Origin of the sequence: Nitrobacter vulgaris (genome assembly GCF_031453995.1) — a bacterium.
Classification (GTDB): Bacteria; Pseudomonadota; Alphaproteobacteria; order Rhizobiales; family Xanthobacteraceae; genus Nitrobacter; species Nitrobacter vulgaris.
Genome location: NZ_JAVDPZ010000001.1, coordinates 113,877 through 170,724 on the forward strand (window position 1 = coordinate 113,877; position 56,848 = coordinate 170,724).

52 protein-coding genes and 1 pseudogene (2 of these 53 only partly in view) are annotated in these 56,848 nt (G+C 60.8%); 39 read left to right on the forward strand and 14 right to left on the reverse strand.

The annotated features are described in order from the left end of the window. On the forward strand, nt 1-27 hold the final stretch of the coding sequence (lpxB, locus tag GGQ85_RS00550; protein WP_309772703.1) for a lipid-A-disaccharide synthase. The gene continues 1,167 nt to the left of window position 1, outside the view; only the last 27 of its 1,194 coding nucleotides appear in the window; its start codon lies off the left edge, out of view; its stop codon occupies nt 25-27. Between the two features lie 65 nt (nt 28-92). Here lpxB and gltA read toward each other — a convergent pair whose 3' ends face one another. Together gltA and gltX are read right to left on the reverse strand one after the other, a co-directional pair. Next, nucleotides 93-1,394 (reverse strand): citrate synthase, encoded by a 1,302-nt coding sequence (gene gltA, locus GGQ85_RS00555; protein ID WP_079446645.1) that lies wholly within the window; start codon nt 1,392-1,394, stop codon nt 93-95. 140 nt (nt 1,395-1,534) lie between these two features. Beyond that, nucleotides 1,535-2,959, reverse strand: coding sequence for a glutamate--tRNA ligase (gene gltX / locus GGQ85_RS00560; RefSeq protein WP_309772707.1), 1,425 nt, complete (start codon nt 2,957-2,959; stop codon nt 1,535-1,537). A gap of 214 nt (nt 2,960-3,173) precedes the next feature. Between gltX and GGQ85_RS00565 the strand changes: the two genes are divergently transcribed. Next, a complete protein-coding gene (locus GGQ85_RS00565; protein ID WP_309772709.1) occupies nt 3,174-4,853 on the forward strand; it encodes a glutamine--tRNA ligase/YqeY domain fusion protein in 1,680 nt (559 codons plus the stop codon). A gap of 86 nt (nt 4,854-4,939) precedes the next feature. After that, nucleotides 4,940-7,231 (forward strand): ComEC/Rec2 family competence protein, encoded by a 2,292-nt coding sequence (locus GGQ85_RS00570; protein ID WP_309772711.1) that lies wholly within the window; start codon nt 4,940-4,942, stop codon nt 7,229-7,231. Nucleotides 7,232-7,271: 40 nt separating this feature from the next. Here GGQ85_RS00570 and lexA read toward each other — a convergent pair whose 3' ends face one another. From lexA to moaC, 3 genes are all read right to left on the reverse strand, one after another. Beyond that, the gene (gene lexA / locus GGQ85_RS00575) at nt 7,272-7,979 is read right to left on the reverse strand and encodes a transcriptional repressor LexA (RefSeq protein ID WP_309772712.1); all 708 of its coding nucleotides are present in this window, start codon (nt 7,977-7,979) and stop codon (nt 7,272-7,274) included. Nucleotides 7,980-8,141: 162 nt separating this feature from the next. Further along, nucleotides 8,142-9,356, reverse strand: a complete 1,215-nt coding sequence (locus tag GGQ85_RS00580) for a molybdopterin molybdotransferase MoeA (RefSeq protein ID WP_309772714.1) — start codon at nt 9,354-9,356, stop codon at nt 8,142-8,144. Nucleotides 9,357-9,580: 224 nt separating this feature from the next. Next, nucleotides 9,581-10,111: a cyclic pyranopterin monophosphate synthase MoaC gene (gene moaC, locus GGQ85_RS00585; protein ID WP_309772716.1), complete on the reverse strand. Its 531-nt coding sequence runs from the start codon at nt 10,109-10,111 to the stop codon at nt 9,581-9,583. Nucleotides 10,112-10,393: 282 nt separating this feature from the next. On the opposite strand from moaC, the gene GGQ85_RS00590 reads away from it, so the two are divergent. From GGQ85_RS00590 to GGQ85_RS00610, 5 genes and pseudogenes are all read left to right on the forward strand, one after another. Further along, nucleotides 10,394-10,873, forward strand: a complete 480-nt coding sequence (locus GGQ85_RS00590; protein WP_309772718.1) for a DUF4381 domain-containing protein — start codon at nt 10,394-10,396, stop codon at nt 10,871-10,873. Continuing rightward, the gene (locus GGQ85_RS00595; protein WP_309772720.1) at nt 10,866-11,858 is read left to right on the forward strand and encodes a vWA domain-containing protein; all 993 of its coding nucleotides are present in this window, start codon (nt 10,866-10,868) and stop codon (nt 11,856-11,858) included. The genes GGQ85_RS00590 and GGQ85_RS00595 overlap by 8 nt, the downstream gene beginning before the upstream one ends. Next, nucleotides 11,851-13,386: a VWA domain-containing protein gene (locus GGQ85_RS00600; RefSeq protein WP_309772722.1), complete on the forward strand. Its 1,536-nt coding sequence runs from the start codon at nt 11,851-11,853 to the stop codon at nt 13,384-13,386. Before GGQ85_RS00595 ends, GGQ85_RS00600 begins: the two co-directional genes overlap by 8 nt. Beyond that, nucleotides 13,383-14,771, forward strand: a complete 1,389-nt coding sequence (locus GGQ85_RS00605; protein ID WP_309772724.1) for a BatD family protein — start codon at nt 13,383-13,385, stop codon at nt 14,769-14,771. Before GGQ85_RS00600 ends, GGQ85_RS00605 begins: the two co-directional genes overlap by 4 nt. An 85-nt stretch (nt 14,772-14,856) precedes the next feature. Then, a pseudogene (locus tag GGQ85_RS00610) lies at nt 14,857-16,511 on the forward strand (arylsulfatase). Nucleotides 16,512-16,800: 289 nt separating this feature from the next. Here the strand turns inward: GGQ85_RS00610 and trpC are convergent. From trpC to GGQ85_RS00625, 3 genes are read right to left on the reverse strand one after another with little or no spacing between them, the layout of a single operon-like run. Then, nucleotides 16,801-17,595, reverse strand: a complete 795-nt coding sequence (gene trpC, locus GGQ85_RS00615) for an indole-3-glycerol phosphate synthase TrpC (RefSeq protein ID WP_309772726.1) — start codon at nt 17,593-17,595, stop codon at nt 16,801-16,803. A 10-nt stretch (nt 17,596-17,605) separates the two neighbouring features. Next, a complete protein-coding gene (gene trpD, locus GGQ85_RS00620) occupies nt 17,606-18,619 on the reverse strand; it encodes an anthranilate phosphoribosyltransferase (protein ID WP_309772728.1) in 1,014 nt (337 codons plus the stop codon). A gap of 36 nt (nt 18,620-18,655) precedes the next feature. Further along, on the reverse strand, nt 18,656-20,563 hold the full coding sequence (locus GGQ85_RS00625; protein ID WP_309772730.1) for a peptidylprolyl isomerase: 1,908 nt from the start codon (nt 20,561-20,563) through the stop codon (nt 18,656-18,658). A gap of 254 nt (nt 20,564-20,817) precedes the next feature. Between GGQ85_RS00625 and tpiA the strand changes: the two genes are divergently transcribed. The 3 genes from tpiA to pyrG all read left to right on the forward strand — a co-directional run bounded on the left by tpiA (nt 20,818) and on the right by pyrG (nt 23,956). Continuing rightward, nucleotides 20,818-21,570 carry a triose-phosphate isomerase gene (gene tpiA, locus GGQ85_RS00630; protein ID WP_309772731.1) on the forward strand — a complete coding sequence of 251 codons (753 nt, stop codon included), beginning with the start codon at nt 20,818-20,820 and terminating at the stop codon, nt 21,568-21,570. A gap of 199 nt (nt 21,571-21,769) precedes the next feature. Then, on the forward strand, nt 21,770-22,159 hold the full coding sequence (gene secG, locus GGQ85_RS00635; RefSeq protein ID WP_309772733.1) for a preprotein translocase subunit SecG: 390 nt from the start codon (nt 21,770-21,772) through the stop codon (nt 22,157-22,159). 165 nt (nt 22,160-22,324) lie between these two features. Continuing rightward, complete coding sequence (gene pyrG, locus GGQ85_RS00640; protein ID WP_079446990.1) at nt 22,325-23,956, forward strand: CTP synthase; 1,632 nt, start codon at nt 22,325-22,327, stop codon at nt 23,954-23,956. Nucleotides 23,957-24,063: 107 nt separating this feature from the next. Here the strand turns inward: pyrG and GGQ85_RS00645 are convergent, their stop codons facing one another. After that, the gene (locus tag GGQ85_RS00645; RefSeq protein WP_309772737.1) at nt 24,064-24,420 is read right to left on the reverse strand and encodes a PAAR domain-containing protein; all 357 of its coding nucleotides are present in this window, start codon (nt 24,418-24,420) and stop codon (nt 24,064-24,066) included. 138 nt (nt 24,421-24,558) lie between these two features. Here GGQ85_RS00645 and kdsA point away from each other — a divergent pair, with 138 nt between their 5' ends. Both kdsA and GGQ85_RS00655 read left to right on the forward strand, forming a co-directional pair. Continuing rightward, a complete protein-coding gene (gene kdsA / locus GGQ85_RS00650) occupies nt 24,559-25,422 on the forward strand; it encodes a 3-deoxy-8-phosphooctulonate synthase (protein WP_309772891.1) in 864 nt (287 codons plus the stop codon). Then, nucleotides 25,419-26,630 carry an MFS transporter gene (locus GGQ85_RS00655; RefSeq protein WP_309772738.1) on the forward strand — a complete coding sequence of 404 codons (1,212 nt, stop codon included), beginning with the start codon at nt 25,419-25,421 and terminating at the stop codon, nt 26,628-26,630. The genes kdsA and GGQ85_RS00655 overlap by 4 nt, the downstream gene beginning before the upstream one ends. A 15-nt stretch (nt 26,631-26,645) precedes the next feature. Here GGQ85_RS00655 and queF read toward each other — a convergent pair whose 3' ends face one another. Next, nucleotides 26,646-27,122, reverse strand: a complete 477-nt coding sequence (gene queF, locus GGQ85_RS00660; protein ID WP_079446988.1) for a preQ(1) synthase — start codon at nt 27,120-27,122, stop codon at nt 26,646-26,648. Between the two features lie 213 nt (nt 27,123-27,335). On the opposite strand from queF, the gene eno reads away from it, so the two are divergent. Continuing rightward, a complete protein-coding gene (gene eno / locus GGQ85_RS00665) occupies nt 27,336-28,619 on the forward strand; it encodes a phosphopyruvate hydratase (RefSeq protein ID WP_309772740.1) in 1,284 nt (427 codons plus the stop codon). A gap of 100 nt (nt 28,620-28,719) precedes the next feature. Here eno and GGQ85_RS00670 read toward each other — a convergent pair whose 3' ends face one another. After that, on the reverse strand, nt 28,720-29,313 hold the full coding sequence (locus tag GGQ85_RS00670) for a thioesterase domain-containing protein (protein ID WP_309772742.1): 594 nt from the start codon (nt 29,311-29,313) through the stop codon (nt 28,720-28,722). A 302-nt stretch (nt 29,314-29,615) separates the two neighbouring features. Between GGQ85_RS00670 and GGQ85_RS00675 the strand changes: the two genes are divergently transcribed. The 12 genes from GGQ85_RS00675 (at nt 29,616) to GGQ85_RS00730 (ending at nt 40,856) form a co-directional block, all read left to right on the forward strand. Beyond that, nucleotides 29,616-30,869 (forward strand): hypothetical protein, encoded by a 1,254-nt coding sequence (locus tag GGQ85_RS00675; RefSeq protein ID WP_309772743.1) that lies wholly within the window; start codon nt 29,616-29,618, stop codon nt 30,867-30,869. Between the two features lie 15 nt (nt 30,870-30,884). Then, nucleotides 30,885-31,472: a protein-S-isoprenylcysteine O-methyltransferase gene (locus GGQ85_RS00680; RefSeq protein ID WP_079446984.1), complete on the forward strand. Its 588-nt coding sequence runs from the start codon at nt 30,885-30,887 to the stop codon at nt 31,470-31,472. Nucleotides 31,473-31,602: 130 nt separating this feature from the next. Then, nucleotides 31,603-32,160 (forward strand): NADPH-dependent FMN reductase, encoded by a 558-nt coding sequence (locus tag GGQ85_RS00685; RefSeq protein WP_309772746.1) that lies wholly within the window; start codon nt 31,603-31,605, stop codon nt 32,158-32,160. 60 nt (nt 32,161-32,220) lie between these two features. Further along, the gene (locus GGQ85_RS00690; protein WP_079446982.1) at nt 32,221-32,538 is read left to right on the forward strand and encodes an FtsB family cell division protein; all 318 of its coding nucleotides are present in this window, start codon (nt 32,221-32,223) and stop codon (nt 32,536-32,538) included. A 189-nt stretch (nt 32,539-32,727) separates the two neighbouring features. Further along, nucleotides 32,728-33,750: a pyruvate dehydrogenase (acetyl-transferring) E1 component subunit alpha gene (gene pdhA, locus GGQ85_RS00695; RefSeq protein ID WP_079446981.1), complete on the forward strand. Its 1,023-nt coding sequence runs from the start codon at nt 32,728-32,730 to the stop codon at nt 33,748-33,750. 26 nt (nt 33,751-33,776) lie between these two features. After that, nucleotides 33,777-35,198: a pyruvate dehydrogenase complex E1 component subunit beta gene (locus GGQ85_RS00700; protein ID WP_309772749.1), complete on the forward strand. Its 1,422-nt coding sequence runs from the start codon at nt 33,777-33,779 to the stop codon at nt 35,196-35,198. A gap of 12 nt (nt 35,199-35,210) precedes the next feature. Further along, on the forward strand, nt 35,211-36,572 hold the full coding sequence (locus tag GGQ85_RS00705) for a pyruvate dehydrogenase complex dihydrolipoamide acetyltransferase (RefSeq protein ID WP_309772751.1): 1,362 nt from the start codon (nt 35,211-35,213) through the stop codon (nt 36,570-36,572). A gap of 19 nt (nt 36,573-36,591) precedes the next feature. Then, a complete protein-coding gene (locus GGQ85_RS00710) occupies nt 36,592-36,921 on the forward strand; it encodes a hypothetical protein (RefSeq protein ID WP_309772752.1) in 330 nt (109 codons plus the stop codon). Nucleotides 36,922-36,949: 28 nt separating this feature from the next. Continuing rightward, a complete protein-coding gene (locus GGQ85_RS00715; RefSeq protein WP_309772754.1) occupies nt 36,950-37,915 on the forward strand; it encodes an OmpA family protein in 966 nt (321 codons plus the stop codon). A gap of 18 nt (nt 37,916-37,933) precedes the next feature. Further along, nucleotides 37,934-39,355 (forward strand): dihydrolipoyl dehydrogenase, encoded by a 1,422-nt coding sequence (lpdA, locus tag GGQ85_RS00720; RefSeq protein WP_309772756.1) that lies wholly within the window; start codon nt 37,934-37,936, stop codon nt 39,353-39,355. 342 nt (nt 39,356-39,697) lie between these two features. Next, a complete protein-coding gene (locus GGQ85_RS00725; RefSeq protein ID WP_309772757.1) occupies nt 39,698-40,054 on the forward strand; it encodes a hypothetical protein in 357 nt (118 codons plus the stop codon). Continuing rightward, nucleotides 40,041-40,856 carry a tetratricopeptide repeat protein gene (locus tag GGQ85_RS00730; RefSeq protein WP_374708829.1) on the forward strand — a complete coding sequence of 272 codons (816 nt, stop codon included), beginning with the start codon at nt 40,041-40,043 and terminating at the stop codon, nt 40,854-40,856. The genes GGQ85_RS00725 and GGQ85_RS00730 overlap by 14 nt, the downstream gene beginning before the upstream one ends. A gap of 62 nt (nt 40,857-40,918) precedes the next feature. Here GGQ85_RS00730 and xth read toward each other — a convergent pair whose 3' ends face one another. Together xth and erpA are read right to left on the reverse strand one after the other, a co-directional pair. Further along, the gene (gene xth / locus GGQ85_RS00735; protein WP_309772761.1) at nt 40,919-41,719 is read right to left on the reverse strand and encodes an exodeoxyribonuclease III; all 801 of its coding nucleotides are present in this window, start codon (nt 41,717-41,719) and stop codon (nt 40,919-40,921) included. 100 nt (nt 41,720-41,819) lie between these two features. Further along, entirely contained in the window at nt 41,820-42,152 is a 333-nt protein-coding gene (erpA, locus tag GGQ85_RS00740; protein ID WP_309772763.1) for an iron-sulfur cluster insertion protein ErpA, read from the reverse strand. Between the two features lie 110 nt (nt 42,153-42,262). Between erpA and GGQ85_RS00745 the strand changes: the two genes are divergently transcribed. From GGQ85_RS00745 to gyrA, 7 genes are all read left to right on the forward strand, one after another. Continuing rightward, complete coding sequence (locus GGQ85_RS00745; protein ID WP_309772765.1) at nt 42,263-43,477, forward strand: deoxyguanosinetriphosphate triphosphohydrolase; 1,215 nt, start codon at nt 42,263-42,265, stop codon at nt 43,475-43,477. Between the two features lie 38 nt (nt 43,478-43,515). Continuing rightward, on the forward strand, nt 43,516-45,309 hold the full coding sequence (gene argS / locus GGQ85_RS00750) for an arginine--tRNA ligase (protein ID WP_309772767.1): 1,794 nt from the start codon (nt 43,516-43,518) through the stop codon (nt 45,307-45,309). 101 nt (nt 45,310-45,410) lie between these two features. Beyond that, the gene (locus GGQ85_RS00755; protein ID WP_309772769.1) at nt 45,411-46,823 is read left to right on the forward strand and encodes an SPOR domain-containing protein; all 1,413 of its coding nucleotides are present in this window, start codon (nt 45,411-45,413) and stop codon (nt 46,821-46,823) included. Between the two features lie 47 nt (nt 46,824-46,870). Further along, nucleotides 46,871-47,896, forward strand: a complete 1,026-nt coding sequence (gene nagZ, locus GGQ85_RS00760; RefSeq protein WP_309772771.1) for a beta-N-acetylhexosaminidase — start codon at nt 46,871-46,873, stop codon at nt 47,894-47,896. After that, on the forward strand, nt 47,893-48,729 hold the full coding sequence (locus GGQ85_RS00765) for a segregation and condensation protein A (RefSeq protein WP_309772773.1): 837 nt from the start codon (nt 47,893-47,895) through the stop codon (nt 48,727-48,729). Before nagZ ends, GGQ85_RS00765 begins: the two co-directional genes overlap by 4 nt. A 19-nt stretch (nt 48,730-48,748) precedes the next feature. Beyond that, nucleotides 48,749-49,486, forward strand: a complete 738-nt coding sequence (scpB, locus tag GGQ85_RS00770; RefSeq protein ID WP_309772775.1) for an SMC-Scp complex subunit ScpB — start codon at nt 48,749-48,751, stop codon at nt 49,484-49,486. A 353-nt stretch (nt 49,487-49,839) separates the two neighbouring features. Further along, the gene (gene gyrA, locus GGQ85_RS00775; RefSeq protein ID WP_309772777.1) at nt 49,840-52,581 is read left to right on the forward strand and encodes a DNA gyrase subunit A; all 2,742 of its coding nucleotides are present in this window, start codon (nt 49,840-49,842) and stop codon (nt 52,579-52,581) included. Between the two features lie 92 nt (nt 52,582-52,673). Here the strand turns inward: gyrA and GGQ85_RS00780 are convergent, their stop codons facing one another. After that, nucleotides 52,674-52,928 (reverse strand): hypothetical protein, encoded by a 255-nt coding sequence (locus GGQ85_RS00780; protein WP_309772780.1) that lies wholly within the window; start codon nt 52,926-52,928, stop codon nt 52,674-52,676. Between the two features lie 323 nt (nt 52,929-53,251). Here GGQ85_RS00780 and coaD point away from each other — a divergent pair, with 323 nt between their 5' ends. The 6 genes from coaD to tgt all read left to right on the forward strand — a co-directional run. Continuing rightward, nucleotides 53,252-53,749 carry a pantetheine-phosphate adenylyltransferase gene (gene coaD / locus GGQ85_RS00785; RefSeq protein ID WP_309772782.1) on the forward strand — a complete coding sequence of 166 codons (498 nt, stop codon included), beginning with the start codon at nt 53,252-53,254 and terminating at the stop codon, nt 53,747-53,749. Between the two features lie 32 nt (nt 53,750-53,781). Further along, nucleotides 53,782-54,342, forward strand: coding sequence for a peptidylprolyl isomerase (locus GGQ85_RS00790; RefSeq protein WP_079446963.1), 561 nt, complete (start codon nt 53,782-53,784; stop codon nt 54,340-54,342). A gap of 66 nt (nt 54,343-54,408) precedes the next feature. Further along, nucleotides 54,409-54,780 (forward strand): cell envelope integrity protein TolA, encoded by a 372-nt coding sequence (gene tolA / locus GGQ85_RS00795; protein WP_309772784.1) that lies wholly within the window; start codon nt 54,409-54,411, stop codon nt 54,778-54,780. After that, on the forward strand, nt 54,756-55,217 hold the full coding sequence (locus GGQ85_RS00800; RefSeq protein WP_079446961.1) for a peptidylprolyl isomerase: 462 nt from the start codon (nt 54,756-54,758) through the stop codon (nt 55,215-55,217). Before tolA ends, GGQ85_RS00800 begins: the two co-directional genes overlap by 25 nt. 112 nt (nt 55,218-55,329) lie before the next feature. Beyond that, nucleotides 55,330-56,412: a tRNA preQ1(34) S-adenosylmethionine ribosyltransferase-isomerase QueA gene (queA, locus tag GGQ85_RS00805; RefSeq protein ID WP_309772786.1), complete on the forward strand. Its 1,083-nt coding sequence runs from the start codon at nt 55,330-55,332 to the stop codon at nt 56,410-56,412. After that, a protein-coding gene (gene tgt, locus GGQ85_RS00810; protein WP_309772788.1) for a tRNA guanosine(34) transglycosylase Tgt crosses the window boundary here: on the forward strand, nt 56,409-56,848 show its start. Its footprint extends 694 nt past the window's final position; the window shows 440 of its 1,134 coding nt (coding positions 1-440); the start codon lies at nt 56,409-56,411; its stop codon lies off the right edge, out of view. Before queA ends, tgt begins: the two co-directional genes overlap by 4 nt.

The following is a 56,848-nucleotide window of genomic DNA, read 5'->3' on the forward strand; positions in this document are numbered from 1 at the left end:
CGGGAGTCGCGCGGGCGGAAACGGTAGAAGACTCCAGCTTTTGGATTTGACGCGTTTTCTTCACGCGAACCGGATTCCACTTCGCTCGAAAACTACTTGCGGTTGGCCATGTCGATGTAATCGCGCCGGGTCGCGCCGGTATACAGCTGCCGTGGGCGACCGATCTTCTGCTGCGGATCCTCGATCATCTCGCTCCACTGGCTGATCCAGCCGACGGTGCGCGCGACCGCGAACAGCACCGTGAACATCGAGGTCGGAAAGCCCATCGCTTTCAGAGTAAGGCCCGAATAGAAGTCGACGTTGGGATACAGTTTGCGATCGATAAAATATTCATCGTTCAAAGCGATCTTTTCGAGCTCCAGCGCTACCTTGAGCATGGGATCATTGCCATGACCCGTTTCGTTGAGTACCGCGTGACACATTTTTTGCATGATCTTCGCGCGGGGATCGTAGTTCTTGTAGACCCGATGTCCGAATCCCATCAGCCGGACGTCGCTGTTCTTGTCCTTCACCCTGTCGATGAATTCCGGAATCCTGTCCACGGTTCCGATTTCAGAAAGCATGGTTAGCGCCGCCTCGTTGGCGCCGCCGTGTGCGGGTCCCCACAGGCAGGCGATGCCGGCGGCAATGCACGCGAATGGATTCGAACCTGAGGAGCCTGCGATGCGCACGGTCGATGTCGATGCGTTCTGCTCGTGGTCAGCATGCAGAATGAAGATCTTGTCGAGCGCGTTCGCCAGAACAGGGTTGATGTTGTAGTCCTCGCACGGCACGGCGAAGCACATATAGAGGAAGTTTTCGGCAAAGCTCAGGGAGTTCTTCGGATAGATGAACGGCTGGCCGATCGTATATTTGTAGGCCATCGCAGCCAGTGTCGGCATTTTTGCGATCATACGCATGGACGCGACCATGCGCTGCTTGGGATCGTTGATGTCAGTGGAGTCGTGATAAAAGGCGGCAAGCGCGCCGACCGCAGCCACCATGACCGCCATGGGATGAGCATCGCGGCGGAAGCTTTGGAAGAACCGCGTCATCTGCTCATGGACCATGGTGTGGTGGATGACACGCTTGTCGAAATCGCTCTTCTGCGACGTCGTGGGCAGCTCACCGTAGAGCAGCAGATAGCAGGTCTCGAGGAAATCGCCTTTTTCCGCGAGTTGCTCGATCGGATAACCGCGATATTCGAGTACGCCTTCGTCACCATCGATATAGGTGATCTTGGATTGGCAACTGCCGGTGGACGTGAATCCCGGGTCGTAAGTAAACAAGCCGGCCTGCGCGTAAAGCTTGGCGATGTCGATGACATCCGGTCCGACCGTGCCGCTCAGGACGGGGAACTCGTAACTCTTATTCTCGACCGTCAACGTTGCGGTTTTTGTGCTCGTTGCGTTCATCGTGAAGCCCCCCCGATGAGATCGTTGCGGATCGCCTAGTCTCTCGATGAGGAGACTAGTCGGCCGTTACAAAGCGCCGCGCAAAGGGGTATCGTATTGCTATGTGCACCGCAAGATCGCCAGAAATAGGATGGTGGGCGTTACGGTGAACTTTGATCGCCAAGCCGAGCCAAACACGTCTCTTTTCCGAGCGTAGCGAGGACGTCGAATATGCCGGGCGATGTCGTTCGACCGGTCAGCGCGATTCGAAGCGGCTGCGCGATAGCGCCGAGTTTGAGATTGTTTTGTTCAGCAAAAGTCCGCATCGCGGCTTCGGTCGTTTCCGCGCTCCACGAAGTAACCGATTCAAGGACCGCGCGAAGCCTTCCGATTAGTGTGCGTATCTCCGGCGTCAGCAACGCGGCGGCTTTGGATTCCATCGTCAAAGGTCGATCTGCGAAGATAAATCGAGCGCCCTCGATCAATTCGATCAGGGTTTTGGCTCGCTCTTTGAGTCCCGGCATCGCGCGCAGGAGTTGCGCTCGTGTAACCTCGTTGAGTTTCGGCTTGATGTCCGTTCCGCGCGGAACGTAATCGAGCGCATTCTCGAACAAGGTCACCAGAGCACGATCGTCACAACTGCGAATATAATGGCCGTTGAGGTTTTCGAGTTTGGCAAAGTCGAAGCGTGCAGCGGAGCGTCCAATAGCAGACAGATCGAATGCGTCGATCATTTCCTGTGTGGAGAAGATCTCCTGATCGCCATGGCTCCAGCCGAGCCGAACCAGATAGTTGCGAAGTGCCACCGGTAAATATCCCATCGCGCGATAGGCATCGACTCCCAAGGCGCCGTGACGCTTGGAAAGCTTCGAGCCGTCGGGGCCATGGATAAGCGGAATGTGGGCCATCGTCGGGAGAGACCATCCAAGGGTATCGTATATCTGCTTCTGGCGGGCTGCATTGATGAGGTGGTCGTCGCCGCGAATGATGTGTGTCACTCCCATGTCGCGGTCATCGACAACGACGGCGAGCATGTAGGTCGGCGTGCCATCGCCGCGCAGCAGCACGAGGTCATCGAGGTTCTCGTTCTGCCAAACAATGCGTCCCTGAACTTGATCCTCGATCACGGTTTCACCGGTCAGAGGCGCCTTGAGGCGAATGGTTGGCTTGACGCCTGGCGGTGCTTCGGACTCGTCGCGATCGCGCCAACGGCCGTCGTAAAGCTTGGCACGACCTTCGGCCCGCGCTTTCTCGCGCATCTCGGACAGCTCTTCCGGCGTTGCATAACATCGGTAAGCCTTGCCTTCGGCGAGCAACTGCTCAGCGATCTCGCGATGGCGCGCAACGCGGGAAAACTGGTACACGACTTCGTCGTCCCACTCGATACCCAGCCACTTCAGCCCGTCAAGGATCGCATCGATGGCCGCCGGCGTGGAACGCGCGCGATCGGTGTCCTCGATCCGGAGCAGCATCTTGCCGCCGTGCTTGCGCGCATAGAGCCAATTGAACAGCGCAGTTCGCGCCCCCCCGATGTGAAGAAAGCCGGTCGGTGACGGGGCGAAGCGGGTGACGACGGGTGCGGTCATTTTTGGTGGATCTGACACTTCGGGAGAGGGTATCGGGATTCGCATGAACGGCTAACTGGCCTGCTTCGCGGCGTCAATGTAGTGAAGGGATATTTTGTCCGTTTCTATCTCTACGCGGAACGCCGGGACGGCGCCGTTTCCCAGTTTGCCGGTATCTCAGCCCTTGGCGGCTGCGCGTGGATTTGGCACATAGGCCCGGAGTGAAAGGCACACAATGACCGACGAATCGACTGCGGAAGCGGGCCGGGATTTCATACGCGATATCGTGGCCGCTGACCTTGCGTCCGGAAAGCACAAGAGCATCGTCACCCGGTTTCCGCCGGAGCCGAATGGCTATTTGCATCTCGGGCACGCCAAATCGATCTGCCTGAATTTCGGCATTGCCGATGATTTCGGCGGACGTTGCCATCTCCGCTTCGACGACACCAATCCGACCAAGGAGGAGCAGGAATACATCGACGCGATCCAGCGCGACGTCCGCTGGTTGGGCTTCAATTGGGGAACACACCTCTATTATACCTCGGACTATTTCGAACAGCTCTACGCCTGGGCGCAGCACCTCATTCGCGCAGGAAAGGCCTATGTCGACGATCAGACACAGGAGGAGATCCGCCAGGCTCGCGGTACGCTGACCGAGCCTGGCAGACACAGCCCGTTCCGCGACCGGCCGGTTGATGAGAATCTTGACCTGTTCGCGCGGATGCGGGCCGGAGAATTTCCCAATGGCGCGCGCGTACTGCGTGCGAAAATCGACATGGCGTCCGGCAACATTAACCTGCGCGATCCCGTGCTCTACCGGATTCTACACGCCCATCATCCGCGCACGGGAAACACGTGGAACATCTACCCGAGCTACGATTTCGCCCATGGACAGTCCGACTCGATCGAACACATCACGCATTCCGTCTGCACGCTGGAGTTCGAAGATCACCGGCCACTCTATGACTGGTTTCTCGACAATCTTCCGGTGCCGTCGCGACCGCATCAGTACGAATTCGCACGGCTCAACGTCACGTATACGCTTTTGTCGAAGCGGGTGCTGACCGAACTGGTTCGCGGTGGTCACGTTGCGGGCTGGGACGATCCTCGCATGCCCACCCTTGCGGGCCTCCAGCGGCGCGGTGTGCCGGCTGAGGCGCTGCGAGAGTTCATCAAGAGGATTGGCGTTGCGAAAGCGAACAGTACCGTCGATGTCGGAATGTTCGATTTCGCCGTTCGAGAGGCTCTCAACAGGAACGCGCCGCGTCGCATGGCCGTCTTGCGTCCACTCAAGGTCGTGATCGAGAATTATCCGGAAGGCCAGAGTGAGGAGCTTGAGGCCGTGAACCATCCCGATGATCCCTCGCAGGGCACCCGATGGATGCGGTTCGGGCGCGAGATTTATATCGAGCAGGAAGATTTCATGGAAAATCCGCCGAAGAAGTTCTTCCGCTTGTCGCCGGGCAAGGAAGTGCGGCTGCGATATGCGTATTTCATCACATGCCGCGATGTGGTGAAGAACTCCGCGGGTGAAGTGCTCGAACTCCGCTGCACCTACGATCCGGCGACCAAAGGTGGCAATGCGCCTGACGGCCGAAAGGTGAAGGCCACAATGCATTGGGTGAACGCGGCGGACGCCGTGCCGGCCGAGATCAGACTTTACGGTCATCTGTTCGATACCGAGCAGCCCGACGCGGCGAACTTCGTATCCCAACTCAATCCGCAATCGCTTCAAACTCTGTCCGGCTGCATGGTTGAGCCCGCTCTCGCCCGAGAGGATGACGGAGGTTCAGTGCAGTTCGAACGGCAGGGCTATTTCTGCCGGGATAAGGATTCGTCTCCCGGCAGCCTTGTGTTCAACCGGACGGTCGGCCTGCGCGACACCTGGGCCAAGGTCGCGGCGACCGGCTCCTGATTTCACCGGTATTCCGTATCCGTTCCACTGTTCGCCGTGCAGCCTCTTCCGCTAGCATCGCCGCGAGGGCGTGAAGGGGCAGCCGGATGGCGGAGCGGGGCAGGGCTCGCGATCGGAGGGGAGGGTACGCAGGAACGTGGCCGACGCGGCAGGCCGTCGCTGCTCCTTCACAAATGCCTTCGGGCACCTTACCGGCAATGGTGGCGCGACTGCGAGCCTGGGCTGGCGCGGAAGCGGCAGCCGGCCAACTCTTGCCGTGGGTACCGGTGGCATTTGGCACAGGTATTGCGATCTATTTTTCGGCCGATCACGAGCCCGTTCTCTGGGTTGTCTCCGCGACCGCCGTAGCTCTGTTTGTGGTGGCGCTGCTCTTGCGCCGGCATCGGATGTTTGCCGCCGCTGTCATGGTCGCGGCGGTCGCCGCAGGATTTGCCGTCGCCACGATCAAGACGGCACAGGTTTCCCACGTTGTCCTGACGCGGCCGATGTACACGCCCTTGCTCCAGGGCTTCGTCGAAACCAGCGAGGTGCGCGAGCGGACCGATAGATTTGTTCTGCGCGTCGTTCGGATGGATAATCGGCGGTCGCACATCAAGCTCGATCGCGTGCGGCTGTCGGTCAGGAAGGGTGCCGCGCCCGCCGTTGGGAGCTTCGTGGAGTTGAAAGCGCGATTGCAGCCGCCGCTTACGCCCGTGCGGCCCGGAAGCTACGACTTCGCCCGCGATATGTATTTCCATGGCATTGGCGCGTCCGGCTTCGTCATGGGCGCCATCAGGACCGTGAGCTCTCCGCATGGTGGTGGGCTCGCATTGCGCTATGCCGCGCTGATGCAGGAGTTGCGCGATACCATCGACGCCCGCATCCGTCTTGTTCTCAGCGACGACTCGCGGGCCATTGCCACCGCGCTTCTGACCGGACGGCGCGACGCCATCACGACGCCGGTTAATGAGGCGATGTTCATTTCGGGATTGGGCCATGTGCTTTCGATTTCCGGCTATCATATGGCCGTCGTCGCTGGCGTGGTCTTCTTCGCGGTGCGTGCGCTGTTGGCGCTGGTTCCGGCGTTGACGGCAACCTTCCCGATCAAGAAGTGGTCGGCGGCTGCGGCGCTTGCGGCAGCCGCCTTTTATCTTCTGCTGTCGGGCGCCGAGGTTGCGACCCAGCGCTCGTTCTTCATGACGGCGGTGGTGCTGATCGCGATCATGGTGGACAGGCGCGCTATTACGTTTCGCACACTCGCGGTGGCGGCGATGATCGTGCTTGCGATTGCGCCGGAGTCATTGATCCACCCGAGCTTTCAAATGTCGTTCGCGGCGACGCTCGGGTTGGTGGCGCTAGTTCAGGTCGGGATGCCGAAGATGCTTGCAACCCCCGATCACTCGCCGACGGCGAGGGCCGCTCTGTGGGGTGGACGCGAAATCGCCATGCTGGCGCTGGCGTCACTCGTGGCCGGACTCGCGACCACGCCGTATGTCGCGTTCCATTTCCATCGGGTGACGCCATACGGCATTGTTGCGAACCTGCTGGCGATGCCGGTGATCTCGGCGCTGGTGATGCCGGCCGGGCTTCTCGGACTTGCGGCCATGCCGTTTGGCTTCGACGGCGTGTTCTGGCGGCTGATGGACTTTGGCATCGAATGGATGGTCGCTGTGGCTCAATGGGTAGCGGCGCTTCCGGGCGCCATCGGTCATACGGCTGCTTTTGGAACGGGGCCGCTGCTCGCGGCGACCGCGGGCATCATTCTGCTCGGACTGTTGAGAACACCGCTGCGCTGGAGCGGCGCGGTTGTGGTCGCGCTGGCGATCGTGTGGTCATTTGCGGTGACGCCGCCGGATATCCTGATCTCCGCGGAAGGTCGCAATGTCGCCGTGAGGGGCGGGGACGGCCGGCTGCGCCTCATCAGTACGAGTAAGGACTCTTTCACGGTCAGGGAATGGCTTGCCGCCGACGGGGATGGGCGTGGGTCTGCCGACCCTACGCTGGCGGAAGGCGTCTCATGCGACGATGAGGGCTGCGTGGTCAAGGTGAGTGGAGGTGGACTTGTCGCGCTTACGCGGCGTCCGGAGGCGATGCAGGATGATTGTACGCGGGCGGAGCTCATGGTGACGCCGTGGCAGGCTCCGGAGGGGTGCCCAGCGCAGGTGATCGATCAAAACAGGCTGCGGCGTGAAGGCGCTCTTGCCTTGTGGCGAACCCCAAGTGCTTCAAGATCTGGTGCTTCAAGATCCGGCTTTGCTGTTGATGCCGCACGTCCTGTCGGCGTCGATCGTCCCTGGTCATCCGCTGCCGTCGATGAACAGTCGGCACAGCTGCAATCAAAACCGGAACCCCCGGCCGACGCCACGCCGGTGCCCGAGGATCTCCAGCCGGACGATTGAACGGCTCGTCCACGGTTGGAGCCTTTCGCTCCTGATGAAATCAGTACTTGCGGTAAATGCCGATCAGTCTGCCCTGGATCTGGACCCGATTGGGCGGAAGTATGCGAACTTCGTAAGCCGTGTTCGCCGGCTCCAGCGCGATCGAAGCGCCGCGACGGCGGAAGCGTTTCAACGTCGCTTCCTCGTCGTCGATCAGGGCAACGACGATGTCGCCGGTATCAGCGGTCTGGTTCCGCTGGATCAACGCAAGATCGCCATCGAGAATTCCGGCATCGACCATGGAATCGCCGCGTACCTCAAGCGCGTAGTGTTCGCCGGTACCAAGCATGTCGGGCGGCACGCTGACGGTGTGGCTGCAGGTCTGCAACGCTTCGATCGGCGTGCCGGCTGCAATCCGTCCCATCACCGGAACGGCGACCGGACGTTCCGCATCGTCGACGACAGCGCCGCCGCTGCTGCGGCGGACTTTGCCCAGATTGCCTTCGATGACGCTCGGTGTGAAACCGCGACGGCCGCCGCCGCCGCTGGCGGCGAGTTCGGGCAGTTTGATGACTTCGATGGCGCGGGCGCGGTTGGGCAGACGGCGGATGAATCCTCGTTCTTCCAGCGCGGTAATCAGGCGATGGATGCCGGACTTCGAGCGCAGGTCGAGCGCGTCCTTCATTTCATCGAACGAGGGCGGCACGCCGGATTCTTTCAGCCGTTCGTTGATAAAACGCAGGAGTTCATACTGTTTGCGCGTGAGCATCCCGACCCAGTCCCTGGTTGATGGGTTCTTGCCAACTAGGGGACATCGGGCCTGCAGCCCTTATAACCCCGCGGCACGAACCTCGAAACAAATCATGAACATACACTATATGTTCGATATGTGTTCCGCAACCCTTTAATTTAAGGTCAACAAAGCGACGTTTTATGACAGCGAAAGCTTAATGATGGCGCAGGGCTCGCCTTTGCTTGCAGCCGGCGCAAATGGCGTGCGGATTACGAGAGCCTCTGCCGCAGCGAGTTTTCCCATCAGCGAGCTGTCCTGATGCCCGATCGGCGTCGCGACCGGCAAGCCGTCCGTCGAGGGTGTGAGTCGGGCGCGCAGATAATCCTGCCTGGCTTGATTGGCGCTAACATCGCTGCCGAGCAGCGCCGGTTCAATGCAGTGGTGCACATCTTCACGCCCCGATAGCGCGCGAATCAGCGGCACCATGAACAGAAACGCGCAGATGTAGGACGAGACGGGATTGCCGGGGAGGCCGATCACCCGCATCGGGCCTAGACGTCCGTGCATCATCGGCTTGCCCGGCCGCAGTGCGATCCGCCAGAACGCAATCTCCACGCCTTCCGCCTCCAGTGCACGCTTGACGAAGTCATGGTCGCCGACCGACGCGCCGCCGGTCGTAACCAGAATGTCGGCGCCGCTCTCGCGGGCGCGGCGGATCGCGGCGGTTGTGGCGTCCATTGTGTCGGCGGCGATACCGAGGTCGATCGCCTCGGCGCCTTCGCCTCGGGCGAGTGCGCGAAGCGCGTAGCCGTTGGACAAGATGATCTGGCCCGGACCGGGCGTCGCGCCCGGCAAAACCAGTTCGTCACCCGTGGCGAGCATCGCTATTGTGGGACGGCGATGCACCGGCAGGTCCGGATAGTTCATGCCGGCAGCAAGGGAAAGATGGCGGTCGGTGAGATGGCTGCTGGCCCGGATCAGGACGTCGCCCTCACGAAAATCCACGCCGGCAGGACGAATGTTCTTTCCGGGAGCAGTGGCTTCCTTGACGATGACGTGGTTGCCGTCGCGTTCGGTGTCTTCCTGGATCACGACTGTATCGGCGCTGTCCGGCACTACGCCGCCGGTGAAAATCCGTAAGGCCTCGCCGGTTTGCAGCGCGCGCTCGAGCGGCCGTCCCGCAGCGATCTCACCGATCACCTGTAGCCGCGCTGGAATTGTCGCGATGTCCGCTGCGCGCACCGCATAGCCGTCCATCGCCGACATTGCGACCGGCGGCTGAGTCCGGCGCGAGGGGAGATCGCGCGCCAACACCCGGCGATGCGCGGCTTCGAGAGCCACGGGTTCCTCCGGGAGCGGTTCGACTCCGGCAAGAACAGCCGCAAGGGCGTCGGCGACCGTCATCAGGGGCATGACCATTCTCCTAGAGCATTTTCCGGCCGTGCGATCAGCCGTAAGAAAATCCCCTCAATCAATAGCTTGCGCGTATTCTGATCGCAAAACCGGTATCCATTTTTGCGGAATACGCGCTAGGCGCGATGCGCCTGGCGGGCGCGTCAAACATCTACCGAACTCGCGGCTCGCATACAACGGTACTAAGAGCCAAAATGCCGCTTAACGACGCATTCGCGCGGCGGCTATGGTTCTGAGGCGGTATCCGTCACAAGATAGTGGCCGGACTTGCCGCCCTTTTTCTCGACGAGGTGAATGCCCTCGATCCGGACGCCGCGTTCCACGGCCTTGATCATGTCGTAGATCGTCAGGCAGGCGACGGATACCGCCGTGAGGGCTTCCATCTCTACTCCGGTCGGGCCGGAGACTTTGACGCTTGCGCGGACGCGGCAGCCCGGAATTCTCCTGTCGGCCTCGATGTCGAGCGTGACTTTCGACAGCGCCAGTGGATGGCAGAGTGGGATTAAATCCGAAGTGCGCTTGGCGGCCATGATGCCCGCAATGCGCGCAGTGCCGAGCACGTCGCCCTTCTTGGCGTTGCCGCTTTCAATCAAGTCGAGCGTCGCCCTGGTCATGACGACCTGGCCCTCGGCGACAGCAACGCGCTCGGTTGCGGGCTTTGCCGAGACATCGACCATCCGCGCCTCGCCTTTGACGTCGATGTGGGTGAGGGCGAGTTTGTGTTTCCCGGCGGTCTTGTTTTTCTTGTCTGCCATGTCAATCAAATCCTGAGCTGGTTCTTCCCTCTCTCACGAGGGGAGAGGCTATTTTTTCAAGACCAGATTTTAACGTATAGTTTCAGCACTTTGTGAAGATTTTAAAATCTGGAAACGGGATAAAGCTACATATCGATAGCAAAACGGCTGATTGCTTTTTTAAGTTTCGACTTGCCTCTTTTGTAGAATTTAGATGTCGTTCTGGAAAGCAAAGAAAAGAATCTGAGGACAGGTGTTCGAAACTGGACTTCACCGCGCGCGTCTTCGCGAGGCCGGGCAGCCTTGGCTAGTTCTCCACAACCCGATCCAGTCGCCGGCCTGATCGACATTCCATTGCCGCCGGCGATCAGTCTTTGGCCCCAGACATGGCCGCTGCGGATTGCGCTGGCCGTTGCCACGGCCGGCCTTCTCTTTGGTCTGTGGCGGCTGACCTATTGGTGGTATCGCAACCGCTATCGTCGAGCGGCGCTTACCGAGCTTGCGGCTATCCAACGCACGTGGAATCCGGAGAATCCTGCCGGCACGTCCATCGCGTTGGCGTCGTTGATCCGCCGCACCGCGCTGGCTGCTTTTCCGCGGGGACAGGTCGCATCGCTGGCTGGCCAGACATGGCTGGCGTTTCTTGACCGAACAGCTGACACGCGAGACTTTTCCGAGGGTGTGGGGCGAGTGCTGGCGCGCGAAGCCTATCAGCCGATCGCTGACGATCCCCGCGCGCTTTTCGGTATTATCCGGCACTGGATCAAGGCGCACCATGCTTGAATTTGCCTGGCCTTGGGCCTTCGCCCTTTTGCCGCTGCCGTTGTTGGTCTGGTGGCTGTTGCCGCCTTATCGGGCGCGCCGCGCATCGGTTCAGATTCCGTTTTTCGCCCGTGTCGCCGAGGCGACCGGGCAGAAGCCGCAGCCCGGCGCGGTGATCTTGCGGCGCTTGCCCCTGCAGATGATCGTTGCCGTCATCATTTGGCTGCTGATGGTTTCCGCGCTGGCGCGCCCTCAATGGGTCGGCGATCCGATCACGCATAAAATCGCGGCGCGTGACATGATGTTGGCGATCGATATCTCCGGCTCGATGAGCCAGCCCGACTTCAAGGCGCCCGACCAGAAGATGCTGCAGCGGCTCGATGGCGTGAAGCAGGTCGTTCGCGACTTTATCGCCCGCCGTAAAGGCGACCGCATTGGCCTGATCTTGTTCGGCACGCGCGCCTTTTTGCAGGCGCCATTCACGCAGGATCTGCAGACTGTCCAGATGCTGTTAGATCAGACCGCAGTCGCCATGGCGGGCGAGCAGACGGCCATCGGCGACGCCATCGGCTTGGCGATCAAGACATTTGATACGAGCAAAACGAAGCAGCGCGTGCTGATCCTGCTCACCGACGGCAACGATACGGCAAGCCGGGTGCCGCCTGTGCATGCCGCTGAGATCGCCCAGCAGCGCGGGCTCACGATCTACACGATCGGCGTCGGAGATACTGAAGCCTCCGGCGAAAACCGCGTCGATCTGCCGGCGCTCCGTGAAGTGGCGAGCACGACGGGCGGACGGTTTTTCCGCGCCGAGAACGGCGAGCAGCTCGAAGCGATCTATGCCGACATCGACAAGCTTGCGCCAGTAAAGGTGCAAACCGAGAGCTGGAGGCCGAAGCTGCCGCTGTTCCAGTGGCCTCTCGGTGCAGCCGTGGTGCTTGGTCTCGGACTTTGGACGGTATTGCTGCTGCGCGGCCTGACTTTCGGAGCGCCTAGCGATGTTTGAGCAGGCCGTCGAAGCATTTCATTTCCTTCGGCCGTGGTGGCTGCTCGCGCTCGTGCCAACCGGGCTGATCCTGGCGCTTATTTCACGGCGAGACAGTGTCGATCTGCAATGGCGAGGCGTCATTGCACCCAACTTGCTGAAGCACATGATCGTTACGCCGCAGCGGCGGTGGCATATCAAACCCTCCTATCTTGTTGCGCTGGCGCTAGGACTGGGCGCCGTCGCGCTCGCCGGGCCGACGTGGCGGCGCGAGTTGCCGCCCTTTGTCGAGGACAAAGCGCCATTGATGATCGCGCTGGATGTTTCTGCATCGATGGGGCAGTCCGACGTTGCTCCGATGCGGCTGGAGCGTGCCAAGCAGAAGATCCTCGACATGCTTGCCGCGCGAGGCAGCGCCCGCACCGGCCTCATCGCCTACGCCGGCAGCGCGCATCTGGTCATGCCGCTGACCGATGATCGCCGCGTCATCGAGCCGTTTCTGGCGGCGCTGACGCCCGGCTTGATGCCGGTGCAGGGTAAAAACCCAGTCGCGGCTCTCGCACTTGCCGCAACGTCTCTTCAAGGCGAACCGGTTGCGGGGACTGTTCTCTTGGTGGCCGATGGCATCGGAACCACGGATGCAAGCGAAATGCGAAAGGCCGCAGGCCGCAACGGCGTGGTGATGCTTAGCGTCAGGCCGCCGCAGGACACGGCTAGTATCCCAGTCGACAACGTTGATGTCACCGTCGACAAGTCGGACATCCAAGCTTTGGAACGCCGTATCGACACTCAATTCGAGAGCGCCCAGGCGGAAGAAAGTGGAACGCGCTGGCGTGACGAGGGATTTTGGTTGCTCTGGCCGATAGCGCTGCTCGGCGCGCTCTGGTTTCGCCGGGGCATGACGGTGCAATGGGTCTTGGTGCTCTTCCTGCTATATGGACACCCAGCCAAGGCGCAGCCCGCCGAAGCGCCGTCACGCTTCGCGAGCCTTTGGTTGACGCCGGATCAGCAAGGACGCATTGCCTTCGACCGCGGCGACTATGCGAGCGCGTCAAAACTGTTTGCCGATCCGATGTGGCGTGGAATCGCCGCCTATCGCGCCTACGATTTTCTGGCTGCCGCGGAGGCCTTCCGGAAGGTCGAGACGGTCGAAGGCCGTTTCGCACTCGGCAATGCCGAGGCGCAAAACCATGCCTACGAGAAGGCGATCAAAGCCTACGACGACGTATTGGCGCAGCAGCCAGACAACGTCGCGGCAAAGGCTAACCTCGCCATCGTCAAGAAGGTTTTCGAGGCTGCCGAGGAAAAACGGCGCAAGGATGAGCAACAAGACGCCGCGCCGCCTGATCTCAAGCCCGATGAAACCAAGGTCGACGAAAAGCAGAAGGGTGGCAAACGCATAAAAGTTGCACCGAACGACATGACGACAGCTGGCGCCGCCGACGCCTGGATGCGTCAGGTGCAGACGACGCCGGCGGATTTCCTCAAACTGAAGTTCGCGATACAGGCGAACAGCGGCTCAACGCCGGTCGGGAGTTCGCCGCGATGAGAACACTGGCCGCATTCGCGCTATTTGCGCTGTCTGTCGCTAACGCAGATGCGCAACAAACTGTGGCTACTGAGCCGATCGTGCGCGCCAAGCTCGATCCCGCGACGGTCGTCGTCGGCCAGAACGCGACGCTGACCCTCGACGTTCTGGTGCCCAACTACATGACAAAGCCGCCGGTGCTGCCGGCATTCCAGATCCGCAATGCCGTCACGCATGACGGATCGACGATCAACATGTCGGAACAGGTAGACGGCGTGAGCTTTGCCGGAGTGCGGTACGAATTTCTGCTCTATCCGCAAGAGCCGGGCGCTTACGCCATTTCGGAGCGGTCGATGACAGTTACTTACGCGGTCGACCCTCCAGACTCGCGCGAGACGGTTGTGCGCATTCCGTCTTTGTCGTTCCAGGCAGTCATTCCCGATGCGGCGCAGGCGCTCGATCCATTCGTCTCCGCCCAACGGCTTGTTGTTCACCAAGAGATCAAGCCTTCGTCCGATCATCTCAAGGTCGGCGACTCCGTTGTCCGCACCGTCACGATCGAAGCCGACGGCACGCCGGCTATGCTGTTGCCGCCTCTGCCTCTTGTCCGCTCGCCTATAGCCGAAGCTTATCCGGCACAACCGGAGTTCCAGGACAAGTACGATTCCCGAACCGGGGTGCTTGTGTCGCGCCGTATCGATCAGGTCACGCACATGCTGCAACAATCGGGTCAATTCAGTTTGCCGGCAATCGACATCGGATGGTGGAATGTCGGCGCAGGCAAAGTGGAGACGGCGCACCTGGACGCGATGTCATTCCAGGTCGTTGCTAATCCGGCCGCGCAAGGGACAATTTCCGACGGAGCCCGCGCGCGATGGAATTGGTCCGCCGTTCGCGACGGTATTGCCGAGCACTGGCTGCTGGCAGCGCTGATTGCAACCGCATTTGCCGTGATCGCCTGGTTCGCGCCGGCCGCGGCAAGATCGATCACGGCAGCGTATCAGCAGCGGCGGAAGACATATCTGCAATCTGAAGCCTGGTCGTTCCGTCGCCTTCGCCGCGTAGCAGGCAGCGGCGATGCTCGCACGGTGTACTTTGCAATGCTTGACTGGCTGCAACGGTTCGAACCCGTTGCGTCAGATCGTACGATCAAAGCTTTTAAGGCCGCAGCGGCCGATCCCGTGCTCGACTCCGAAATCGGATCGATCGAGCAACAATTGTTCGCGTCGCACCGCAACGCCGGTGAATGGTCGTCACGCCGCTTGCTGTGGCGGGTTGGGGTCGCGCGCCGCAACTTGCGTAGGCAGGTGGCCAGTCGCGGCGCAGAGCGGCAGTTGCCTCAGCACATCAATCCGATGGGTATTCCGAACGCGTCAACCGAGAGTTGGCGCAAGCCGGCCAGATAATAGGGGCACTCACAATCTCACAAGCTCGAACGCAGGCTTTCTTCACCCAATCATCGTACTGTTTTCAAACGTTCAGGAGTTTCAAATGAGCAGGGAAGAAAAGAATAAGGGTCATGTTGCTGGCCTTAACGCGTCAACCTTCAATCGCCGCGCCATGCTGCTTGGCTCGTCATCGCTGGTCGTAGCCGCGGCACTGACATCGGAAGCCATGGCGCAGGCACACAGGACCAAGCCGGCGTCTCCGTCAAACGGGGCTGCCGGTGGCAAGAAACCAAACATCCTGTTCATCATGGGCGACGACATCGGCTGGTTCAATGTCAGCGCCTACAACATGGGCGTTATGGGCTATCGCACGCCCAACATCGACCGGATCGGCAAGGAAGGCGCCGTTTTTACTGACTGGTATGGCCAGCAGAGCTGCACCGCTGGCCGCGCTGCTTTCATCACCGGACAGACGCCGGTTCGCACCGGCCTCACCAAGGTCGGTCTGCCTGGTGCAGAACTTGGTCTCGGGCCGCATGATCCCAGCGTCGCAGACGTTCTTAAGACATACGGTTATGCCACCGGCCAATTCGGCAAGAACCACCTCGGCGACCGCGACGAGCATCTTCCGACCGCGCACGGCTTCGATGAGTTTTTCGGCAACCTCTATCACCTCAATGCCGAGGAGGAGCCGGAGAACCCTGACTATCCCAAGAATCCGGAGTTCCGGAAGAAGTTCGGACCGCGCGGCGTCATCAAGTCGACCGCCGATGGCAAGATCGAGAATACCGGTCCGCTCAACACCAAGCGCATGGAGACGATCGACCAGGAGTTTCTTGACGCTGCCAAGGACTTCATCAACCGGCAGCACAAGGCCGACAAGCCGTGGTTCTGCTATTTCCGACGCGGATGCACATCTTCACGCATCTGAAGGCGGCGTCGCAGGGCAAAACCGGCCTTGGCGTCTATCCGGACGGCATGGTCGAGCATGATGGCATGGTTGGCGAATTGCTGAAGCTCGTCGATGATCTGGGTATCGCTGAGAACACCATCGTCGTCTACACCACCGACAATGGCGCGGAGGCGTTCACGTGGCCTGACGGTGGGTCGACGCCATTCCGGGGCGAAAAAGCTACCAATTGGGAAGGCGCTTTCCGGGTGCCTTGCCTGATCAAATGGCCGGGCGTGATCCAGCACGGAACTGTGGTCAACGACATCTGCGCGCACGAGGACTTCATCCCGACGTTCGCGGCGGCCAATGGTGATCCAGACCTGGTCGAAAAGCTCAGGACGGGCTCAACGCTCAACGGTAAGAACTTCAAAGTTCATCTCGATGGATTTAACTTGCTGCCCTTCCTCAAGGGCGAGGTGAAAGAATCGCCGCGCAAAGAGTTCCTCTATTGGAGCGACGATGGTGACCTGATGGCGTTGCGGGTGGGCAATTGGAAGGCGTCGTTTTTGGAGCAGAACACGGAGCTCACTCCAAAGGCTCCCATGGGACCGTGGACGGGCCAGTTCACCAAACTGCGCGCGCCCAAACTGTACAATCTGCGCGCCGATCCATTCGAGAAGGGCGATGACAGCATCAACTATGGCAAGTGGTTAATCGACCGGACTTTCCTGCTGGTGCCCGCGCAGGCTGTCGTCGCGAAATACATCGAAAGCTTCAAGGAGTTCCCTCCGCGCGCCAAAGCGGCAAGTTTCACCGTCGGCGATGTGATGGAGAAGCTGACAATAGGTAATCCGAGCAAGAACTGATCGGCACAACGGTTGGCGATGGACCGCGTTGCTGCGGTCCGTCGCGGGTATGGAATGGTGCCGGTGTTCCGAGAAGTAGATTGCGGCGGTCAAATGGCCTTGACGGTGTGGCGTTGTCGCCTGCCTGGGATCGGCTTCACAGTTCTAATCGAATTGGAGACGACACAGGCAAGCGAGATTTTCGCCGACCTCGTTCGCAACCGCGTGGTGCAGCCGCCATCCTCACCCGGACAGCGCTATAGCGTGCCGGGATCAGCTAACAAAAGGGGAGAAGGAAGCAAGACGAAGGCTACGCATGCTTGAGCAGCGTGCGGGTTGCGGCGGTGACGTCGGCTTGCCGCATCAGGCTTTCGCCGACCAGGAAGGTGGAGATGCCAACCCGTTCGAGCCGCGCGAGATCGTCCGGCGTGAAGATACCGCTTTCTCCCACCATCAGCCGATCTTTCGGAATGTGAGGCGCCAGCGCTTCGCTGGTTTCGAGCGTCGTCTCAAACGTGCGCAGATTGCGATTGTTGACTCCGATCATCGGCGAACGCAGCTTGAGCGCACGATCCAACTCCTCGCGGCTATGAATTTCGAGCAGCACATCCATGCCGAGTTCGAGCGCAGCCGCCTCGATGTCTTTCGCTGCAGCATCGTCGAGCGCGGCCATGATGATCAGGATGCAGTCCGCTCCATGCGCCCGCGCCTCGACAACCTGATAAGTGTCGAACATGAAATCCTTGCGCAGCACCGGCAGCGACGTCGCGGCGCGGGCGGCAACCATAAAGTCGAGATGGCCCTGAAATGATGGCGCATCGGTGAGAACGGAGAGGCAAGCGGCACCGCCGGACTCATAGGCGCGGGCGAGGGAAGGCGGATCGAAGTCGGCGCGGATCAAGCCCTTCGAGGGCGAGGCCTTCTTGACCTCGGCGATCAGGGCATATTCTCCGTTGGAGAGCTTGCTGCGGATGGCTTGGACGAAGCCGCGCGGCGGCGAAGCGGCTTTTGCGGCGGCCGTGACGTCACTGAGGGAACGTGCGCGCTTTGCGCTCGCAATCTCCTCGCGCTTATAGGTTTCGATCCTGATCAGGATGTCGGCCACATCACCGTCCTCACCCGTTGGAAACCGCAATCAGCTGCTTCAGCTTGTTCATGGCGCCGCCCCCGTCGAGTGATTTCGTGCCAAGCGCGACGCCGTCCTTCAAGGTCTTCGCCTTGCCCGCGACGATCAGGGCCGCCGCCGCGTTGAGCAGGGCGACATCGCGGAAGGCTCCGGGCTTGCCTTCGAGCACCCCGCGTAAGGAAATTGCGTTTGCTTCGGCGTCGCCGCCTTTCAGCGCATCGCCGCCCGCGCGGGATAATCCGGCGTCCTCTGGCGTCACCTCGAACGAGCGGATACTGCCGTTCTCGAGTGCGGCCACGAAGGTCGGGCCGGTGAGGGTGATCTCATCCAAGCCATCCGAGCCGTGAACGACCCATACCGATTCGGAACCGAGGTTCTTCAGCACCTGCGCCAGCGGTTGCACCCATTGCCGCGAGAACACGCCAACCATCTGCCGCCTGACGCCGGCGGGATTGGACAGTGGCCCCAGCAGATTGAAGATGGTGCGGGTCGCGAGTTCGACGCGTGTCGGGCCGACATTCTTCATCGCGGGATGGTGCGATGGCGCGAACATGAAGCCGATGCCGGCCTCGTTGACGCAGCGGCCCACCTGTTCAGGGGTGAGGTCGATCTTGATGCCGAGCGCAGCGAGGCAGTCGGCAGCTCCGGATTTAGAGGATAGCGCGCGGTTGCCGTGCTTGGCGACGGGCACGCCGGCACCTGCGACAATGAACGACGCGCAGGTTGAGACATTCACTGAGCCTGAGCCGTCGCCGCCGGTGCCGACCACATCGACCGCGTCCGTGGGCGCTTTGACTCGCAGCATCTTCGATCGCATCGCCGAGACCGCCCCGGTGATTTCGTCGACCGTTTCGCCGCGCACGCGCAGCGCCATCAAAATCCCGCCCATTTGCGAGGGCGTTGCTTCGCCGGACATCATACGGTCGAACGCGGATGCAGCTTCCTCACGCGTCAGAGTCGCGCCGGTAGCGACTTTTCCAATGAGAACCTTGAGATCGTCCATCGGATGCTTTCGGAATACGGGAGCGCGTCGGTCCCGTCAGAAGTTGCTGGCGCCGATGATTTGCGCCACGGCCGCCTGGTTGATCGTGGTGCCAATCTCGCCTTCGAGCTTGACGATGTACTGGCCGACATATTCATCCGACAGGCTGCGCTGGATGCCCTCACGCAGCTTCTTCATCTCATCGGAGGCAAGATTGAGCGGCGGCACCGTCACGTCGGTGACGCGGAAAACGATCCATTCCTCGTGACCCGCGCCCGGAGCCTGGCCGGCTCCGCCTTTGACGACGCGGAATGCGGCGGCGACCACGGCGGCAGGCAATTCGGTCGTTGTGGCGTCGCGTTTAATAGCACTCGCGCTTTCGACCTTGAGACCGAGTCCGGCTGCCTCGTCGGCGAGCTTGCCGCCCTGGTCGAGCTTGCGGACCATGTCCGTGGCCTTGGTTAGTAGACGGCCGCTGATCTGGTCGTCGCGCCACCCCGCCTCGACCTTGTCCTTGACCTCGTCGAGGGTACGGTCGCGCGAGGGTGTGACGCCGAGAAGGTCAAACCAAACGAAACCATTATTACCGAGTTGCAGCGTTTCGTTGTCGACGCCGACATCGCTGGCGAATGCCTGCGCGATCAGGTCGACTCCCTGCGGAAGCCCTGTAACGGGTTTGCCGTCCGGTGCACGTCCCGACCGGTCGACGGCCTCGATAGTGACCGCGGTCAGTCCAAGCTTCTTGGCGGCCTCGATGACGGTTGCGCCGCCGCCGCGCTCGTCCTCCATCTTATTGTGGAGGTTGTTGATCTCGGAGCGCGCGCGTTCAACCGCGACATCGTGCTTCAGTTTTTCGGCAACGCTTTCGTAGGTCGGCTGATTCCCTGGCTCGATGCGGCCGACCTTGATCAGCGCGACACCGAATTTGCCCTGGATCGGCTGACTGATTTCGTCGGTCTTCATCGCAAACCCTGCGTTGGCGATGGCGGGATCAACGATCTCGGATCTCGGGATCGTACCAAGGTCGATGTCGGACGCTGCAAGGCCGCGCTCCTTGGCGATATCGTCGAATGACGCGCCGCTGGTGATCTTCTCCCGTGCGGCCTGAGCGTCTGTGATGTTGGGGAACATGATCTGCCGGAGTTGCCGCCGTTCGGGCGTGGACAGCTTGTTCTTGCGTTCCTCATAGACCTTTCTGGTGTCGTCGTCGGACACCGCCGTCCATTTGGCGACCTCCTCGGGCGTCAGCATCACCAATGCGATCTTGCGATATTCCGGCGCGCGGAACTGCACCTTGTGGGCGTTGAAATAACTGGACAATTGGTCCGCCGTGGGAGGATCGATGCTTCCGGCCTGTGCCGCGCCGAGCTTGACGTAATCGATGGTCCGTTGCTCGTTCTGGAAGCGGTTCAGCGCCTCCAGCAACTTCGTTGAAGGTTCGACGCCGGCCGTCACCGTTCCCGCGATCTGGCGACGCAGCGTCGTATGCCGCTGCTCGGCGACATAGCGTTGCTCGGTGTACCCCAGCTGTCGGATCAGGCCGGCGAAGCGCGCCGGATCGAAGGCGTCATGAGCCCCCTTGAAGTTGGGATCGGTCATGATCTGGCGGCTGATTTCCTTATCCGAAACTGCGAGGCCCTTGCGCCGGGCGTCCTCATCGAGCGCAGCTTCCGCAATCACTTGCTGCAAAATCTGACGGTCGAGGCCGAGGGCCCTGACCTGATCGGGAGGCAGCGCGCGGCCGAACTGGCGTGCGATCTGTTGCAGACGGTCGGTGTAGATTTGCCGAAACTGCTCGGTCGAAATCTCGGTGCTGCCGACCGTAGCCAGCGACGACTGGCCGAAGCCATGAAAGATATCCGCGATACCCCAGATGCCGAAGGCGACGATCAACAAGCCCATCACGATCGTCATGATGGCCTTGCCGAGCCAGTTTGATGAGGCGTTGCGTATTCCTCGAAGCATGGGTCCGTCTTTTGTAGGAGGGAAGCGGGTCGCACCTGAGCGGAAGCCGCGCGAGGGCGTCACCGAGTTGATAACGCATCATAAAGTGGCAAGCGCGCCGTCGCAACCTCAGTGGAACGCCTCGACCATAAGCCGCACCGGGTACCGGAGACTGGCCCCGGCCGATAACCTCTGCTAGCAAGGTCCGCCAACTTCGGCGTCGGATCGCCGGTATACCGAGGTGGCGCAACGTCAAAATCATCCATGAGAGATCCATGACCGGGCTGCGACCGCTGATTGCTGGAAACTGGAAAATGAACGGCCTCAAGGCTTCGGCCAGCGAGCTCGGCCAGATGATCGCAGGTGCGGACGGCCCCGCGCAAAAAGCCGATCTGCTGATCTGTCCGCCGGCGACGCTGGTATTGGCGTTTGTGGGTGCGGTCCAGGGCTCACCGGTGCGGATCGGCGGGCAGGATTGTCATCCCAAACCCTCCGGTGCTCATACGGGCGATATTTCCGCCGAGATGCTGGCCGATGCGGGCGCCACCGCCGTCATCGTCGGCCATTCCGAGCGCCGCGCCGATCATGCAGAGACCGACGCTCTCGTGAGGCAAAAAACCGAAGCCGCCTGGCGGGCGGGGTTGATCGCCATCGTCTGCGTCGGTGAAACCCAGGACCAGCGTGATGCCGGTCAGACGCTTGAGGTGGTCGGACAACAGCTTACGGGTTCGCTGCCGGACGGCGCGACCGCCACCAATCTCGTCGTGGCCTACGAGCCGGTCTGGGCGATCGGCACCGGACGCACGCCGACATCAGAAGATGTTCAGGAAGTCCATAGATTTATCCGCGAACAGCTCGCGGAACGGTTTAGCGTGGAGGGGGCGAAAGTTCGTATCCTCTATGGCGGATCGGTGAAGCCGTCGAACGCTGCGGAGTTGTTGGCGGTTCCGAATGTAAACGGGGCGTTGATCGGCGGCGCCAGCCTCAAGGCGGCAGATTTCCTTGGGATCGCCCAAGCCGTTGCCTGACCGTTCATCTCGTGGTGCCCAGCGACCCTGCGGGGGTGACAACGTCGCGCCTGATCGTGTAGATACCGCCGAGTGTGGCGGTTCAGAAGTTCGCTTTCAGTGTCAGCGAGTCCGTCAGGCGAACTTCTCAAGCCCCGCAAGCAAGCCCCGCAAGATCGTGACTCCGGCTGGCGGGCGCGCGCTGTGATGGAAGGCCAAGATGCAGACCGTTGTTATCGTAATCCACCTGATCATCGTTTCGGTACTGACCATCATCGTGCTGCTGCAAAAGTCCGAAGGCGGCGGCCTCGGCATGGGCGGCGGCGCCGGATTTATGTCAAGCCGGGGCACCGCGAATCTGCTGACGCGCACTACGGCCTTCCTTGCGGCTGGCTTTTTCGTGACCAGCCTGTTCCTGTCATGGCTTGCGGGCGTCCATCAAAATCCGGGTTCGATCCTGGATGGAGCCCCAGCGTCGCGTTCCCAGCCGGCAGGAGGCGCGACCCCGGTAACTCCGCCCTCCGGCGGCGGCCTTCTCGATTCGCTGAAACAATCGGACCAGCCGGCCCCGCCGGCGCCCGCCGGTCCGCAAGCGCCGCGTTCGCAATAAAGCGGGGCATTGATGCAGAACCGGGATTACCGCTCTGCATCAAAAGCCTTAGCCAAGAGACTGCAATCGTTTGAATTTTGAAGTCACCCATAGCCGATCCGATTTCGGCTGACGGCTGGGATTGGTTTTGGCGAATCGTCTCGGGAGCCTTAAAGGTTGAGACCCATGGCGCGGTATATTTTCATCACCGGCGGCGTGGTTTCCTCGCTCGGAAAAGGTCTGGCTTCGGCAGCGCTCGGCGCGCTGTTGCAGGCGCGTGGCTACAAGGTCCGCCTTCGCAAGCTCGACCCCTACCTCAACCTCGATCCGGGAACGATGTCGCCCTACCAGCACGGCGAAGTGTTCGTGACTGACGACGGTGCTGAGACCGATCTCGATCTCGGTCATTACGAGCGCTTTACCGGGCGCCCCGCGACCAAGCAGGACAACATCACCACCGGCCGCATCTATCAGGACATCCTGACCAAGGAGCGCCGCGGCGACTATCTTGGGGCCACGATCCAAGTGGTTCCCCATGTCACCAACGCCATCAAGCATTTCATCCTCGACGGCAATGATGGCTATGACTTCGTGCTGTGCGAGATTGGCGGCACGGTGGGTGACATTGAGGGGCTACCGTTCTTCGAGGCGATCCGGCAGATCAAGAACGATCTCCCGCGCGGTGCTGCGATTTACGTTCACCTGACGCTGCTGCCGTTTATCCCGAGCGCTGGCGAGTTGAAGACCAAGCCTACGCAGCATTCGGTGAAGGAATTGCGATCCATCGGCATCCAGCCCGATATCCTGCTGTGCCGCACCGACCGGGAAATCCCCAAGGAAGAGCGCCGGAAGCTCGGATTGTTCTGTAATGTCCGGGAAAGCGCCGTGATCGAGGCGCGCGATGCAGATAACATCTATGCCGTGCCGGAAGTCTATCACGCCGCAGGCTTCGACGACGAGGTTCTGGCGGCGTTTGGAATCGAGCCGGCTGCGCCTCCGGCGCTGCAAGGCTGGCATGAGATCAACGAGCGCATCCGCAATCCGGAAGGAGCGGTGACAATCGCGATTGTCGGCAAGTACACCGGCATGAAGGACGCCTACAAATCGCTGATCGAGGCGCTGTCCCATGGCGGTATCGCCAACAAGGTGAAAGTCAATCTCGACTGGATCGAGAGTGAAGTGTTCGAAAACGAAGATGCCGCACCCTTCCTCGGACATGTCGATGGCATTCTGGTGCCGGGCGGTTTTGGCCAGCGCGGCGCCGAGGGCAAGATCAAGGCGGCGCGGTTCGCTCGCGAAAGGCGTGTACCGTATTTCGGCATCTGCTTTGGGATGCAGATGGCCGTGATCGAGGCGGCCCGCAATCTGGTTGGAATTGCAGACGCTAACTCGACCGAATTCGGTCCGACCAGCGAGCCGCTGGTCGGACTGATGACCGAATGGCTGCGTGGCAACGAATTGGAGAAGCGCGCGAAGGCTGGGGATCTCGGCGGCACCATGCGGCTTGGCGCCTATCCGGCGGCGCTTAGGCGCGGCAGCCGCGTCTCCGGAATCTACGGCGGGGCGCTGGAGATTTCCGAGCGGCACCGTCATCGCTACGAAGTCAACACGGCCTATAAGGACCGCCTGGAGCACCACGGACTACTGTTCTCGGGCCTCTCGCCTGACGGTGTGCTGCCGGAGATCGTCGAGTACGAAGATCATCCCTGGTTCATCGGTGTGCAATACCATCCAGAACTGAAGTCACGGCCGTTCGAGCCGCACCCGCTATTCGCCTCGTTCATCCAGGCAGCGGTGGTGCAGAGCCGGCTGGTGTAGCTAAAGCATCTCCGCTTCCGACCAAATTAGAAGCGACGCTCTAGATTGTTGTTTTGACGCGTTTTCTTCACGCGAACCGGTACCCACTTCGCTCGAAAACGCTATAGCTATTTCGCACACCCGGATGTTTGGTCGCCCTGACGCGCCATCGGCTTGCCGTTGATGAACACGCCATGGCCGCTAGAAGTGACCGAGCCGCCGCATCCGGTTCGGTCGTCGGTCACCGTTGCGGGTTTGCCGTTGATGAAGACGTTAGGCGATCCCTCGATCAACGCGCCGCCGGTCGTAGAGTCGCCCTGACGTGCGGCGGGTTTGCCGTTGACCATCACGTCCTGACTTCCGCCGGTCACGACGCCCGGCGATTGCGATGCCGGGTTTGGCGTCTGGCTCCGCGCCGGTCCCAGTTGAGCCGCACCGATAAAGGCATATGCAGAGACGGTAAAAACAATAAGGGGCAGTCGCATTTGACCTCCGGGGCAATGCGCAAAGCTTATCAAACCGGTCCCGAGGGGGCTATGCTTCGCGCGCACGCTCGCATTCCGCGCATGCGGGTTGATCCCGCCGCTGCGGCCCGGCATGGTCCGCCGATAAAGGAATTCACCTTGAACCAGTTCGTCTCCGCAGCGCCCGTCGTCTCCGTCGGCTCCGTAACTTTCGGCCAGGACCAGCCCCTGTCGATCATCGCCGGTCCGTGCCAGATGGAAAGCCGGGCTCACGCAGTCGAGGTGGCTGGCGCGCTGAAGGAAATCGCCGCGCGGCTGAACATCGGCCTTGTCTTTAAGTCCTCGTTCGATAAGGCCAACCGCACCAGCGCTTCGGGCGCGCGCGGGATCGGGTTGAAGCAGGCGCTGCCGGTTTTCGCAGAGATTCGGTCATCGCTCGGATTGCCTGTGCTGACCGACGTCCACGAGGCAGCCCAATGCGCCGAGGTCGCGCAGGCGGTCGATGTGCTGCAGATACCTGCATTCCTGTGCCGGCAGACTGACCTTTTGCTGGCAGCGGCGGCGACCGGCAAGGTCATCAACGTCAAGAAGGGGCAGTTTCTGGCGCCATGGGATATGGGGAACGTGGTTGCCAAGATCACCGGCGGCGGCAACCGCAACGTGCTGGTGACCGAACGCGGCGCATCGTTTGGCTACAATACGCTGGTGTCCGATATGCGCGCGCTGCCAATCCTTGCGCGCACCACCGGCGCGCCCATCATCTTCGATGCGACTCATTCCGTGCAGCAGCCGGGCGGCAAGGGTACCTCGTCTGGCGGTGAGCGCGAATTCGTGCCGGTGCTGGCGCGTGCGGCGGTCGCGGTCGGCGTCGCCGGCGTGTTCATCGAGACCCATCCAGATCCCGATCATGCGCCGTCGGACGGCCCCAACATGGTGCCGTTGCGTGAGTTCGAGGCGTTGGTGCGAAGGCTGATGGCGTTTGATGCGCTGGCGAAGGCGACCGATCCGGCCCACCCGAAATGACATCGGTGCCCCCGGCAGCGGCCGAAAAGCACAGACTGCCGCCGCTCCTCAATATCATTGCTCTGGCCACCTTCGCGGCGAGCCTGTCGACGCGTGCGATGGACCCGGTGTTGCCGCATGTCGCCGACGATTTGTCGGTGACGGTCGCCACCGCAGCCGGCCTTTCGGCGGTCACCGCATTTTCGTTTGCAGTCGTGCAGCCGCTGATCGGCGCTGCAGCCGATATCTTCGGCAAGGGGCGGCTGATGTTGATGTGCCTGGTGCTGCTCGGCATTTCGAACGTCGTCGGCGCATTGTGCTCGTCCTACAGCGCGCTGTTCGCGACGCGCGTCTTTGCGGGGATAGCATCGGGCGGTGTTTTCCCGGTCGCGCTCGGCATGGCGAGCGACCTGGTGCCGGTGCCGCAGCGCCAGGTGGCGATCGGCCGGACCATCGCGGGTACGATGGGAGGCAACCTGCTGGGCGCCTCGTTTTCCGGCGTGATTGGCGATCTCGTCGGCTGGCGCGGCGTGCTTGTCGTGCTCGGAGCGCTGGTTTTTGCGGCCTCGATTGCTGTTGGGCTTGGATTTCACCGCGGCGACGCGATCGCAACCTCGCGGCGGATGAAGTTTGCCGATCTGCGACAAGGCTATCGGCAGATCTTCAGCAATTCCAACGCCAAGGTCTGCTACTCTGCTGTTTTCATCGAAGGCTGCTGCGTACTTGGACTGTTTCCCTACGTCGCGGCGTTTCTGTTCGAACTCGGTGAAACCCGGCTTTCGATCGCGGGCATCGTCATCGCCGGATTTGCCGTCGGCGGCCTGTTCTACACCATGACGATATCGCAGTTCCTGTCGCTGCTCGGCGTACGCGGCTTGATGATATCAGGCGCAATGATGGTGGCGGTGCAACTTGTCGCGGTAGCCTTCGGTCCGGACTGGCATATCCAGATGCTCAGCTTCATCCTGATGGGCTGGGGCTTCTACATGCTGCATGGCTGCCTGCAGGTGTTCGCCAGCGAATTATCCGAGCAGGCGCGGGCGACGGCATTGTCGCTGCATTCGTTCTTCTTTTACATGGGGCAGACTGCCGGTCCGATCGTCTATGGAGTGAGCCTTTCCTGGGCCGGAAAATTTCCCACGCTTGCCGCGAACGCCGTCGTCATCGCAATTCTCGGGTTGGCTTGTGCGGGGCTACTGACCGGGAGGGCCGCCTCACGCGCGCGTTAAAGAACCTCTGTCCGCTCAACCTCGGCCTCGGTAGGACGGGACGGCCTGATCGGGAATCCAGACGCCCTTCGGCGCCGTGCCTGTCTGCCAGAATACGTCGATGGGAATGCCGCCGCGCGGAAACCAGTAGCCGCCGATACGCAGCCATTTCGGCCTGACCGCGCTGACGATGCGCTTGCCGATTGCCACCGTGCAGTCTTCGTGGAAGGCCCCGTGATTGCGAAAACTCGCGAGATAGAGCTTGAGCGATTTCGACTCCAGCAGCCAGGACCCCGGCACATAATCGATTACCAAATGCGCAAAATCCGGCTGACCGGTGACCGGGCACAGCGCGGTAAACTCCGGCACCGTGAACCGCGCGACATAATTGGTGCCCCTCTGGGGATTGGGCACACGGTCGAGTTTTGCCTTCTCCGGAGAATCAGGCCACGCCACGGCGCGGCCGAGTTGCAAAGGAGACGATTTTGGCGAAGAGAGGAGCTTTCCTGGCATGATCGTCTCTGTCAAAGCGGGAGCAACAGAAGTGGAGCCGGTTTTGCATCGATTACGCTGCAAATAGATTTATTCGCGCATGATCTTTTCGCGAATCTCTGCTGATAGCCAATCCTGACGGGCTCGTCACGAGGGCGTCACGATTCACGGCCTTTCCCGCCCCCAAGCATTGCTGTAGAAGCAGCGCAAAATCTAGTGATTCAAGAGGTTCTTATGACTGCCATCGTCGACGTCATCGGCCGCGAAATTCTCGACAGCCGCGGCAATCCGACCGTCGAGGTCGATGTGGTGCTCGAAGATGGGGCGATGGGCCGGGCTGCGGTGCCGTCCGGCGCGTCTACCGGCGCTTATGAGGCGGTCGAACTGCGTGACGACGACAAGAGCCGCTATAACGGCAAGGGCGTAAGGAAAGCGGTCGACGCCGTGAATGGCGAGATTTTCGATGCGATCGGGGGCATGGATGCCGAGCAGCAGGTGCAGATCGACGAGATTCTGATCGAGCTTGATGGGACCGCGAACAAGGGGCGACTCGGCGCCAACGCGATTCTCGGCGTGTCGCTGGCGCTCGCCAGGGCAGCGGCGGACTCTTTGGACATACCGCTGTACCGCTATGTCGGCGGCGTCACGGCGCGAACGCTTCCGGTGCCGATGATGAATATCGTCAACGGCGGTGTGCACGCCGATAATCCGATCGACTTTCAGGAATTCATGATCATGCCGGTCGGCGCCAGAACGTTCTCGGACGCGCTGCGCTGCGGTGCCGAAATCTTTCACACATTGAGAGCCGAGCTGAAGAAGGCCGGTCACAACACCAACGTCGGCGACGAGGGTGGTTTTGCACCGGACCTGCCATCGGCCGGTGCGGCGCTCGATTTCATCATGGGTGCGATCGTCAAGGCTGGGTACAGGCCGGGCGATGACGTGGCGCTGGCGCTCGATCCGGCTTCGACTGAATTCTTCAAGGACGGCAAGTATGTTTACGGAGGCGAGGGCAAGACCCGTTCGATCGAGGAACAGGCAAAATATCTCGCCAAGCTGGCCTCTGACTATCCAATCGTCTCAATCGAGGACGGTATGGCCGAGGACGATTTCGAGGGCTGGAAGATCATCACCGACATGATCGGCAAGACGTGCCAACTTGTCGGCGACGACCTGTTCGTTACCAACGTGACCCGGCTCGCCGACGGCATTCGAAATGGGCGTGCCAATTCCATTCTCATTAAGGTCAACCAGATCGGCACGTTGACCGAGACGCTTGCCGCTGTCGAGATGGCGTACAAGGCCGGCTACACCGCCGTGATGTCGCACCGCTCGGGGGAGACCGAAGACTCCACCATCGCTGACCTCGCGGTCGCCACCAATTGCGGACAGATCAAGACCGGATCGCTGTCGCGTTCGGATCGTGCCGCTAAATACAATCAGCTACTTCGCATCGAGCAGCAACTTGGCTCGCAGGCGAGGTACGCGGGCCGTGCGACGCTGAAGGCGTTGGCATAGCGCGACTACCAGGCGGAAGCAGCGGCGGACGCAGGATTTCCTTCAGAACGAGGACTCGCGCAGCATCTCGCCGCTTGAAACGGCGAAGAGGCTGCTCCGCTTACTGCACTGGGGCTTCGGAGACATGATCGCGCTTGGCAGGTCGCTTGACGCGATATGTGCCCCGGCCGACGGCCTGAAGCACGGCAGCGATCGCCTTGCGGTGGAGGGCTTCACCCTTGTCGACGTCAAAATGGCTGTATTGCCCGCCTTCGTTGAGGTTAGACAGGCTACCATGGAATTGCTTGCTTGCCTCGACCGGGCGCCCCCAGGCGGTGGGCACGTAGAAATTAATGATCCGTCGGACATTAGGTGGAACCCGGTCCGGCGCCGTCGGATCGAAGTTTACGATCAGCGCGACCGGAATTCTGCGCTCGTTGAGCTTGCGTGCCAGTGAGATCGTCGTATCCGCGCCGTAGGAATGGCCCATCAGGATGATCGGTTCACGGTTTCCGGCACGAAAATTAGCGGTAATGCTGTCGGCAAGCGAGGACCAGGACGTGTAGGACACGGCTTCGGCCTTCACGCCCGCTCTCTGAAGCTTCGCGGCCAGTTCGTCCATGCCTAGCGAAAATACGTTGAACAGGCCCCGCATAAGATAAACATGACCTGGCCTGTGTGGCGCTACAGTTTGCGCGAGGGCTGAATTCGCCATGAATCCGCCTAGCGCAAACAGGATAAGACCTCCGATTCCGGCACGCAGGCCGCGGCGAGCAGACGGACAATCAGTAGCCATCAATAAGTTCCATTTTGAATCGCTTGAAGACTCTATATTTCGCCTTCGCATTCTCTCGTCAATTGTGTGTTGCTAGAAATCTTGTGTGTTGTGATTGAAACGCCACAGATGGAGTGTTTCCAGGGAAGTATTCGAGGTCGAAGTTGGGTATCGTGTTCGCAGCCCGAAAATTTGCGTCGCTCTGCTTGGCTTGAAAAGACGACGACTACGGAAGTGGCGGGATGATCGCACGGCGGCATGTCTTTCATATTGGCGGATACGATCCGATTTCGCCGGAGCAGCAGCATCGTCGCTGTGAGCGATCCCTGTCGGTGTTTCAACGCACGTGGGGCGTGAGGGCCGAAATCGTAAGCGCGATCGAGGCGACGCCGGTTAGCGCGTCTTGGGTAATCGAGGCGTCCGGACCCAACTGGAACACGCGCACGTCCTATGAAATGTTGCGATGGGACGACTTGATCCTTGAGGATCACACGCGAGGCATGTGGTCGCGCCTCGGGCAGAGTCTCGTCACGCTGGCTGATTTCATTGTGACCGGCACACTGTTTCGTTTCATGTATGCAAGCTGGAAATACGCCGGCTTCTTTCTGTTTCCGTATCTGTATGTTGCAGGGTTCGCCGCGTGCGGCGCGGGCATCGGATACGGCCTGGTTCGACTAGCGGGTGTGACCGGGTTTGCAGCAGTCCTGCTGACGGCAGCGGTGACCGTGGGCGTGACGGCAGGTTTGCTGCACCTATTAGGCTGGCGATGGCCGATCAATCATGTGTTCGACGATTGGATCTTCTCGCGAGAGTTCGTCTACGGCCAGCGGCCGCGCATGGATGCCCGGATCGATCAGTTTGCGGGGCGAATCCTCGACCGGGTCCGCAACTCCGATGTCAACGAGATCGTCATCGTCGGCCATTGCCTCGGTGCCGCGCTCGTCATGGATTCGGTCGCGCGAGCGCTCAAGCGCGATCCTGAACTTGCCCGGTGCGGTCCTTCGCTGTGCATCTTGACCGTCGGCGCCACGATTCCGAAATTCTCACTGCATTCGCACGGTGGGTGCATTCGTGAGGCCACGCAAACCGTCGCCGACGAGCGCCGAATCCGCTGGACCGAATATCATGCCCGCGATGACGCCATCAGTTTCTATCGCTTCGATCCGGTGACATTGAAGCGCGTCAGCCGCGAGCGCTCCGACGGACGTCCGAACATCCGGCGCGTGCAGTTGCACGACATGATGGACAAGGCTAGCTTCCGGCGCCACCGGTTCAACTTCATGGTGTTGCACTACAAGTTCTTGATGGGAAACAGCGTGCGCGCCAACTACGACCATTGCCTCATCGTTTGCGGTCCGCTGCCGTTCGAAGAGATCACGGTGCTCCGTGGCGGTGTTGATCGTTTCGGAGAGGACGGCTCGCTTCTGAAGCGCGCGTCATCCGAGGTGACCGCGGCCACGACCAGGCTGGCGGGCGCCGCCGTCGGCGCTGCGTAAGCGCGGCGGCGGCTGATGTCTTCGATCGCTCTAGGGCAGACGATATGGCTTATCGGCCTCGTCGCTTGGTTTATCATCCGCTATCCCTACGCCCGGCGGGCGCGGGGCACTGCGACGTTGCGGCGCGATGGTACCTGGCGAGAGCGCGCGCTTCTGGCGGCGTCTTTTGTCGGACTGTTTGCCATTCCGATGGTCAATCTCGCGACGGGATGGCCGCGCGCTTGCGCCTACGATCCGGGTTATGGTCTCGTTGTGCTCGGCGGCGTATTGTTTGCCTTCTCGCTTTGGCTGTTCCGCCGGTCACACAAGGATCTCGGTCGGCAATGGTCGGCCTCGCTCGAGGTGCGTGAGGGGCATCGGGTCGTTCGCACCGGTGTGTACCGGACGATCCGTCATCCGATGTATGCGTCGTTCTGGCTGTGGGCGATCGCGCAGGCCTGCTTGCTGCCGAACGTCGTCGCCGCCTTTAGCGGCATCGTCGCTGTGGCGGTACTGTTTTTCGCGCGTGTGCGCTTCGAGGAGCGAATGATGATCGAGATGTTCGGGGAAGACTATCGCCGCTACATGCAGCAAACACACCGTATCATTCCCGGCGTGTATTGACCGGAGGTCGAAGGCCCGGCCAAGTTCTTTGATGATTAAGTCTCTCGCAAGAGACTGCGCCCCGCAGCTTCTCCGCGTCGTCAGGTTGTAATCCAGCCGGCGTGAGTGCCGCACAACTATAGGATTTTCGATGGCATCCCAATCCAGCACCGCCGTTATCGTCGGCAGCCTTCGCAAAGAGTCATTTTCGCTGAAAATCGCCAAGGCTTTGACGACCCTCGCGCCGTCTTCGCTTCAGCTTGACGTCATCACGCTGAATGGATTGTCTTTCTACAATCAGGATCTGGAAGCGACGCCGCCGGTTGATTGGGTGAGTTTTCGTGATCGCGTCAGGAAAACTGATGCTGTCCTGTTCGTGACGCCCGAATACAATCGGTCCGTTCCCGGCGTGTTGAAAAATGCCATCGACGTCGGATCTCGTCCCTATGGGCAGAGCGTTTTCAACGGCAAGCCGGGCGGGGTTATCAGCAATTCGCCGGGTGCCATCGGCGGTTTCGGCGCCAATCATCATCTGCGCCAGTCGCTGGTTTTTCTCAACGTTCCGGTTTTGCAGCAGCCGGAAGCCTATATCGGCGGCATCGGTGATGCGTTCGATGAGAAGGGAGATCTCGTCAAGGCGTCATTGCGCGAGTTCCTCGCAGCCTATGTCAAGGCTTTCGACACCTGGGTAGCTCGGTATAGAAAATAGCAACTTGGGTGCCCCTTGGTTGTTAGCGAAGCATTAACCGGACGACCGCATCGTCGAGCCATGGTTTCGCGCTCACGACTCATATCGCTGCTCACCGGCCTTGCTCTCTATGCGATGGCGGCAATGATCGTCGGCTATTTCGGCGTTAACGCCTATATCGGCAAGTACGGGCTGAATGCGCGGCAGGAGCTCGATCAGGAGATCGTTGCGCTGACGTCCGAACTGGAGCGGCTGAAGGCGGAGCGCGCAGAGGGCGAGAAGCGGGTCGCGCTTTTAAGGTCAAGCGGAATCGACCCCGACATGCTCGATGAGCGCGTTCGTTATCAGCTCGACTACGCCAATCCGCGCGATCTGATTCAGATCATCCGTCAGAAATAGGAACGCCGTTGGGAGCGCATTGCTCGCGGTATTCTATCCTTTTCGCAAAAGGCTTTTGTCTAATTTCAAAAACCGCTGATTTTCGGTCACGGAATTTCGTGGCGTATCGAACATCGGTAAGATCACGCGCTTTCAAGGTTGCCTGACTTGGGCTAGAGAGGGTGATCCTTTCTCGCATCCGGAATTGCCATGGTCGCATCCAAGAAGAGCGTCACGCAGGTGGTAGGCAACGGCTCGACTAGCCAGCCACCCCCCTCGTTCACGCGCGAGCAAGACCTTCACGCGTTACGCGAAATGCTGCTGATCCGCCGTTTTGAGGAAAAAGCCGGTCAGCTCTACGGAATGGGTGCGATCGGCGGCTTTTGTCATCTTTACATCGGCCAGGAGGCGATCGTCGTCGGAATGCAGATGTCGCTCGAGGAGGGCGATCAGGTCATAACGGGCTATCGCGATCATGGGCACATGCTGGCCTGCGGCATGGACGCCAAGGGTGTGATGGCCGAACTGACCGGGCGGCGCGGCGGCTATTCCAAGGGCAAGGGCGGCTCCATGCACATGTTCAGCAAGGAGAAGCGTTTCTACGGCGGCCACGGCATCGTCGGCGCGCAAGTGTCGCTCGGAACTGGCCTCGCCTTCGCCAACCGTTATCGCGGCAACGATCGCGTCAGTCTCACCTATTTTGGGGATGGGGCGGCCAATCAGGGCCAGGTCTACGAGAGCTTCAATATGGCGCAGCTCTGGAAACTCCCGGTGGTCTACATCATCGAAAACAACCGTTACGCAATGGGCACGTCCGTGACGCGCTCGTCGGCGCAGACGGATTTTTCCAGGCGCGGGGTATCCTTTAACATTCCCGGCGAGCAGGTCGACGGCATGGATGTTCGGGCCGTAAAAGCGGCAGGCGACAAGGCCGTGAAATGGTGCCGCGAGGGTAACGGTCCCTACATCCTGGAAATGCAGACCTACCGTTATCGCGGTCACTCGATGTCGGATCCGGCGAAGTACCGTACGCGCGAGGAGGTCGACAAGGTTCGACACGATCAGGATCCGATCGAACAGGTCCGCAACCGGCTGCTGGCGGCCAAGCTACCTGAGGACGATCTGAAGAAGATCGACGCGGACGCGCGCGAGATAGTCAATACGGCCGCGGACTTCGCGCAAAACGATCCAGAGCCCGACGCGTCCGAGCTTTACACCGATATTTATCGCTGAGCGCGCAAGCCTTTTTCGGAGCGATCATGCCAATCCAAGTTCTGATGCCCGCGCTTTCTCCGACCATGGAGAAAGGCAACCTTGCCAAGTGGCTGAAGAGGGAGGGCGAGACGATCAAGTCTGGCGACGTCATCGCGGAGATCGAGACCGACAAGGCGACCATGGAAGTCGAGGCGACCGACGAGGGCACGCTTGGCAAGATACTCGTTCCCGAAGGAACCGCGGACGTGGCGGTGAACACCCCGATCGCCACCATTCTTGCCGATGGCGAGAGCGCGGCCGATCTGGGCAAGATCGAAGCGAAGGCTTCAAAAACATCGGCCGATTCCGTCCAGGACGCTTCGAAGGAAGTTGCGGAATCCCGTTCGCCGGTTGGCGAGGGCAAGCCGATGATCTCGGATCCGCAACGGCCTGCCGGACCGGCGATGGAGACTCCAGAGGATCCTGACATTCCTGCCGGCACCGAGATGGTGACCATGACCATCCGCGAGGCGCTACGCGACGCCATGGCTGAGGAGATGCGCCGCGACGACAACGTCTTTTTGTTGGGGGAAGAGGTCGCCGAATATCAAGGCGCCTACAAGGTGTCGCAGGGTCTCTTGCAGGAATTTGGCGCACGGCGGGTGATCGACGCGCCGATCACGGAGCACGGTTTTGCTGGCGTCGGCGTCGGCGCTGCGATGGCGGGATTGAGGCCGATCGTCGAGTTCATGACCTTCAATTTCGCGATGCAGGCGATCGACCAGATCATCAATTCGGCTGCCAAGACGCTTTACATGTCCGGCGGACAGATGGGCTGCGGAATCGTGTTCCGCGGCCCCAACGGCGCCGCGTCGCGCGTCGCGGCCCAGCACAGTCAGGACTATTCGGCGTGGTACTCGCAAATCCCGGGTCTCAAGGTGATCGCGCCGTATTCCGCCGCCGACTACAAAGGGCTTTTGAAAGCCGCGATCCGCGATCCTAATCCGGTGATCTTCCTCGAAAATGAAATCTTATATGGACACACCGGTCCGGTGCCGAAACTCGACGACTATGTGCTGCCGATCGGCAAGGCGCGGATCGCGCGTGCCGGTCAGCACGTCACGCTGGTCTCGTGGTCGAACGGTATGACCTACGCATTGAAGGCCGCGGATGAACTCGCCAAGGAGGGCATCGAGGCCGAAGTCGTCGACTTGCGCACGCTGCGCCCGATGGACACCGAAACAATCGTGGCATCGGTGCGGAAGACCGGCCGCGCGGTGACCGTGGAGGAGGGCTGGCAGCAATCTGGCGTTGGCGCCGAGATTGTCGCGCGCATCATGGAGCACGCATTCGATTATCTCGATGCGCCGGTGACGCGCGTGTCGGGCAGGGACGTGCCGATGCCATATGCGGCCAACCTCGAAAAGCTGGCGCTGCCGTCGGTGGCTGAAGTCGTCGCGGCGGCCAAGGCCGTCTGTTATCGGTGAGCGGGGTCAGTCATGCCGATTAACATCCTGATGCCCGCGCTGTCGCCGACGATGGAAAAGGGCAATCTCGCCAAGTGGCTCAAGAAGGAGGGCGACAAGGTCAGGTCTGGCGACGTCATTGCCGAGATCGAGACCGACAAGGCGACCATGGAAGTCGAGGCGGTGGACGAGGGCACCATCGCGAAAATCCTGGTGCCGGAAGGTACGCAGGACGTGCCAGTCAACAACGTGATCGCGGTGCTCGCCAGTGACGGCGAGGACGTGAAGGCCGCCGCCGGCGGTGCGTCTTCGAAAGGCGAGCCGAAGGCCGAAGCAAAAGCAGAATCCAAAGCAGACACGAAAGCTGTTAGCGGAGGTGCGACTCGAATCGCCGACCTTTCCTCCAGTGCGCCCGCGCCTAAGCTTGCATCGTCAGAAACTCAAGCGGCGCAGCGAGCGAACGGTCACGCCCGCATCTTCTCCTCGCCGTTGGCGCGGCGGCTCGCAAGCGAAGCCGGCATCGACCTGGCGCGCATCGAAGGCAGCGGCCCGCATGGACGTGTCGTCGCGCGCGACGTGGAGCAGGCGAAAGCCGGCAAGGGCTTGAAGGCGTCGGCGACCGCACCAGCAGGTGCGCCTTCAATCGCGCCTTCGATGTCGGACAAGCAAATTCTGTCGCTGTTCGAGGACGGCTCCTACGAACTCGTCCCGCATGACAACATGCGCCGCACGATCGCGCAGCGCCTGACCGCTTCGATCCAGAACGTTCCGCACTTCTATCTGACGATGGACTGCGACATCGGACGGCTGTTGTCTGCGCGCGAGGACATCAACGCGTCCGCGCCGAAGGACAAGGAGAAGAAGCCGCTCTACAAGCTCTCGGTCAACGACTTCGTCATCAAGGCGATGGCGGTGGCGTTGCAGCGCGTACCGAATGCCAACGTCAGCTGGACGGAAGGCGGTATGCTTAAACACAAGCATTCCGATGTCGGAGTCGCGGTTGCGATGCCGGGCGGCTTGATCACGCCGATTATCCGCAAGGCGGAAGCAAAATCGCTTTCTGCGATCTCGTCCGAAATGAAGGACTTCGCCGCGCGGGCGCGGGCGCGAAAGCTCAAGCCCGAGGAATATCAGGGCGGCACAACGGCGGTCTCGAATCTCGGCATGTACGGCATCAAGGATTTCACCGCCGTCATCAACCCGCCGCACGCCACGATCCTCGCGGTCGGCGCCAGCGAGGAGCGCGCAGTCGTGCGGGGCGGCAAGATCGAGGCTGCGCACATCATGAGCGTGACGCTGTCCTGCGATCACCGCGCGGTGGACGGCGCGCTCGGCGCGGAGCTGATCGGCGCGTTCAAGACACTGATCGAAAACCCCGTGATGATGATGGTGTGAGCACGCCGGCAAATTTTCGATGACCATCGGAAAATCCCTCGCGGTTGCAGCACTGATGGCATGTTTTTGCATCGGTACGACGGGTTTGGTGCGCGCTGAATTGCCACCGCAGTTCACAGTGTGGCAGAACTTTGCGGCGATCGCTGCGATGCGTGATATTCCCGAGCGACTCGGCACGGTCGATCGTATCGAGCGGATTGGCGTGGGTCGTTTCAATATTCACGGCGGCAATTGCGCGATCCTCGCCACGGTGGTGCGTGAGCCCGCGAAGAGTTCGGACGGGAGACCGGTGCCGGGACCATCGCGGATCGTTCGGGTCGATCTCGGCGAGAAGCAGTGCAAGTCGTAAATTTGACTGAGCGTGTGAAGGAAAAAAGATGCGGACCTTCCTGATGTCTCTTGGTGTGGTTCTGGTCGCGGCGTCCGTGCAAGCGGCGGACATCAAGGGCGGCAAGGATCATCCGTTGCTGCCGCGTTATGACGGCTCGGAGATCATCCGGTACAAGCAGGAAGCGTTTACCGATTATAAGCTTGTGACCGCGCCCGTTAGAGATCACGGCGGAAAGGATAGGAATCCAAATTCCGTGACCCCGCTGGAGGGTAAGTTCACGCAGATCTCCTACAAGATGCCGGAAGGCCGCGCGGCATTGGAGGTGTTCCGCAACTACGAGCAGGCGATCAAGAAAGCCGGCTTCGAGACGCTCTTCACTTGCGAGCGCGAGGCATGCGGCGGGCGAAACTTCAGCCTCGCTATCGCCGGCGACCCGCTCTACATGCTGTTCGGAGACCAGCAGGCCGACCAGCGCTACATCGCCGCGCGACTCAAGCGGGCCGAAGGCGACGTCTATGCCTCGCTCTATGTCATCATGCACCGCTCGGGCGGTGGACCGCTCAAGGACCGTGCACTGGCGCTTCTCGAAATCACCGAAGCCAAGCCAATGGAGGAACGGATGGTGGTGGTGGACTCGTCCGCCATGCAGCGTGATATCATCGCACAGGGACGTGTCGCGGTTCACGGCATCCTGTTCGACTTCGACAAAGACACCATGCGTTCCGATTCGAAACCGCAGATCGAAGAGATCGCCAAGCTCTTAAATGAGCAGCCCAATATGAAAGTGCTGATTGTCGGACATACCGATTCCAAGGGAGCGCTCGACTACAACCGCGACCTGTCGTATCGCCGCGCACGATCCATTGTTGAGACTCTTAGCCGCGACTATGGCGTCGTCGCGGCGCGTCTGACTCCACTTGGAGTCGGGATGGCTGCCCCGATGGCGACCAACCGCACCGAAGAAGGTCGTGCGCTGAACCGGCGGGTCGAGCTGGTAGACGCCACGAATTGAGGACAGAAAGCAGAAGCCATGCCTGATACCTCCTTCGACGTCGTCATCATTGGCTCCGGTCCGGGCGGTTACGTCACCGCGATCCGTGCCGCCCAGCTTGGATTCAAAACAGCAATCGTCGAGAAGCAACATCTCGGCGGCATCTGCCTGAACTGGGGCTGCATTCCGACAAAGGCGCTGCTGCGCTCCGCGGAAATCTATCACTACATGCAGCACGCCAAGGATTACGGCTTGTCGGCGGAGAAGGTCAGCTATGATCCGAAGGCTGTCGTGCAGCGCTCGCGCGGCGTGTCCAAGCGCCTTAATGAAGGCGTCGGCTTCCTGATGAAGAAGAACAAGATCACCGTGATCTGGGGCGATGCATCCATCGATGCGCCCGGAAGGATCACGGTGAAGGCCGGCAGCGCCGATGCCCCGAAGGGCGTGCTGGGTGCGGGCAGCTATCAGGCCAAGCACATCATCGTCGCGACCGGGGCGCGGCCGCGCGTGCTGCCGGGGCTGGAAGGCGACAAGAAGCTGGTCTGGACCTATTTCGAGGCGATGGTGCCCGATCGCGTGCCCAAGTCCCTGCTCGTCGTCGGCTCCGGCGCGATCGGCATCGAATTCGCCTCATTCTTCCGCACCATGGGGGCCGAGGTCACAGTTGTTGAGGTGCTGCCGCAGATCCTCCCCGTGGAGGATGCCGAGATCGCCGGCCTTGCCCGCAAGCAGTTCGAGAAGCAGGGCATCAAGATCATGACCGGCGCCAAGGTGACCAAGCTCGACAGGAAGGCGGACAGCGTCGTCGCCACCATTGACGCAGGCGATGGCAAGCCGGTTACCGCCGAGTTCGAGCGGGTGATTTCGGCGGTCGGCGTGGTCGGCAATATCGAAAATCTCGGATTGGAAAAGCTCGGCGTGAAAACTGATCGTGGCTGCATCGTGATCGACGGCTATGGCAGGACCAACGTACCTGGCATTTATGCGATCGGCGATGTCGCGGGACCGCCGATGCTGGCGCACAAGGCCGAGCATGAGGGGGTCATTTGCATCGAAACCATCAAGGGGCTGAAAACGCACCCAATGGACAAGCTGCTCATCCCGGGCTGCACATATTGTCACCCGCAAATCGCGTCTGTCGGCCTGACCGAAGCCAAGGCCAAGGAGGCGGGCAAGGACATCCGTGTCGGCCGCTTCCCGTTCGCAGGCAACGGCAAGGCCATAGCGCTAGGCGAGGATCAGGGGCTGGTGAAGGTCATCTTCGACAAGACGACTGGGCAATTGCTCGGCGCGCACATGGTCGGCGCGGAAGTCACCGAACTGATCCAGGGTTACGTGGTTGCGATGAACCTGGAGACGACCGAGCAGGAATTGATGCACACCATCTTCCCGCATCCGACGCTCTCGGAAATGATGAAGGAAGCGGTCCTCGACGCCTACGGGCGCGTGCTGAACATGTAAGAGCAATAGCGGGTTTGGACAGCAACCGCGCATGCTCGGATTTAGCCTGCTCGGACTACCGCAAAACTGGACATTGCTCGGTCAGAATCCGCGCGAGTTATTGATTGAGGGCACATACCGCGGAGCAACAGAGCCATGTTGCCCCGCGATATCGTTGTTGCCAGGTCGCAACACCAGCCGGTCATTTAACCCTACAAACAGGTGGCTCTTGCAGACGCCGCTATTTAGCCACACCCCTTCGTGAAGAATTTACCCGTCGGCTAAAAGGCTGGCGCTTTTGGTGGCTCGGACGTCCCGGAAGCGTCTTCAGAAAAAATGGCCGCTGGGAGGAGTGGGTTCGCGATGGACGTCGAGGCGGGCATCAAGGGCAGGCTGTCGAACCGTCACCTCGCGGAAGGTCAGACGTGCGTGCCCGGCCGTTCGGGTTCGTATGGCGCGCGATGGATCGTTTCGCTTAACCCTGCCGGGCTCGCGATCGTTGTTGGCCACGCCCGAATCTTACCGGCGGTCGGCCGGCCTTCTGACGTAAATTTGATTTGTGCCCGATGCCTTGACCGCGAGACCGAATGGCGGATCGGCGCGACTAATCCTACATCCGGCGAGCGCACAAAATACGCTCGGCAGTTTGGACAAATGTTTAGTGGTACCCTGACCTATTCGGGCGGGATGTTCGAGAAGTTGCGTTATGCGGATGGCTAGGAGCACAGCTTTTGCGTTGGCGTGGAGCGTGGCGTGCGTGAGCGCGTCGGCCTTTGCCTTCGATGGAACCGTGGCCGGACAGCAGGATGCCGCCGCGGCGCTTCCCGTAGCCACTGCGCCCCTCGCTGGTGGGGAGACGCTGAAAAAGGCGGTGGCCCCGAGCGCGTCGTTGACAGCCTTGCAGTATGCGGCCGAGGGTGGGCACCCGATTGCCCAGTGGCGGCTGGGGCGTATGTACGCCAACGGCGACGGCGTCACCCAGGATGATCTACGCGCTTTCCAGTACTTCAGCCGTATTGCCAATGCGCATGCCGAGGACAGCCCTTCGGCGCCGCAGGCCCCCGTTGTGGCCAATGCGTTTGTTGCGCTTGGACGCTATTACCTACAGGGGATTCCTAACTCGACCATCAAGCGCGACGCCGAGCGCGCGCGAGAGATGTTTTCCTATGCGGCCTCCTACTTCGGCAATGCCGATGCGCAATACGATCTGGCGCGGCTTTATCTGAAAGGGGTCGGAGCTCCTCACGATGTCAAGTACGGCGCCCGTTGGCTAGGCCTTGCGGCGCAAAAGGGCCAGCATCAGGCGCAGGCGATGCTCGGCAAGATGCTGTTTGTCGGCGATCAGTTACCCCGGCAGGCTGCGCGCGGGCTGATGTGGCTGACGCTGGCACGCGATGCCGCTCAGCCGGACGAGACCTGGATCACCGAGAGTTACAATAAGGCGATCGCGAAGGCTTCGGAAGACGACCGCGCCATGGCGCTGCAGATGCTGGAGCACTGGGTGCAGGGACGGCGGGACTAGCGCGGAAGTGCGGTAGCGGTCCGCCGTATAGCTCTGAAATCTCGAAAACAAAGACTGCGTCGCTAAGGCTGTCCGGCGGGGATCAGATCCAGATCGATCCAGACGGGAACATGGTCGGACGCCTTCTCCCAGCCGCGGACATGACGATCGATTCCTACTCCGCTGAGCCGGTCACTGGCTTGCGGCGACAGCAGCAGATGATCGATCCGCAATCCGTTGTTCTTCTGCCAGGCGCCGGCCTGATAATCCCAGAAGGTATATTCCCCCGCGGCATCCGACACCGCTCGTAACGCGTCGGTCAGGCCCAGCCCGAGCAACGTCTGAAACGCTTGCCGTGTTTGCGGGCGAAACAAGGCATCATCGACCCATGCGGAAGGGTTGTACACGTCACCCGCTGTAGGGATGACGTTAAAATCGCCCGCAAGTACGAAGGATTCTTCGCTTTTCAGTCGCTCTTTTGAATACTCAATAAGTCGCGATATCCATCTGAGTTTGTAAGGATATTTCTCGGTGTTCGGTGGATTTCCATTGGGCAAATAGAGACAGGCGATCCGGACGACCCCTTGCTTGAGTGAAACAACGCCTTCAAGGAATCGCGACTGCACGTCGTCGTCATCGCCGGCTAGCCGAGGCCGAGTTTCGTCGAACGGGAACTTCGATAGCAGCGCCACGCCATTAAAGGTCTTCTGACCGTGCGTCACCACATTGTAGCCGAGCGCCTCAATGGCTTCGCGCGGGAATTGTTCATCAACGCATTTGATTTCCTGGAGACAAGCGACATCGGGCGCGGTCTCCCGCAGCCAGGCGAGCAGGTGATCCAGGCGCTGCCGGACCGAATTGACGTTCCAGGTGGCTATGCGCATGAGACGGTTCCGCGTGCGATGACCGACATGATCGGGCAATCCCGCGCAAAGGTCTTCTTTCGGCGGAGGAGCGGGTCAATCCCGCGCATGACATGAAAGCCTAGATCGAAAAGCTCGTGCCGCAGCCGCAGGACGCGGTGGCGTTCGGATTGACCACCCGGAACGACGCTCCGATAAGATCGTCAACGAAATCAACTTCGGACCCGCTCAGGAACGGGACGGAGGCTGGATCGACGAGCACCACTGCGGAATCTCGCGCGATCACCAGATCATCGTCCGCTTTGGCCCGTTCGATGTCGAATTTGTATTGAAAGCCCGAGCAGCCGCCGCCTTCGACGCTGATGCGCAACATGGCGCCGTCACCCTCGGATTTCAGGATTTCCCCGATCCGCCGCGCCGCGCGCTCGCTGACGGTGATGTTGGTTTCTGTCATCCTGCGACTCCGTATGAGATGGCGGATATTGTCCAATATTTTGAATTACCCGCAAGCCATAGTTAAGTGCCCGGGCAACAGAATCAAACGATCGGAAGGGGGCAATTGGCGTGGCAGTCGGAATGGCAGCTCCCCGCGCGCCTTTTGCCAGCGAGCCCGACCGCAGCCGCGGTCGGTTGTATGACGAGCCGCCGAGCCGGACCCGCAGCGCGTTCCGGCGAGATTGCGACCGGGTGATCCATTCGACGGCGTTCCGGCGGCTGAAACACAAGACCCAGGTGTTCGTCTATCATGAGGGCGATCACTTCCGGACCCGGCTCACCCATACCCTCGAGGTGGCGCAGATCGCCCGCGCGCTGGCCCGGCAGCTCGGGCTCGATGAGGATCTGACGGAAGCGCTGGCGCTGGCGCATGATCTCGGCCATCCGCCGTTCGGCCACGCCGGCGAACGGGCGCTGGACCTCTGTCTCGGTCCGTATGGCGGTTTCGACCACAACGCGCAGACGCTGCGGATCGTAACCCTTTTGGAACACCGCTACCCGGATTTCGATGGCCTTAACCTCACCTGGGAAACGCTAGAGGGGATCGTCAAGCACAACGGTCCGCTGACGGATGCCGCGGGGAACGCCATTGGACGTTATCAGTGTCGCGGCGTTCCACTGGGTATCGTCGATTTCAACCGGACCTGCGATCTGGAGCTATGGAGCTTCGCCTCGCTCGAGGCGCAGGTTGCGGCCATTGCCGACGACATCGCCTATAACACCCATGACATCGACGATGGCTTGCGCGCCGGCTTGTTCGCTGTCGATGATCTGAAGGAAATGCCGTTAACTGACGGAATAATCGCCGATATCACACGCCGTCATCCGACGTTGGATCATGGCCGGCGCGGCGCCGAATTGGTGCGTGAGCTGATCTCCTATCTGATCATGGCCGTTTTGTCCGAGGCGGGCACGCGGCTTGCCGTTGCGCAGCCGCGGTCGGTCGATGACGTGCGGCGGCACTCTGCGCCGCTGCTTGCCTTTCCGACGGAGGCGGCGGAGGCCGAGACTCGGATCAAGGCGTTTCTCAAACAACGGATGTATCGCCATCCCCGCGTCGTGCGGGTGATGGATCAGGCCGAGACCATTGTTCGGGACCTGTTTGTGCGCTACCGCGACGATCCGGCGGCGCTGCCTGCCGAATGGCTGCCGGAGGATGGCGACAACCGCGAATTCGATGCCGAAAAGGCGCGCAGGGTCGGCAATTTCATCGCCGGGATGACCGACCGGTTCGCTATCAACGAGCACAGGCGCCTTTTTGACTCGACTCCGGAATTGCGTTAGGCGGCGCGTATTCCAGTTCCACTCAAATCGCAGAAATCATGACCAATTCCAGTCCATCGCAGCATCTTTTCGCGGATGTGCTTGCGCGCGTGCACAGGGCGTGCGCCGCGCTCGTGGAAGACGGCGCGCTGCCGGCCGGGCTTGATCTGTCGCGGATCGTGGTTGAGCCGCCGAAAGATGCCGCCCATGGTGACATGGCGACCAACGCTGCCATGGTGCTGGCGAAGGACGCCAAGGCCAAGCCGCGCGATCTTGCCGAACGGATCGTGACGAAACTGCGCGCCGATGACTTGATCGAAAACGCCGAGATCGCCGGTCCCGGTTTCATCAATCTGACCTTAAAGTTGCAAGTCTGGTCTAATGTACTGCGCGACCTGCTGCGCGAAGGCGAGGGCTATGGCCGTAGCGCGGCCGGTGCAGGTGAAAAGGTCAACGTCGAATACGTTTCCGCCAACCCAACCGGCCCCATGCATGTCGGACATTGCCGCGGTGCGGTGTTTGGCGACGCGCTGGCAAGCCTTTTGTCGTTCGCCGGCTATGACGTCACGCGCGAATACTACATCAACGATGCGGGCGCGCAGGTCGACGTGCTCGCGCGCTCGGCATTCCTGCGCTATCGCGAGGCACTCGGCGAAAACATCGGCGAAATTCCGGAAGGGCTTTACCCCGGCGACTATCTGAAGCCGGTCGGGCAGGCGCTTGCCGACGAGCACGGCGGCAAGCTGTTGAGGGCGCCGGAAGCCGAATGGCTTCCCATCGTGCGCGCCATCGCGATCGCCATGATGATGGACATGATCAAGGGCGATCTCGCCGCGCTGAACATACGGCACGAGATGTTCTTCTCGGAGCGCTCGCTGATTGAGGGCGGTATGGACCGAGTCGCCGCCACCATCGATTTTCTGCGACAGAAGGGCGACGTCTATGAGGGTCGATTGCCGCCGCCGAAGGGTGCTCCGGTAGAGGACTATGAGGATCGCGAGCAGACTCTGTTCCGCGCCACAGCCTACGGCGACGATGTCGATCGCCCGCTGAAAAAATCGGATGGCGGTTACACCTACTTCGCCTCCGATATCGCCTATCACAAGACGAAATTCGACCGCGGCTTCCTCAATATGGTCGATGTCTGGGGCGCCGATCACGGCGGCTACATCAAGCGCGTTCAGGCAGCGATCAAAGCCGTTACCGCAGGCAAGGCGACGCTCGACGTCAAGATCGTGCAGCTCGTCAAGCTGTTGCGCAACGGCGAGCCGGTGAAAATGTCAAAGCGCTCCGGCGATTTCGTCACTTTGCGCGACGTAGTCGATGAAGTCGGCTCCGACGCCGTGCGCTTCATGATGCTGTTCCGCAAGAACGATGCAGTGCTGGATTTCGACCTCGCCAAGGTGATCGAGCAGTCGAAGGACAACCCGGTGTTCTACGTACAGTACGGCCACGCTCGCGGCTTCTCGATCTTCCGCAACGCGCGGGAAGTGTTCCCGGACCTTCCTGAAACAGATGCGGCGCGGAGGGATTTCCTCGGGGCGGCGGCCATGGAACGGCTGTCTGATCCGGCGGAACTCGGATTGCTGCGGCGGCTGGCGCTTTATCCGCGAACCGTGGAAGCGGCGGCGGCGGCACACGAACCGCACCGGATCGCATTCTACCTGTATGATCTTGCAAGTGAATTTCACGCGCTTTGGACGAAAGGGCGCGATTTGCCTCATTTACGCTTCATTATCAATAATGATGCACAAATAACCAGGGCACGGTTGGCGCTGGTTCAGGGTGTTGTCGCTGTTCTGGCATCCGGACTTGCCGTTCTCGGCGTTCACGCGCCGACCGAGATGCGATAGTGGTTTAGCCATCATGAAGGGGATCGTGATGGGCTTGATTGGCAGCTGTTTCGTTTAGAACGAGCGAGTTGGCGCCTTTCCGAAAGGGACGCGACATCACAATGGCTCATCGATATCAGGACAGACCTTTCCCGGAGGACGATGATTACGGGCGCGACGATCGGGGCGCGACAACTCCCCCCGAGCCGGATCCGCTTGCGGAACTTGCGCGTCTGATTGGTCAGACTGATCCCTTCGGCGATGTCAAACGAGTAGCACCGGTGGCTCCGGTGGATGATCCCGTAGATCATTTTGAGCCGCAGCCCACCGCAGAGGATGAGGTTCCAGCCAGTCCGCCGCAGTGGATTCAGAGGCGAATGGCCCAACCTGATCCTTCGCCGGAGCAGTTCGAATCCCCGCCGCATCCGGTTCTGCGGCGCGCGGCGGTTTATCCCGACAATCAGCATCAGCCGCCTGAGCCAGAGTCATATTATCAGGCTGACCGTTATGACGACGTGCTGTACGGGAGGCGGCCGGACGAGCAGCCGGCGTATGCGTATGGGGATCATGTTCCACGCGACGCGTATGAAGGCCAGTTTCCGCGCGAGACCTATACGGAAGCGCCATTCGGCTACGAGAACGGTTATGAGGAAGTTGATCCGGCGCCCGGGCGTCGCGGCAAAATGGCAACCGTGGTCGCGGTTTTAGTGCTCGCCGTGGTCGGTACTGGTGCGGCGTATGCTTATCGCACCTTTGTTGGAAATGCCCCGAAAGGTGAGCCGCCGGTCATAAGGGCCAACACCGAACCGAACAAGATTGTGCCTCAGCAGGCCACTTCCGGGGATGCCGTTGGCAAGTTGCTTCAGGACCGAATGTCCTCGGAGAACGGTACCGAGCAGATGGTGTCTCGCGAAGAGCAGCCAGTCAACGTTAAGGATGCCGTTAACGCCGGCCCGCGTGTTGTATTCCCGCCGTTGAACCAGAACGGCCATCCGCCGTCCGCAGCAAGCGTGGCTCCGAACATCAAGCCTCCCGCGACGGCGGCAAACGGAACAGTTGCTGGCGATGAACCACACAGGGTCAGGACCCTGACGGTCCGTGGTGATCCGGCCGATCTAACGGCGGCGGCCGTTGCGCGGCCTGAGTCCTCCGAATCTCGGCATACGACTCCCACGGGTCCTGCATCCGGGGCAAATGCGCCTCAGTCGGTGTCACCACAGGCTGCCGAACCGCGCACCCGAATAGCTTCGACCAATCCGACCCAGCAGGCGCCGATCGTCGGCAGTACTGGGGGTTATTTGGTGCAGGTTTCCTCTCAGCGTAACGAGGCGGACGCGCGAGCGTCGTTCCGGCACCTGCAGGGTAAATTTCCGGTGCTGGGATCGCGCGCTCCTTTAATCAAACGCGCAGACCTTGGCGCCAAGGGTGTCTACTATCGTGCGATGGTCGGTCCGTTCGGTTCCTCCGAGGAGGCCTCGCGTTTCTGCGGAAGCCTCAAATCGGCCGGCGGACAGTGCGTCGTCCAAAGGAATTAACGGCCGATTCCTTGACCGTCGCGGCCGATGAAGGCTAATCGGCTGCCATGAGTTCGCGCGCATTCATCACGGGAGCGTCAGGCCTAAGTCTGACAACGGAGGAGCGCGAATTCCTGCGCGAACAGCGCCCGTGGGGGTTCATCCTGTTCAAAAGGAATGTAGACAATCCCCTGCAAGTCGCTCGTTTGGTTCAGGAGTTTAGAGAAACGGTCGAGGATAGCGATGCTCCTGTCCTGATAGACCAGGAAGGCGGCCGCGTGCAGCGGTTGGGACCGCCCCACTGGCCCGTCTATCCGGCAGGCGCGACGTTCGGCGTCCTCTATGACCGCGACCGCGACGCGGGGCTAAAGGCCGCACGGCTCAGCGCACAACTGATCGCGGCCGATCTCGCCGATCTCGGCATCACAGTCGACTGCCTGCCGCTGGCGGATGTTCCTGTACCCGGTGCGGATGCCGTCATCGGTGATCGCGCCTATGGCGCCGATCCTCACAAGGTTGCGACGATCGCGCGGGCCGTTACTGAGGGACTAGAGCAGGGTGGTGTTCTGCCGGTTCTCAAGCACATTCCGGGTCACGGTCGGGCGACCGCTGACACCCATCACCGGCTCCCGATTGTAGAGACCTTGAAGGACGATCTGGAGGCCTTTGATTTCGCTGCATTTCGTCCTCTCGCGGACCTGCCGATGGCGATGACCGCACATGTTGTGTTCAGTGCAATTGATGCCACCCAACCGGCCACGACATCTGCGACAATCATCGAACAGGTGATTCGCGGGACCATCGGGTTTCAGGGATTATTGATGAGTGATGACGTGTCCATGAACGCGTTGGCGGGATCGATCGCCCAGCGGACGAGGGCAATCGTTGCGGCTGGCTGCGACATAGTCCTGCACTGCAATGGCAATCTGGATGAGATGCGGCAGGTCGCCAGCGAAGCTCCGGAGCTATCGGGTTTGGCGCTGGACCGCGCCCGGCGAGCCCTGGCCAAGCGCAAGCCGCCGCAACCGTTCGACCGCGAAGCGGCGCGGGCGGAACTCGACGCGTTAACGGCAGCGGGGGCAGCGAGCGCATGAGCGCGGAAATTCTGTCGTTTGAAACAGGTCGGCCCACCGAGCCCGTCGTCATCGACGAGGTTGCGCTCGTGGTCGATGTCGAGGGTTATGAAGGCCCGCTTGACCTTTTGCTGGCGCTTGCCCGCCAGCAAAAGGTCGACCTGTCGAAAATTTCCATTCTGGCGCTTGCCGATCAGTATCTCGTTTTCATAGAGGCGGCCCGCAAGATTCGTCTCGAACTGGCCGCCGACTATCTGGTCATGGCGGCATGGCTAGCATTTCTGAAATCGCGCTTGCTGCTGCCGGAGCCCCCGACGCCGGATGGGCCCAGCGCCGGGGAGATGGCGACGGCGCTTGCCAATCGCCTGCGGCGTCTTGAGGCCATCCGGGAGGCGTCGAACCGCCTGATGAATCGTCAGCAGTTGGGGCGTGACATCTTTCCGCGAGGCAACCCGGAATCGATCGCTGAGATTCGCCATCCGAGATTCACCGCGACGCTGTTCGACCTGCTCTCCGCTTATGCCGTGCAACGGCAGCAGCGTGTATTGACGACCGTTCATATGGCTAAGCGAACGGTCTGGTCATTGAGCGAAGCACGAGCCTCGCTTGAGCGTCTGGTCGGTCTCTCCGGCGAGGATTGGGGATGCCTTGACCAATATCTGATGACCTTTGTTGTCGATCCGTCGCAGCGGGCTACCGTGTTCGCGTCGAGTTTTGCGTCTGCGCTCGAATTGGTGCGCGAGGGCGTCATGGATCTGAATCAAAAAGAGGCCTTCGCGCCGCTTTATTTTCGCAAGCGTGCGCGGCAGCCGGAACCCGATCCGATGGCGGGGCCGGACACCTCGGCGCAGTAAGTGAAGAAGGAGAGCGAGCATGGCAAGCCTGGCGGAAATGCGCGTGGAGCAGCTCGAGGAATTTGAGTCGGAACGGCCCGCAGCGCGTCCCGAGGAATTGCGGTTGCTGGAGGCGTTGCTGTTCGCTTCATCCGAGCCGCTGGATCAGGCCGCGCTGGCCAAGCGGATGCCCGACGGCGTCGACATCAAAATGGCCCTTGCCCAGTTGCAGGCGGACTACGCTTCGCGAGGCGTCAACCTGGTGCGCATCGCCAACAAGTGGACTTTCCGTACAGCGGGAGATCTGGCGTGGCTGATGACGCGGGAAAGCACGGAAACCCGGCGTCTGTCGCGCGCGGCGATCGAGGTGTTGGCGATCATTGCCTATCATCAGCCTGTGACACGCGCGGAGATTGAGGAAATTCGCGGCGTCGTCACCTCCAAGGGGACGCTCGACGTGCTGCTGGAGACCGGGTGGATCAAGCCGCGCGGCCGCCGCAAGACACCGGGCCGTCCGCTCACCTTCGGAACGACAGAGACGTTCCTGTCCCAGTTCAGCCTCGAAAATCTCGGCGACCTACCGGGCCTGGAAGAACTGAAGGGAACGGGGCTGCTGGATTCTCGTCTGCCGGGCGGGTTCAGTGTTCCCACACCTTCCGACGATCCGACTTTGCGGGACGATGAGGAGCCGCTTAAGGCGGGCGATCTCGAACTGGCGCTAGTTCCGCCTCTGGATCCTGAAAGCGATAGTTCGAGCAGCGGCGGCTCGGCGCAGTAGGGTCTAAGCCTAGCTTGGGCTAGAGGCTCTCCGCTGCTGATGGGATCGGTCGCGGGTTCGATGTTTTTTTGGTCTGACGCGTTTTAGCCGCGATATTTCGCGCGTGCTCCGCCGCCGCTTGCGTTGCCTGCTGGGCCTCCCGCACCGGCCGAACCCTCACCACCATAACCGTCACGCAGGTCGTCAGCGCGTGGTCAGGACCACCATTCCGCCATCTGATTCTGGTTGCCGTTATAGCCTATAAGTGTCTGAAAAAACGACGGGAAAAAACCGCCTTGCGGGGCTGCCGAAGGTGGTCTTCCGAGACTCGATAAGCTATATGAATCCAAGTAAAAACCGACCGGAATCCTTCTTTGTCAGACACCGACGACACCAAACCCGGGGAGCCGCCGGCGCCTTCGGGTATTCGGCCCGTTTCGATCCTCGATGAGATGAAACGCAGCTATCTCGATTACGCCATGAGCGTAATCGTGGCGCGGGCGCTGCCGGATGCGCGCGACGGTCTCAAGCCGGTTCACCGGCGAATTCTCTACGCGATGTACGAGAACGGTTTCGAGTGGAATAAGCCCTATCGCAAGTCGGCGCGCACCGTTGGCGACGTCATCGGTAAGTACCATCCTCACGGCGACCAGTCGGTCTACGACGCGCTGGTGCGCATGGCGCAGGGTTTCTCGATGCGCGTGCCGCTGATCGACGGGCAGGGCAATTTCGGCTCGGTGGACGGCGATATGGCGGCGGCCATGCGCTACACCGAATCCCGCCTTACCAAGATCGCGCAATCGCTGCTCGACGATATCGACAAGGACACCGTTGATTTCCAGCCCAACTACGACAACAGCGAGAAGGAACCCTCGGTCCTTCCGGCGAAGTTTCCAAACCTTTTGGTCAACGGCGCCGGCGGCATTGCCGTCGGCATGGCTACAAACATCCCGCCGCACAATCTCGGCGAAGTCATCGATGCCTGCGTGGCGCTGATCGACAATCCCGCGCTGGGGATCGATGACCTCATCAACATCATTCCGGGCCCGGATTTTCCAACCGGCGGCATTATCCTCGGGCGGCAAGGCATCCGCTCGGCTTATCACCTCGGCCGCGGCTCGATCGTGATGCGCGGCAAGGTGTCGATCGATACGATCCGCAAGGACCGCGAAGCGATCGTGATTTCGGAGATCCCGTATCAGGTCAACAAGGCCAGTATGGTCGAACGTATCGCCGAGCTGGTGCGCGAGAAGAGGATCGACGGTATTTCGGACTTGCGTGACGAATCCGATCGAGAGGGTTTCCGCGTCGTCGTCGAGTTGAAGCGCGACGCCGTTCCGGAAGTCGTGCTCAACCAGCTCTACAGGTTCACGCCGCTGCAAACCAACTTCGGCGCCAACATGGTGGCGCTGGATGCGGGTCGGCCGCAGCTCATGAATCTGAAAGACCTGCTGACGCTGTTCATCGCGTTCCGCGAACAGGTCGTTACCCGCCGAACCAAATTCTTGCTCAACAAGGCGCGCGACCGCGCCCATATCCTGGTTGGCCTGGCCATCGCCGTCGCCAATATCGACGAGATCATTCGTGTGATCCGGGAGTCTCCCGATCCAACCACGGCACGTGATACCCTGATGTCGCGCGACTGGCCGGCGAAGGACGTGGCGGCGATGATCACGCTGATCGACGATCCGCGCCACCGCATGTCGCCGGATGGCACCGCGCGGCTGTCGATGGAGCAGGCCAAGGCTATTCTCGATCTGCGCCTGCAACGCCTGACCGCGCTTGGCCGCGAGGAAATTTCTGACGAGCTCGACAAGCTCGCCATCGAGATTGCCGATTATCTGGAGATCCTGCGGTCGCGCGCCCGCGTACAGGCCATCATCAAGAGTGAGCTTGGCGCGGTGAAGTCCGAATTCGCCACTCCGCGCAGGACGATTATCGTCGAACAGGAAGGTGAGGTCGAAGACGAGGACCTGATCCAGCGCGAGGACATGGTCGTGACCGTCTCGCACGCGGGTTATGTCAAGCGGGTGCCGCTATCGGCCTATCGCGCTCAAAAGCGGGGCGGGAAGGGCCGCTCCGGAATGCAGACGAGGGATGAGGATTTCGTCAGCCGTTTGTTCGTGGCATCGACCCATACACCGGTGCTGTTCTTTTCGTCGCGCGGACAGGTCTACAAGGAAAAGGTCTGGCGGCTGCCGATGGCGGCCCCGAATGCGCGCGGCAAGGCGATGATCAACATCCTGCCGCTCGAACAGGGTGAGCGCATCACCACCATCATGCCGCTTCCTGAAGATGAATCGTCGTGGGCCGACCTGGATGTGATGTTCGCGACCACCAGCGGAACGGTCCGCCGCAACAAGCTCTCCGATTTCGTCGATGTCCGGCGCTCCGGCATTATCGCGATGAAGCTTGGTGAGGGCGAGTCGATCGTCGACGTCCAGATATGCACCGAGCGCGACGATGTGCTGCTGACCGCCGCAGGCGGTCAGTGCATTCGGTTTCCGGTCACCGACGTTCGCGTGTTCTCGGGCCGGACATCGATGGGCGTGCGCGGCATCGCGCTGGCTAAGGGCGACCGGGTTATCTCACTGTCGATACTGCATCACTTCGACGCCACGCCGGCCGAACGCGCCGCGTACCTCAAACAGTCCGGCGCGATCCGCCGCGCTGCAACCGGCGAGGATATCGAGCCCGAGGAGGCGACGCCCGAGGCTGACGAGGCCGCACATACCGATCTCTCGCTGCCCGAAGGGCGCTATGTGGAGATGGGCGCTGCCGAGCAGTTTGTGCTCACTGTCACCGCGCAGGGTTATGGCAAGCGATCGTCGTCGTTTGAATTCAGGGTTTCAGGACGTGGCGGCAAGGGTATCCGCGCGACCGATCCGACCAAACTCGGCGAGATCGGCCATCTCGTGGCGGGATTCCCGGTCGAAATGTCGGATCAGATCATGCTGGTGAGTGATGGCGGGCAATTGATCCGAGTGCCGGTGGAAGGCATCCGTATCACCAGCCGCGCTTCCAAGGGCGTTCGCGTGTTCAATACGGCGGATGATGAGCATGTGGTGTCGGTCGAACATATCCGCGAGGATGGCGAAAACGGCAACGGCGGATAGCGGGCTTCGTCCCTTTGCGCCAAATGCAAAGGCCGCTCACGTCATGCGGGCGGCCCCTCCTTAAGCGATCAAGGAACGGAATTAAATCCGGATCAGCGATGCTCTGGCGTGACGAGCCGAGCTTCACGAACTACCGTTTTGGAGCCGGCGGCGCGAAGGCAGGACGTTTCGAAATTCGGCCAGGCTCGCTGTGAGCAGGTCGTTCCAACCGGGTGGATGTCCAGCCGGTCCGCTTTGGCGAGCGGAACGGGCGTGCTGGCGGAAACCTGGGGAGCGAAACCGGGAAGAATGGTGAGGGCGGCTGCGATGAACGCCGCGACCGCGACTGCGGAAAGAGCTTTGATCATGACGGTCCCCTGTGATTTGAGCCTGTCCGTTTGTTTTGGCGGCCCGTTTTGTTGGGCGGATTGATAACCGGCCCTGGTTTCGCGATATCTTCGCCAGCCATGAAAAGCGGTTTCATCATACGAAGAATTGTTTCACCTGGTCTTTCGGACGAAACAGAATCCTGAAATCTGTAATGATTTCAGTTGTCCCCCCGACGTACGATAAGACGCGTACACCCCCGCAGCGGTTCGATCGGCGCCAAGAAATAAATATCGACGGAAGCCTCGAATATTGTGGAACCTGGGCTGCTTGCGGCCCCTGAACAGGCGCGCTAGAGGGGGTGATGCCACGCGTCGCGCTCTATCCGGGATCGTTCGATCCCGTTACCAACGGCCATCTCGACGTCGTCAGACACGCCGTCGTCCTATGTGACCGGCTGATCGTGGCTGTCGGCGTTCACCCCGGCAAGACGCCGCTGTTTTCGGCAGAAGAGCGTCTTTCGATGGCACGCTCGGTGTTCGAACCGATCGCGGTTGAAGCGGGCTGCGCCTTCGATTGCGCGACTTACGACGACCTCACAGTCGTAGCCGCGCATAAGGCCGGTGCCACGATTCTGGTTCGGGGCCTGCGCGATGGCACCGATCTCGACTATGAAATGCAGATCGCCGGCATGAACGAGACTATGGCCCCCGACGTGCATACGGTGTTCGTTCCGGCTTCGCCCGGCGTCCGCCCGATCACCGCCACACTGGTGCGCCAGATCGCAACGATGGGCGGCGATGTCTCAGCTTTCGTTCCGCAACTGGTCGCCTCGAAGCTCAAGACCAAATTCGCCGGTTGAATGAACCGATCTTCCTCTGATCCGGAGTTATCATGATTAGAATCCTTGGCCTCGTTGCCGCGCTGATGTTCGTGGTCCCCGCCCTTGCGCAGCCATTGCCGACCAGTCTCGACAAGCAGAACGCCATCGTGATCGACACCACGAAAGGCCAGATTGTCATCAAGCTGCGGACCGACATCGCGCCCAAACATGCCGAGCGCATCAAGCAGCTTGCTCGTGATGGCTTCTACAATAACGTTCCATTCCATCGCGTCATGGACGGCTTCATGGCGCAGACCGGCGACGGCAAAAATTTCAACGGTACCGGCGGCTCGAAGTATCCGAACCTCCAGGCCGAGTTCTCTACCGTTCCGTTCAAGCGCGGCGTGGTCGGCATGGCGCGCGCGGGAAGTAATGACTCGGCGAATTCGCAGTTCTTCATCTGCTTTGACGACGCGTCCTTCCTCAACAACAAATATACCGTGGTCGGCGATGTCGTCTCCGGCATGGATGTGGTGGACAAGTTGAAAAAGGCACCCGCCGGGTCGCGAAGCGGCACCGTCACCGATCCGGACAAGATGCTGAAGGTTCAGGTTGCCTCCGATATCAAGTGAGCGCAGCCCGTGCGCTGGCTAACCGTAATGGTTGCGATCTGCATCGTCGGCGTATCACCAGATACGATGGCGCAGGACGGCGGCGTGGCGAATCTGGCCGCCATGTCCGCGCGCTTGAAGGGATGCTGGCAGCCGCCCGCTTTGCCGCGCGACAGTGCCGGCATGGAGATCACCGTGCAGTTCACATTCAGGCGGGACGGCAGCTTGTTGGGTCGGCCGCGGATTACTTACGAGAGGCACGACGCAACGGACGGAGAGCGTATCCTCTACCGGACGGCCGTGATGGAAGCATTACAACGCTGCGCACCGATGCCATTTACCTCAGGCATGGGCGAAGCGATTGCGGGCCGTCCCCTGACCATCCGATTTGACGATCGACGAACCCCTCCCAAAGCAAGAGAAGAGAAGAGAGCATGGCTGAAAACGAAAACACTTTGATCCTCGAAACCACGCAGGGACCCGTGACTATCGAAATGCGTCCCGATCTCGCTCCCGGTCATGTTGCGCGGATCAAGGAGCTGGTTCGTGAAGGGTTCTACGATGGTATCGTATTCCATCGCGTTATTGATGGCTTCATGGCGCAGACCGGATGCCCGCAAGGCACAGGTATGGGCGGCTCAGGCCAAAAACTGAAGGCTGAGTTCAACAGGGAGCCCCATGTGCGTGGCACCGCATCCATGGCGCGAGCGCAAAGTCCGGATTCGGGTGACAGTCAGTTCTTCATCTGCTTCGACGATGCGTCTTTCCTGAACGGACAATATACCGTCTGGGGCAAAGTGATCGAAGGTATGGAGAACGTCGACAAGATCAAGCGCGGTGAGCCAGTGCAAAATCCCGACAAGATCGTGAAAGCCAGGATAGCGGCCGACGCTTGAGGCGATATTCCGACTCTTCAGACCGACGTGAAATGGCCGGATCCGTTCCGGCCATTGACGTTTCGGGCTAACGGGTTCAGTGACGAGTTACATCCGTCAGCTTGATAATTTCATGCGAACCGATCTCTTCGATTTCGAATTGCCGGCCGAGAGCATTGCGCTGCGTCCGGCGAACCCGCGTGATTCCGCGCGGATGCTCGTGGTACAGCCCGGGGCCGGTTTACGCGACCAACGGATAAGAGATCTTTCAGAATGGCTGCGGCCCGGTGACCAACTCGTCGTGAACGATACGCGTGTCATCGCCGCTCAATTGCATGGCCGCCGCATCGGTCGCGAGACTGAGCCGAGGATCGACGCCACGCTGATCAAGCGCCTCGACGGTTCTCGCTGGAGCGCATTGGTCAGGCCGGCCAAGAAGCTCATGACGGGAGACATCGTTCGCTTTGGCAACGAGGGACGGGTGTGCTTCCTCGGGCACCTCGATGCGCAGGTCGAAAGCAAAGGCGAGGAGGGCGAAGTGACGTTCGCCTTTTCGTTTCACGGACCCACGCTGGATCAGGCCATTGCTGATCTGGGCTCAACGCCGCTACCGCCATACATTGCATCAAAGCGCGCGCCCGACGACCGCGATGCTGCAGACTATCAGACGATGTTCGCAGCTCATGAGGGAGCCGTCGCTGCACCGACCGCGGGGCTGCATTTCACGCCGGCGATCGAAGCGGCGCTACGCGAACGCGACGTGGGCCTTCATCGGATCACCCTGCATGTCGGTGCCGGTACGTTTCTTCCGGTCAAAGCCGAAGACAGCGCTGGGCACCGTATGCATTCGGAATGGGGTACGATATCCGCCGAAACCGCGGCCGCGCTGAACGCGACGCGAGCGAGCGGTGGTCGGATCGTTGCCGTCGGAACGACATCGCTTCGGCTTTTGGAAAGCGCGGCAGGCGACGACGGTCAAATCGCGCCGTTTACCGGGGAGACCGCGATATTCATCACGCCGGGCTATCGCTTTCGCGCGGTCGATATCCTGATGACAAATTTTCATCTGCCGCGGTCGACGCTGTTTATGCTGGTCTCGGCCTTTAGCGGTCTTGAAACCATGAAACATGCCTATGCTCATGCGATCGCGGGGGGGTACCGGTTCTATTCCTATGGCGACGCCTGCTTGCTGTTTCCGGACAGGTCGGACGCATGAGCCTCGCCAACCATTTCGAAATTCTCGGACGCGACGGCAGCGCTCGCACCGGACTTCTCACCACAGCTCACGGCGCGGTGCGCACACCGGCGTTCATGCCGGTCGGGACACAAGGCGCCATGAAGGGCCTCCAATGGCAAGAGGTGCGCGACGCCGGGACCGATATCGTGCTCGGCAATACCTATCACCTGATGCTGCGGCCCGGAGCTGAGCGGATCGACGAACTCGGCGGCTTGCAAAAATTCACGACCTGGGGCGGGCCGATGTTGACGGATTCCGGCGGGTTCCAGGTGATGTCGCTGGCCCAGTTGCGAAAGGTGAAAGAGCAGGGCGTGACGTTTCGCTCTCATATCGACGGTACCGCGATCGAACTGACGCCTGAACGCGCCGTCGAGGTTCAGCGGCTGCTCGGCTCCGACATCGCGATGCAGCTCGA

What these genes read in the sequence shown, in the direction of transcription:
- GGQ85_RS00655 (WP_309772738.1), top strand. Translation starts at nt 25,419, where the DNA reads ATGACATCGGTGCCCCCGGCAGCGGCCGAAAAGCACAGACTGCCGCCG.
- GGQ85_RS00595 (WP_309772720.1), top strand. Translation starts at nt 10,866, where the DNA reads ATGCTTGAATTTGCCTGGCCTTGGGCCTTCGCCCTTTTGCCGCTGCCG.
- moaC (WP_309772716.1), bottom strand. Translation starts at nt 10,111, where the DNA reads ATGGCAGACAAGAAAAACAAGACCGCCGGGAAACACAAACTCGCCCTC.
- GGQ85_RS00680 (WP_079446984.1), top strand. Translation starts at nt 30,885, where the DNA reads ATGTCTTCGATCGCTCTAGGGCAGACGATATGGCTTATCGGCCTCGTC.
- GGQ85_RS00715 (WP_309772754.1), top strand. Translation starts at nt 36,950, where the DNA reads ATGCGGACCTTCCTGATGTCTCTTGGTGTGGTTCTGGTCGCGGCGTCC.
- GGQ85_RS00730 (WP_374708829.1), top strand. Translation starts at nt 40,041, where the DNA reads ATGCGGATGGCTAGGAGCACAGCTTTTGCGTTGGCGTGGAGCGTGGCG.
- erpA (WP_309772763.1), bottom strand. Translation starts at nt 42,152, where the DNA reads ATGACAGAAACCAACATCACCGTCAGCGAGCGCGCGGCGCGGCGGATC.
- trpD (WP_309772728.1), bottom strand. Translation starts at nt 18,619, where the DNA reads ATGGACGATCTCAAGGTTCTCATTGGAAAAGTCGCTACCGGCGCGACT.
- GGQ85_RS00800 (WP_079446961.1), top strand. Translation starts at nt 54,756, where the DNA reads ATGGCTGAAAACGAAAACACTTTGATCCTCGAAACCACGCAGGGACCC.
- tolA (WP_309772784.1), top strand. Translation starts at nt 54,409, where the DNA reads ATGGCGCAGGACGGCGGCGTGGCGAATCTGGCCGCCATGTCCGCGCGC.
- GGQ85_RS00565 (WP_309772709.1), top strand. Translation starts at nt 3,174, where the DNA reads ATGACCGACGAATCGACTGCGGAAGCGGGCCGGGATTTCATACGCGAT.
- pdhA (WP_079446981.1), top strand. Translation starts at nt 32,728, where the DNA reads ATGGTCGCATCCAAGAAGAGCGTCACGCAGGTGGTAGGCAACGGCTCG.
- gltA (WP_079446645.1), bottom strand. Translation starts at nt 1,394, where the DNA reads ATGAACGCAACGAGCACAAAAACCGCAACGTTGACGGTCGAGAATAAG.
- GGQ85_RS00690 (WP_079446982.1), top strand. Translation starts at nt 32,221, where the DNA reads ATGGTTTCGCGCTCACGACTCATATCGCTGCTCACCGGCCTTGCTCTC.
- nagZ (WP_309772771.1), top strand. Translation starts at nt 46,871, where the DNA reads ATGAGTTCGCGCGCATTCATCACGGGAGCGTCAGGCCTAAGTCTGACA.
- GGQ85_RS00625 (WP_309772730.1), bottom strand. Translation starts at nt 20,563, where the DNA reads ATGCTTCGAGGAATACGCAACGCCTCATCAAACTGGCTCGGCAAGGCC.
- scpB (WP_309772775.1), top strand. Translation starts at nt 48,749, where the DNA reads ATGGCAAGCCTGGCGGAAATGCGCGTGGAGCAGCTCGAGGAATTTGAG.
- GGQ85_RS00755 (WP_309772769.1), top strand. Translation starts at nt 45,411, where the DNA reads ATGGCTCATCGATATCAGGACAGACCTTTCCCGGAGGACGATGATTAC.
- GGQ85_RS00685 (WP_309772746.1), top strand. Translation starts at nt 31,603, where the DNA reads ATGGCATCCCAATCCAGCACCGCCGTTATCGTCGGCAGCCTTCGCAAA.
- GGQ85_RS00765 (WP_309772773.1), top strand. Translation starts at nt 47,893, where the DNA reads ATGAGCGCGGAAATTCTGTCGTTTGAAACAGGTCGGCCCACCGAGCCC.
- gltX (WP_309772707.1), bottom strand. Translation starts at nt 2,959, where the DNA reads ATGACCGCACCCGTCGTCACCCGCTTCGCCCCGTCACCGACCGGCTTT.
- eno (WP_309772740.1), top strand. Translation starts at nt 27,336, where the DNA reads ATGACTGCCATCGTCGACGTCATCGGCCGCGAAATTCTCGACAGCCGC.
- pyrG (WP_079446990.1), top strand. Translation starts at nt 22,325, where the DNA reads ATGGCGCGGTATATTTTCATCACCGGCGGCGTGGTTTCCTCGCTCGGA.
- GGQ85_RS00645 (WP_309772737.1), bottom strand. Translation starts at nt 24,420, where the DNA reads ATGCGACTGCCCCTTATTGTTTTTACCGTCTCTGCATATGCCTTTATC.
- xth (WP_309772761.1), bottom strand. Translation starts at nt 41,719, where the DNA reads ATGCGCATAGCCACCTGGAACGTCAATTCGGTCCGGCAGCGCCTGGAT.
- GGQ85_RS00675 (WP_309772743.1), top strand. Translation starts at nt 29,616, where the DNA reads ATGATCGCACGGCGGCATGTCTTTCATATTGGCGGATACGATCCGATT.
- argS (WP_309772767.1), top strand. Translation starts at nt 43,516, where the DNA reads ATGACCAATTCCAGTCCATCGCAGCATCTTTTCGCGGATGTGCTTGCG.
- GGQ85_RS00790 (WP_079446963.1), top strand. Translation starts at nt 53,782, where the DNA reads ATGATTAGAATCCTTGGCCTCGTTGCCGCGCTGATGTTCGTGGTCCCC.
- GGQ85_RS00705 (WP_309772751.1), top strand. Translation starts at nt 35,211, where the DNA reads ATGCCGATTAACATCCTGATGCCCGCGCTGTCGCCGACGATGGAAAAG.
- GGQ85_RS00570 (WP_309772711.1), top strand. Translation starts at nt 4,940, where the DNA reads ATGGCGGAGCGGGGCAGGGCTCGCGATCGGAGGGGAGGGTACGCAGGA.
- GGQ85_RS00580 (WP_309772714.1), bottom strand. Translation starts at nt 9,356, where the DNA reads ATGCCCCTGATGACGGTCGCCGACGCCCTTGCGGCTGTTCTTGCCGGA.
- queF (WP_079446988.1), bottom strand. Translation starts at nt 27,122, where the DNA reads ATGCCAGGAAAGCTCCTCTCTTCGCCAAAATCGTCTCCTTTGCAACTC.
- lpdA (WP_309772756.1), top strand. Translation starts at nt 37,934, where the DNA reads ATGCCTGATACCTCCTTCGACGTCGTCATCATTGGCTCCGGTCCGGGC.
- GGQ85_RS00725 (WP_309772757.1), top strand. Translation starts at nt 39,698, where the DNA reads ATGGACGTCGAGGCGGGCATCAAGGGCAGGCTGTCGAACCGTCACCTC.
- GGQ85_RS00600 (WP_309772722.1), top strand. Translation starts at nt 11,851, where the DNA reads ATGTTTGAGCAGGCCGTCGAAGCATTTCATTTCCTTCGGCCGTGGTGG.
- GGQ85_RS00710 (WP_309772752.1), top strand. Translation starts at nt 36,592, where the DNA reads ATGACCATCGGAAAATCCCTCGCGGTTGCAGCACTGATGGCATGTTTT.
- secG (WP_309772733.1), top strand. Translation starts at nt 21,770, where the DNA reads ATGCAGACCGTTGTTATCGTAATCCACCTGATCATCGTTTCGGTACTG.
- GGQ85_RS00780 (WP_309772780.1), bottom strand. Translation starts at nt 52,928, where the DNA reads ATGATCAAAGCTCTTTCCGCAGTCGCGGTCGCGGCGTTCATCGCAGCC.
- coaD (WP_309772782.1), top strand. Translation starts at nt 53,252, where the DNA reads ATGCCACGCGTCGCGCTCTATCCGGGATCGTTCGATCCCGTTACCAAC.
- lexA (WP_309772712.1), bottom strand. Translation starts at nt 7,979, where the DNA reads ATGCTCACGCGCAAACAGTATGAACTCCTGCGTTTTATCAACGAACGG.
- queA (WP_309772786.1), top strand. Translation starts at nt 55,330, where the DNA reads ATGCGAACCGATCTCTTCGATTTCGAATTGCCGGCCGAGAGCATTGCG.
- GGQ85_RS00605 (WP_309772724.1), top strand. Translation starts at nt 13,383, where the DNA reads ATGAGAACACTGGCCGCATTCGCGCTATTTGCGCTGTCTGTCGCTAAC.
- tpiA (WP_309772731.1), top strand. Translation starts at nt 20,818, where the DNA reads ATGACCGGGCTGCGACCGCTGATTGCTGGAAACTGGAAAATGAACGGC.
- GGQ85_RS00700 (WP_309772749.1), top strand. Translation starts at nt 33,777, where the DNA reads ATGCCAATCCAAGTTCTGATGCCCGCGCTTTCTCCGACCATGGAGAAA.
- GGQ85_RS00670 (WP_309772742.1), bottom strand. Translation starts at nt 29,313, where the DNA reads ATGGCGAATTCAGCCCTCGCGCAAACTGTAGCGCCACACAGGCCAGGT.